The sequence below is a fragment of the Achromobacter sp. D10 genome, assembly GCF_035282245.1.
Taxonomy (GTDB): Bacteria; Pseudomonadota; Gammaproteobacteria; order Burkholderiales; family Burkholderiaceae_B; genus Achromobacter; species Achromobacter insolitus.
This window is the reverse complement of record NZ_JAYJLE010000016.1, coordinates 56,196-109,557: the sequence shown is the minus strand read 5'-3', so window position 1 is coordinate 109,557 and position 53,362 is coordinate 56,196. Positions and strand designations below refer to the sequence as shown.

The 53,362-nt window shown below is 64.6% G+C and carries 59 protein-coding genes and 1 tRNA gene (1 of these 60 running past the window's edge); 43 read left to right on the top strand and 17 right to left on the bottom strand.

The features are described from left to right. The first annotated feature begins 91 nt into the window (after positions 1 to 91). The 4 genes from gshB (at position 92) to ptsP (ending at position 3,676) form a co-directional block, all read left to right on the top strand. Positions 92 to 1,063, top strand: coding sequence for a glutathione synthase (gene gshB, locus VCS63_RS27950; protein WP_042792962.1), 972 nt, complete (start codon positions 92 to 94; stop codon positions 1,061 to 1,063). Between the two features lie 19 nt (positions 1,064 to 1,082). Continuing rightward, entirely contained in the window at positions 1,083 to 1,484 is a 402-nt protein-coding gene (locus VCS63_RS27945) for a PTS sugar transporter subunit IIA (RefSeq protein WP_042792964.1), read from the top strand. Positions 1,485 to 1,593: 109 nt separating this feature from the next. Further along, positions 1,594 to 1,863, top strand: coding sequence for an HPr family phosphocarrier protein (locus VCS63_RS27940; RefSeq protein ID WP_042792966.1), 270 nt, complete (start codon positions 1,594 to 1,596; stop codon positions 1,861 to 1,863). A 103-nt stretch (positions 1,864 to 1,966) separates the two neighbouring features. Next, on the top strand, positions 1,967 to 3,676 hold the full coding sequence (gene ptsP, locus VCS63_RS27935; RefSeq protein ID WP_042796925.1) for a phosphoenolpyruvate--protein phosphotransferase: 1,710 nt from the start codon (positions 1,967 to 1,969) through the stop codon (positions 3,674 to 3,676). Between the two features lie 129 nt (positions 3,677 to 3,805). Here the strand turns inward: ptsP and amt are convergent, their stop codons facing one another. Both amt and VCS63_RS27925 read right to left on the bottom strand, forming a co-directional pair. After that, complete coding sequence (gene amt, locus VCS63_RS27930) at positions 3,806 to 5,044, bottom strand: ammonium transporter (protein WP_042792967.1); 1,239 nt, start codon at positions 5,042 to 5,044, stop codon at positions 3,806 to 3,808. 28 nt (positions 5,045 to 5,072) lie between these two features. After that, positions 5,073 to 5,411 (bottom strand): P-II family nitrogen regulator, encoded by a 339-nt coding sequence (locus VCS63_RS27925; protein ID WP_006218735.1) that lies wholly within the window; start codon positions 5,409 to 5,411, stop codon positions 5,073 to 5,075. Between the two features lie 540 nt (positions 5,412 to 5,951). Here VCS63_RS27925 and VCS63_RS27920 point away from each other — a divergent pair. The 10 genes from VCS63_RS27920 (at position 5,952) to VCS63_RS27875 (ending at position 14,068) form a co-directional block, all read left to right on the top strand. Next, positions 5,952 to 6,371: a DUF5339 family protein gene (locus tag VCS63_RS27920; protein WP_063640477.1), complete on the top strand. Its 420-nt coding sequence runs from the start codon at positions 5,952 to 5,954 to the stop codon at positions 6,369 to 6,371. Positions 6,372 to 6,551: 180 nt separating this feature from the next. Beyond that, on the top strand, positions 6,552 to 6,803 hold the full coding sequence (locus tag VCS63_RS27915) for an accessory factor UbiK family protein (protein WP_042792968.1): 252 nt from the start codon (positions 6,552 to 6,554) through the stop codon (positions 6,801 to 6,803). Positions 6,804 to 6,987: 184 nt separating this feature from the next. Further along, a complete protein-coding gene (locus tag VCS63_RS27910; protein ID WP_164794990.1) occupies positions 6,988 to 8,517 on the top strand; it encodes a YifB family Mg chelatase-like AAA ATPase in 1,530 nt (509 codons plus the stop codon). Between the two features lie 316 nt (positions 8,518 to 8,833). After that, a complete protein-coding gene (gene rpmI / locus VCS63_RS27905; protein WP_006218740.1) occupies positions 8,834 to 9,031 on the top strand; it encodes a 50S ribosomal protein L35 in 198 nt (65 codons plus the stop codon). Positions 9,032 to 9,048: 17 nt separating this feature from the next. Then, complete coding sequence (rplT, locus tag VCS63_RS27900) at positions 9,049 to 9,408, top strand: 50S ribosomal protein L20 (protein ID WP_006218741.1); 360 nt, start codon at positions 9,049 to 9,051, stop codon at positions 9,406 to 9,408. A gap of 75 nt (positions 9,409 to 9,483) precedes the next feature. After that, a complete protein-coding gene (gene pheS / locus VCS63_RS27895; RefSeq protein WP_042792970.1) occupies positions 9,484 to 10,506 on the top strand; it encodes a phenylalanine--tRNA ligase subunit alpha in 1,023 nt (340 codons plus the stop codon). Positions 10,507 to 10,519: 13 nt separating this feature from the next. Further along, positions 10,520 to 12,937, top strand: coding sequence for a phenylalanine--tRNA ligase subunit beta (pheT, locus tag VCS63_RS27890; RefSeq protein WP_149064859.1), 2,418 nt, complete (start codon positions 10,520 to 10,522; stop codon positions 12,935 to 12,937). A gap of 3 nt (positions 12,938 to 12,940) precedes the next feature. Then, on the top strand, positions 12,941 to 13,282 hold the full coding sequence (locus VCS63_RS27885; RefSeq protein WP_042792972.1) for an integration host factor subunit alpha: 342 nt from the start codon (positions 12,941 to 12,943) through the stop codon (positions 13,280 to 13,282). Positions 13,283 to 13,339: 57 nt separating this feature from the next. Then, positions 13,340 to 13,771 (top strand): MerR family transcriptional regulator, encoded by a 432-nt coding sequence (locus VCS63_RS27880; RefSeq protein WP_042792973.1) that lies wholly within the window; start codon positions 13,340 to 13,342, stop codon positions 13,769 to 13,771. Between the two features lie 220 nt (positions 13,772 to 13,991). Then, positions 13,992 to 14,068, top strand: a tRNA-Pro gene (locus VCS63_RS27875). A gap of 305 nt (positions 14,069 to 14,373) precedes the next feature. Here VCS63_RS27875 and VCS63_RS27870 read toward each other — a convergent pair. Beyond that, positions 14,374 to 15,336, bottom strand: coding sequence for a MerR family transcriptional regulator (locus VCS63_RS27870; RefSeq protein ID WP_042792974.1), 963 nt, complete (start codon positions 15,334 to 15,336; stop codon positions 14,374 to 14,376). Positions 15,337 to 15,522: 186 nt separating this feature from the next. On the opposite strand from VCS63_RS27870, the gene VCS63_RS27865 reads away from it, so the two are divergent. The 3 genes from VCS63_RS27865 to VCS63_RS27855 all read left to right on the top strand — a co-directional run bounded on the left by VCS63_RS27865 (position 15,523) and on the right by VCS63_RS27855 (position 17,767). Then, positions 15,523 to 15,978: a fasciclin domain-containing protein gene (locus VCS63_RS27865; protein ID WP_042792975.1), complete on the top strand. Its 456-nt coding sequence runs from the start codon at positions 15,523 to 15,525 to the stop codon at positions 15,976 to 15,978. Between the two features lie 250 nt (positions 15,979 to 16,228). Further along, positions 16,229 to 16,414: a hypothetical protein gene (locus VCS63_RS27860; protein ID WP_223306447.1), complete on the top strand. Its 186-nt coding sequence runs from the start codon at positions 16,229 to 16,231 to the stop codon at positions 16,412 to 16,414. A gap of 81 nt (positions 16,415 to 16,495) precedes the next feature. After that, the gene (locus tag VCS63_RS27855) at positions 16,496 to 17,767 is read left to right on the top strand and encodes a rhomboid family intramembrane serine protease (protein WP_149064856.1); all 1,272 of its coding nucleotides are present in this window, start codon (positions 16,496 to 16,498) and stop codon (positions 17,765 to 17,767) included. On the opposite strand, the gene VCS63_RS27850 is transcribed toward VCS63_RS27855, so the two are convergent. Continuing rightward, a complete protein-coding gene (locus VCS63_RS27850) occupies positions 17,764 to 18,675 on the bottom strand; it encodes a fused MFS/spermidine synthase (protein ID WP_323881651.1) in 912 nt (303 codons plus the stop codon). The genes VCS63_RS27855 and VCS63_RS27850 overlap by 4 nt on opposite strands. Before the next feature lie 189 nt (positions 18,676 to 18,864). On the opposite strand from VCS63_RS27850, the gene VCS63_RS27845 reads away from it, so the two are divergent. The 4 genes from VCS63_RS27845 (at position 18,865) to VCS63_RS27830 (ending at position 24,243) form a co-directional block, all read left to right on the top strand. Further along, positions 18,865 to 19,803 (top strand): SMP-30/gluconolactonase/LRE family protein, encoded by a 939-nt coding sequence (locus tag VCS63_RS27845; protein WP_278484041.1) that lies wholly within the window; start codon positions 18,865 to 18,867, stop codon positions 19,801 to 19,803. A gap of 36 nt (positions 19,804 to 19,839) precedes the next feature. Next, positions 19,840 to 20,766: a 3-hydroxyacyl-CoA dehydrogenase family protein gene (locus VCS63_RS27840; protein ID WP_042792978.1), complete on the top strand. Its 927-nt coding sequence runs from the start codon at positions 19,840 to 19,842 to the stop codon at positions 20,764 to 20,766. A 709-nt stretch (positions 20,767 to 21,475) separates the two neighbouring features. Further along, a complete protein-coding gene (locus tag VCS63_RS27835; protein WP_323881649.1) occupies positions 21,476 to 22,486 on the top strand; it encodes a tripartite tricarboxylate transporter substrate binding protein in 1,011 nt (336 codons plus the stop codon). 20 nt (positions 22,487 to 22,506) lie between these two features. After that, on the top strand, positions 22,507 to 24,243 hold the full coding sequence (locus VCS63_RS27830; RefSeq protein ID WP_323881648.1) for an IlvD/Edd family dehydratase: 1,737 nt from the start codon (positions 22,507 to 22,509) through the stop codon (positions 24,241 to 24,243). A 2-nt stretch (positions 24,244 to 24,245) separates the two neighbouring features. Here VCS63_RS27830 and VCS63_RS27825 read toward each other — a convergent pair whose 3' ends face one another. Continuing rightward, on the bottom strand, positions 24,246 to 25,139 hold the full coding sequence (locus tag VCS63_RS27825) for a LysR family transcriptional regulator (RefSeq protein WP_063640463.1): 894 nt from the start codon (positions 25,137 to 25,139) through the stop codon (positions 24,246 to 24,248). A 184-nt stretch (positions 25,140 to 25,323) separates the two neighbouring features. Here VCS63_RS27825 and VCS63_RS27820 point away from each other — a divergent pair, with 184 nt between their 5' ends. Next, entirely contained in the window at positions 25,324 to 26,262 is a 939-nt protein-coding gene (locus tag VCS63_RS27820; protein ID WP_239500991.1) for a 2-hydroxyacid dehydrogenase, read from the top strand. 23 nt (positions 26,263 to 26,285) lie between these two features. Here VCS63_RS27820 and VCS63_RS27815 read toward each other — a convergent pair whose 3' ends face one another. Together VCS63_RS27815 and VCS63_RS27810 are read right to left on the bottom strand one after the other, a co-directional pair. After that, positions 26,286 to 26,924 carry a hypothetical protein gene (locus VCS63_RS27815; RefSeq protein ID WP_042792980.1) on the bottom strand — a complete coding sequence of 213 codons (639 nt, stop codon included), beginning with the start codon at positions 26,922 to 26,924 and terminating at the stop codon, positions 26,286 to 26,288. Positions 26,925 to 27,011: 87 nt separating this feature from the next. Continuing rightward, on the bottom strand, positions 27,012 to 27,383 hold the full coding sequence (locus tag VCS63_RS27810; RefSeq protein WP_112965288.1) for a hypothetical protein: 372 nt from the start codon (positions 27,381 to 27,383) through the stop codon (positions 27,012 to 27,014). Positions 27,384 to 27,535: 152 nt separating this feature from the next. Between VCS63_RS27810 and VCS63_RS27805 the strand changes: the two genes are divergently transcribed. Continuing rightward, positions 27,536 to 28,438: a PhzF family phenazine biosynthesis protein gene (locus VCS63_RS27805; RefSeq protein ID WP_112965289.1), complete on the top strand. Its 903-nt coding sequence runs from the start codon at positions 27,536 to 27,538 to the stop codon at positions 28,436 to 28,438. Between the two features lie 250 nt (positions 28,439 to 28,688). Continuing rightward, positions 28,689 to 29,123: a GNAT family acetyltransferase gene (locus VCS63_RS27800; RefSeq protein ID WP_042792982.1), complete on the top strand. Its 435-nt coding sequence runs from the start codon at positions 28,689 to 28,691 to the stop codon at positions 29,121 to 29,123. A gap of 31 nt (positions 29,124 to 29,154) precedes the next feature. On the opposite strand, the gene VCS63_RS27795 is transcribed toward VCS63_RS27800, so the two are convergent. Then, entirely contained in the window at positions 29,155 to 30,108 is a 954-nt protein-coding gene (locus tag VCS63_RS27795; protein ID WP_042792983.1) for a succinylglutamate desuccinylase/aspartoacylase domain-containing protein, read from the bottom strand. Positions 30,109 to 30,119: 11 nt separating this feature from the next. Then, positions 30,120 to 31,118, bottom strand: coding sequence for a Bug family tripartite tricarboxylate transporter substrate binding protein (locus VCS63_RS27790; protein WP_042792984.1), 999 nt, complete (start codon positions 31,116 to 31,118; stop codon positions 30,120 to 30,122). A 117-nt stretch (positions 31,119 to 31,235) separates the two neighbouring features. Between VCS63_RS27790 and VCS63_RS27785 the strand changes: the two genes are divergently transcribed. The 3 genes from VCS63_RS27785 to VCS63_RS27775 all read left to right on the top strand — a co-directional run bounded on the left by VCS63_RS27785 (position 31,236) and on the right by VCS63_RS27775 (position 33,279). Continuing rightward, complete coding sequence (locus VCS63_RS27785) at positions 31,236 to 32,102, top strand: MurR/RpiR family transcriptional regulator (RefSeq protein ID WP_042792985.1); 867 nt, start codon at positions 31,236 to 31,238, stop codon at positions 32,100 to 32,102. A gap of 201 nt (positions 32,103 to 32,303) precedes the next feature. After that, entirely contained in the window at positions 32,304 to 32,558 is a 255-nt protein-coding gene (locus VCS63_RS27780; protein WP_042792986.1) for a hypothetical protein, read from the top strand. Positions 32,559 to 32,685: 127 nt separating this feature from the next. Then, the gene (locus VCS63_RS27775) at positions 32,686 to 33,279 is read left to right on the top strand and encodes a YSC84-related protein (RefSeq protein WP_042792987.1); all 594 of its coding nucleotides are present in this window, start codon (positions 32,686 to 32,688) and stop codon (positions 33,277 to 33,279) included. Between the two features lie 82 nt (positions 33,280 to 33,361). On the opposite strand, the gene VCS63_RS27770 is transcribed toward VCS63_RS27775, so the two are convergent. Both VCS63_RS27770 and VCS63_RS27765 read right to left on the bottom strand, forming a co-directional pair. After that, positions 33,362 to 33,595 (bottom strand): hypothetical protein, encoded by a 234-nt coding sequence (locus tag VCS63_RS27770; RefSeq protein ID WP_042792988.1) that lies wholly within the window; start codon positions 33,593 to 33,595, stop codon positions 33,362 to 33,364. A gap of 111 nt (positions 33,596 to 33,706) precedes the next feature. Beyond that, positions 33,707 to 34,177: an Lrp/AsnC family transcriptional regulator gene (locus VCS63_RS27765; RefSeq protein WP_006226939.1), complete on the bottom strand. Its 471-nt coding sequence runs from the start codon at positions 34,175 to 34,177 to the stop codon at positions 33,707 to 33,709. Positions 34,178 to 34,336: 159 nt separating this feature from the next. Here VCS63_RS27765 and VCS63_RS27760 point away from each other — a divergent pair, with 159 nt between their 5' ends. From VCS63_RS27760 to VCS63_RS27735, 6 genes are all read left to right on the top strand, one after another. Then, the gene (locus tag VCS63_RS27760) at positions 34,337 to 35,248 is read left to right on the top strand and encodes a DMT family transporter (RefSeq protein ID WP_063640458.1); all 912 of its coding nucleotides are present in this window, start codon (positions 34,337 to 34,339) and stop codon (positions 35,246 to 35,248) included. Between the two features lie 98 nt (positions 35,249 to 35,346). Continuing rightward, a complete protein-coding gene (locus tag VCS63_RS27755) occupies positions 35,347 to 36,093 on the top strand; it encodes a sulfite exporter TauE/SafE family protein (RefSeq protein ID WP_042792990.1) in 747 nt (248 codons plus the stop codon). A 50-nt stretch (positions 36,094 to 36,143) separates the two neighbouring features. Continuing rightward, positions 36,144 to 36,368, top strand: coding sequence for a hypothetical protein (locus VCS63_RS27750; protein WP_042792992.1), 225 nt, complete (start codon positions 36,144 to 36,146; stop codon positions 36,366 to 36,368). Between the two features lie 346 nt (positions 36,369 to 36,714). Further along, positions 36,715 to 36,927, top strand: a complete 213-nt coding sequence (locus tag VCS63_RS27745) for a hypothetical protein (protein ID WP_008159938.1) — start codon at positions 36,715 to 36,717, stop codon at positions 36,925 to 36,927. 148 nt (positions 36,928 to 37,075) lie between these two features. After that, entirely contained in the window at positions 37,076 to 38,182 is a 1,107-nt protein-coding gene (locus VCS63_RS27740; protein ID WP_042796930.1) for an AGE family epimerase/isomerase, read from the top strand. A 103-nt stretch (positions 38,183 to 38,285) separates the two neighbouring features. Beyond that, a complete protein-coding gene (locus VCS63_RS27735; RefSeq protein WP_042792993.1) occupies positions 38,286 to 38,501 on the top strand; it encodes a hypothetical protein in 216 nt (71 codons plus the stop codon). Between the two features lie 106 nt (positions 38,502 to 38,607). On the opposite strand, the gene VCS63_RS27730 is transcribed toward VCS63_RS27735, so the two are convergent. Continuing rightward, positions 38,608 to 39,540, bottom strand: a complete 933-nt coding sequence (locus VCS63_RS27730; RefSeq protein WP_063640457.1) for a LysR substrate-binding domain-containing protein — start codon at positions 39,538 to 39,540, stop codon at positions 38,608 to 38,610. A 127-nt stretch (positions 39,541 to 39,667) separates the two neighbouring features. Between VCS63_RS27730 and VCS63_RS27725 the strand changes: the two genes are divergently transcribed. The 8 genes from VCS63_RS27725 to VCS63_RS27690 all read left to right on the top strand — a co-directional run bounded on the left by VCS63_RS27725 (position 39,668) and on the right by VCS63_RS27690 (position 46,612). Further along, positions 39,668 to 40,657, top strand: coding sequence for a Bug family tripartite tricarboxylate transporter substrate binding protein (locus VCS63_RS27725; RefSeq protein ID WP_042792994.1), 990 nt, complete (start codon positions 39,668 to 39,670; stop codon positions 40,655 to 40,657). A 2-nt stretch (positions 40,658 to 40,659) separates the two neighbouring features. Further along, entirely contained in the window at positions 40,660 to 41,529 is an 870-nt protein-coding gene (locus VCS63_RS27720; protein ID WP_042792995.1) for an N-formylglutamate amidohydrolase, read from the top strand. Between the two features lie 71 nt (positions 41,530 to 41,600). Further along, complete coding sequence (locus VCS63_RS27715) at positions 41,601 to 41,918, top strand: hypothetical protein (RefSeq protein WP_042792996.1); 318 nt, start codon at positions 41,601 to 41,603, stop codon at positions 41,916 to 41,918. 130 nt (positions 41,919 to 42,048) lie between these two features. Then, positions 42,049 to 43,080, top strand: coding sequence for an ABC transporter substrate-binding protein (locus VCS63_RS27710; RefSeq protein ID WP_063640456.1), 1,032 nt, complete (start codon positions 42,049 to 42,051; stop codon positions 43,078 to 43,080). After that, entirely contained in the window at positions 43,067 to 44,083 is a 1,017-nt protein-coding gene (locus tag VCS63_RS27705) for an ABC transporter permease (RefSeq protein ID WP_416379214.1), read from the top strand. Before VCS63_RS27710 ends, VCS63_RS27705 begins: the two co-directional genes overlap by 14 nt. Beyond that, positions 44,077 to 44,865 (top strand): ABC transporter ATP-binding protein, encoded by a 789-nt coding sequence (locus tag VCS63_RS27700; protein ID WP_323881639.1) that lies wholly within the window; start codon positions 44,077 to 44,079, stop codon positions 44,863 to 44,865. Before VCS63_RS27705 ends, VCS63_RS27700 begins: the two co-directional genes overlap by 7 nt. A gap of 56 nt (positions 44,866 to 44,921) precedes the next feature. Next, the gene (locus tag VCS63_RS27695; protein WP_323881637.1) at positions 44,922 to 46,031 is read left to right on the top strand and encodes a c-type cytochrome; all 1,110 of its coding nucleotides are present in this window, start codon (positions 44,922 to 44,924) and stop codon (positions 46,029 to 46,031) included. A gap of 47 nt (positions 46,032 to 46,078) precedes the next feature. Beyond that, positions 46,079 to 46,612, top strand: a complete 534-nt coding sequence (locus VCS63_RS27690) for an OsmC family protein (RefSeq protein ID WP_042793000.1) — start codon at positions 46,079 to 46,081, stop codon at positions 46,610 to 46,612. Positions 46,613 to 46,629: 17 nt separating this feature from the next. On the opposite strand, the gene VCS63_RS27685 is transcribed toward VCS63_RS27690, so the two are convergent. Continuing rightward, on the bottom strand, positions 46,630 to 47,472 hold the full coding sequence (locus VCS63_RS27685; RefSeq protein WP_112965294.1) for a LysR family transcriptional regulator: 843 nt from the start codon (positions 47,470 to 47,472) through the stop codon (positions 46,630 to 46,632). 117 nt (positions 47,473 to 47,589) lie between these two features. Here VCS63_RS27685 and VCS63_RS27680 point away from each other — a divergent pair, with 117 nt between their 5' ends. Continuing rightward, positions 47,590 to 48,573, top strand: coding sequence for a bile acid:sodium symporter family protein (locus tag VCS63_RS27680; RefSeq protein ID WP_063640450.1), 984 nt, complete (start codon positions 47,590 to 47,592; stop codon positions 48,571 to 48,573). A 92-nt stretch (positions 48,574 to 48,665) separates the two neighbouring features. Here VCS63_RS27680 and VCS63_RS27675 read toward each other — a convergent pair whose 3' ends face one another. Continuing rightward, the gene (locus tag VCS63_RS27675) at positions 48,666 to 49,064 is read right to left on the bottom strand and encodes a Rieske (2Fe-2S) protein (protein WP_042793002.1); all 399 of its coding nucleotides are present in this window, start codon (positions 49,062 to 49,064) and stop codon (positions 48,666 to 48,668) included. Positions 49,065 to 49,116: 52 nt separating this feature from the next. Continuing rightward, positions 49,117 to 50,922, bottom strand: a complete 1,806-nt coding sequence (locus VCS63_RS27670) for an ABC transporter ATP-binding protein/permease (protein ID WP_323881635.1) — start codon at positions 50,920 to 50,922, stop codon at positions 49,117 to 49,119. Positions 50,923 to 51,264: 342 nt separating this feature from the next. Between VCS63_RS27670 and VCS63_RS27665 the strand changes: the two genes are divergently transcribed. Further along, the gene (locus VCS63_RS27665; RefSeq protein WP_063640447.1) at positions 51,265 to 52,092 is read left to right on the top strand and encodes an aldo/keto reductase; all 828 of its coding nucleotides are present in this window, start codon (positions 51,265 to 51,267) and stop codon (positions 52,090 to 52,092) included. Positions 52,093 to 52,120: 28 nt separating this feature from the next. Here VCS63_RS27665 and VCS63_RS27660 read toward each other — a convergent pair whose 3' ends face one another. Continuing rightward, complete coding sequence (locus VCS63_RS27660) at positions 52,121 to 52,312, bottom strand: hypothetical protein (protein WP_149064848.1); 192 nt, start codon at positions 52,310 to 52,312, stop codon at positions 52,121 to 52,123. Then, a protein-coding gene (locus VCS63_RS27655; RefSeq protein WP_042793005.1) for a PepSY-associated TM helix domain-containing protein crosses the window boundary here: on the bottom strand, positions 52,309 to 53,362 show its 3' portion. 122 nt of this gene lie beyond the right edge of the window; only the last 1,054 of its 1,176 coding nucleotides appear in the window; its start codon lies beyond the right edge, outside the window — the gene reads right to left on this strand; its stop codon occupies positions 52,309 to 52,311. Before VCS63_RS27655 ends, VCS63_RS27660 begins: the two co-directional genes overlap by 4 nt.

Below are 53,362 nucleotides of genomic sequence, written 5' to 3'. Positions count from 1 at the left end.
CTGGCGGGTTCGCTAATTGGGCGGCTCTGCGCTACGATGTCATCAAGCCGCCTTCCCGCGAGGGAAGGCGGCGTCCGTTCAGGGTGTCGCGATGCACGTTTTGTTCGTTTTGGATCCCTTGCCGCTGCTCAAGGCGTACAAGGACAGCTCTGTCGCCATGATGCGCGCCCTCGTGGCGCGCGGCCATACGCTCAGCGTGGCCATGCAGGGCGATCTCTATATCGAGGAAGGCACGGTCAAGGCTGCGGCCACGCCCATCGAACTGGTCGCGGACGCCGATCTGCACGGCCACGACTGGTGGCGCGAGTCCGCTGCCCAGGATCTGCCGCTGGCGGAATTCGGTGCGGTGGTCATGCGCAAGGATCCGCCGTTCGACATGGAATACGTGTATTCCACGCATCTGCTCGAATACGCCGAAGCCCAAGGCGCCCGCGTCTTCAACAGCGGCGCCGCGATCCGGAATCATCCGGAAAAGCTGGCTATTACCGAAATCAGCGAGTTCACCGCGCCCACGCTGGTGACCCGCAGCATGGCTCGCCTGAAGGCGTTCCATGATGCCTACCACGATGTCATCGTGAAACCGCTGGACGGCATGGGCGGCACGGGCGTGTTCCGCCTGCAGCCCAAGGATCCCAACCTGAACGCCATCCTGGAAACGCTGACGGACAATGGCGCGCGCACCATCATGGCGCAGCGCTACATTCCCGATATCGTCAAGGGAGACAAGCGCATCCTGCTGATCGGTGGCGAGCCGGTGCCGTATTCCCTGGCCCGCATCCCGCTGGCTGGCGAGACGCGTGGCAACCTGGCGGCGGGCGGCCGCGGGGTGGCGCAGGAACTCTCCGCGCGCGACCGCGAGATCGCCGAGGCCGTGGCTCCCAAGCTCGCAGCCCGTGGCTTGCTGCTGGTCGGCCTGGATGTCATCGGTGATTACGTCACCGAAGTCAACGTGACCAGCCCCACCTGTTTCGTGGAAATCGCAGAGCAAACCGGGTTCGATGTCGCGGGCATGTTCGTCCAGGCATTGGAAAAAGCCGTGGCGACTCCCGCCGTTGCTGCCTGACCCACCCAGGATTCCTGTCATGACCACGGGTATTGTCATCGTCGTGCACGCGCCCCTGGGCGCGGCGATACGCGATTGCGCCAGCCACGTCATGGGCAATCTGGACGGCATGCTGGCCATCCACGACATCCTGCCTGAAGACCGGCCGGACGACTTGGCGCCGCGCGTCCTGAAGGACATCCTGGAGCAGGATCATGGCGCGGGCGTGCTGGTGCTGACCGACCTGATCGGCGCCACCCCCGCCAATATTTCCAAGCGAGCCGTCGCCGATGCCCAGGCGCAGGGCGTCCAGTGCTGTGTGCTGGCCGGTTTGAATACCCCGATGCTGCTGCGGGCCCTGACTTATCGCAATCTGCCTCTGGCCGAAACTCGCGAGAAGGCATTGGCCGGGGGGCTTCAGGGCGTCTTGCGTGTAGACTGACGGGCGGCAGTTTGCCCTATTATGTCGGCTATCGATTCTGGCCGATGGACGGTTCGACGTTTTGCTGCAATCAACACTGCGGCGTCATGCCGCAGCCACAATATTTCCTATGCCTAATACAGACATCGTCATCAGCAATAAACTGGGCCTGCATGCCCGGGCGGCTGCCAAGCTGACGCAGCTGGCCAGCAAGTTTTCCAGCGAGATTTTCATCTCGCGCGGCGCGCAGCGCGTGAACGCCAAGAGCATCATGGGCGTCATGATGCTGGCGGCCGGGCTGGGCGTGACGGTAAAGCTGGAAGCCTCGGGCAACGATGCCGAGCAGGCTCTTTCTGAAATTGAATCACTGTTCGACAGCAAATTCGGTGAGCAGGAATAGAATTTCTTCCGAATCCGCCGGCCTGAGCGCTGTTCAGGCCGGCTCGTCTACGACCCTTGATCACGTGCACAACGGGGCTGGCTCTGCCAGCCCCGTTGTGTGTCTGTACGGCAAAGGCGTCGCCAAGGGATACGCCATCGGCCGGGCGGTCGTCATGGGTGCGGCGGCACTGGAGGTCGCGCACTACCGCATCTCGCCCGAGGACGTGGCCGCGGAAAGCAGCCGGCTGACCGATGCGCTGGCCTCGGCGCAGCAGGAACTGCTGCAGCTGGCCGATACTTTGCCGGCCGATGCGCCGCGCGAGCTCGGCGCCATGCTCAACGTGCACAGCCTGCTGTTGGGCGATCCGCTGCTCGCCGAACAGACGCTGGCGCTGATTGCCGAACGCCATTACAACGCCGAATGGGCCTTGACGACCCAGGGACAGATCCTCGGCCAGCAGTTCGACGCCATGGAGGACGAGTACCTGCGCGAGCGCGGGGCCGACGTGCGCCAGGTCATCGAGCGTGTGCTGCACGTGCTGGCCGGGACTTCCGCGATCTTGCCCGACATGAGCCACATGGGCGGCGACGAAGCGCTGGTGGTCGTGGCTCATGACATTTCCCCCGCTGACATGCTGCGCCTGCGGGGCGGCCGCTTCGCCGCCTTCGTGACGGACCTGGGCGGCCCGACGTCGCATACCGCCATCGTGGCGCGCAGCATGGGCGTGCCCGCCGTGGTGGCCATGGGTAATGTGCGCGAATTGGTCCGCGACGGCGACATGCTGATCATCGACGGCGCGGCCGGCGCCGTGATCGTGAATCCGTCCAGCCGCATCCTCGACGAATACCGTCGCCGCCAGTCGGCTTATGCCGACGAGCGCGCCGAGCTGAGCCTGCTGCGCGACGAGCCCTCAGTCACCCTGGATGGCATAGACGTCGTCCTGCACGCCAATATCGAATTGCCCGAAGAGGCTGCCCTGGCGCTGGCTTCGGGCGCGCACGGCATCGGCTTGTTCCGCAGCGAATTCCTTTTCATGGGCCGCCCGGACCTGCCGGGCGAGGAAGAGCAGTACGAGGCCTATTCGTCGGTGGTCAAGGTGATGGCGGGGCGGCCCGTCACGATCCGCACGCTGGACATCGGTTCGGACAAGACGCTGGACGGCGAGGCTACCGTGGCCACCAATCCCGCGCTTGGACAGCGCGCCATCCGCTATTGCCTGGCGCGCCCCGAGATGTTCGCGACGCAGTTGCGCGCCATCCTGCGGGCTTCGGCGCACGGGCCGGTGCGCCTGCTGATTCCAATGATCGCCCACATGCATGAGGTCGTGGCGACCAAGGCGGCCATCGAATCCGCCCGCCGCGAGCTCGATGCCCGGGGGCAGGCCTATGCGCCCCACATGGAAGTGGGGGCCATGGTCGAGGTGCCCGCCATTGCCATCGCCATCGAACCCTTTGCGCAGGCGTTGGATTTTCTTTCCATCGGCACCAACGATCTGATCCAGTACACGTTGGCGATCGATCGCGGCGACCATGACGTGGCCGCCTTGTACGATCCGCTGCATCCGGCAGTGCTGCGCCTGGTTGCGCACACCATCAATGCAGGTGAACGAGCCGGCAAGCCCGTCGCCGTTTGTGGCGAGATGGCCGGAGATTCGCGCATGACCCGGCTGCTGCTGGGGTTGGGCCTGACCGAGTTTTCCATGCATCCGCAACAACTGCTGGACGTCAAGCGTGAAGTCCGGCGCGCGCACTCCAACGCTTTGCGCGTGAAAGTCGCCAGCGCGCTGAACCGCGCCTTGCCGGTGGACCTGGACGAGTTGGGTCCTGGCTGAAGCGCAACTGGGCTACGCCTGGGCCGTGAAATGAAAAAGCCCGAGACCGCAAAGGTCTCGGGCTTTTTTTCCTGTATCGCAACCACTCGCCGCCATCCAGGAGGCGCCAGCGGCGCCCCGTGGATGGGCTTAGCTGTGGTATGCCGATTCGCCGTGGCTGGTGACGTCCAGGCCTTCGCGCTCCTGATCTTCCGGCACGCGCATGCCGCACAGGGCATTGGCGATCTTGTAGGCGATCCAGGCCACCACGCCGGACCAGACGATGGTCAGCAGCACGCCTTCCAGCTGGACCCACAACTGGTGGCCGATCATGCCGGGCTCGGCCAGGCCGGGGCCGCCGAGGATCTGCGCATTGAACACGCCGGTCAGCAGGGCGCCGACAATGCCGCCCACGCCGTGCACGCCAAACACGTCCAGCGCGTCATCGGCACGCAGCAGGCGCTTCAGGCCATTCACGCCCCAGACGCAGACGATGCCAGCGACGACCCCAATGATCAGCGCGCCCACGGGCCCAACCAAGCCGGCGGCCGGCGTAATGCCAACCAGGCCGGCGACAGCGCCCGAGGCAGCGCCCAGCATCGAGGGCTTGCCCTTGACGGCCCATTCGGTAAACAACCAGGACAGCACGGCGCCCGCGGTCGCGATCATCGTGTTGAAGAAGGCCAGCGTGGCATTTTCATTGGCGGCCAGCGCTGAGCCCGCGTTGAACCCGAACCAGCCCACCCACAGCAGCGCCGCACCCACGAAGGTCATCGGCAGATTGTGCGGTTGCATGGCTTCGCGGCCGTAACCCACGCGCTTGCCGACGACGTATGCGCCCACCAGGCCGGCTACGCCAGCGTTGATGTGCACAACGGTGCCGCCCGCGAAGTCCAGTGCACCCTTGGCATTGAGCAGGCCCGGCGCCGTTTCGGACGCGAACCACACCATATGCGCGATCGGCACGTAGGCGAACGTGAACCAGATCACGGTGAAGACCAGCACGGCCGAGAAGCGGGCACGTTCAGCGAAGCTGCCCACGATCAGCGCGCACGTGATGCCGGCGAACGTTGCCTGGAACGAGGCGAACAGCAGTTCGGTCAGCGAGTTCGACATGGCGTACTTGCCGTCGGACGGCGTGAACATGCCGGAGAAGAAGGCGCGCGACAGGCCGCCGAAGAAGGCATTGCCCTCGGTGAATGCGAGGGAATAACCGTAGATGAACCAGAGCACCAGGCCCAGCACAAACGTGCACAGCACTTGCAGCAGCACGGACAGCACGTTCTTGCTGCGTACCAGGCCGCCGTAGAACATCGCCAGACCGGGTACGGCCATCATCAATACAAGCAGGGTAGAGACGAGCAACCAGGAGATATCTGCTTTATCCATTTTCAGGCTCCATTGAGTCTTTATTTATTTACAGCGCAGCTTCGCCGGCTTCACCTGTTCTGATACGGATCACTTGTTCGAGCGGGGCGGCGAAGATCTTGCCGTCGCCGATCTTGCCGGTGCGGGCTGCCTGTTCGATCGCTTCAATGACCTGATCGACGAGGTGGTCGGGCACGGCGGCCTCGACCCTCAGCTTGGGCAGGAAATCAACGGCGTACTCGGCGCCGCGGTAGAGCTCGGTATGGCCTTTCTGGCGGCCAAATCCCTTGACTTCGGTGACAGTCAGACCCTGGACGCCGATCCCGGATAGAGCCACCCGCACTTCGTCGAGCTTGAAGGGCTTGATGATGGCGATGATGAGTTTCATGGCATTTCCTCTCATGGTTGCACGTTGGCTTCGTCTATCAAGCAAATTCCGTGCCATGTCGTGCAAAGCCCAGCGGGGCGGGAGGGGGCTCTGGAGTTGTGCCTGTTTGCACCAATTTGGTGCTTCATGCACGGGTGGGCGGCATCAAGTTGGTGCGGCGCGCAAGCCCGTGGGGCATGCAACAAGATATGTTTTGCGTTCGATATTTGTAGCAAATTGATGCGGAATTTATTGCGGTTTATGTTGGCATGTGCGCTGAGATTGGGCCATTGCCGCCGCCTAGTGGCTGCCCGCAGAGCCTTGCTGGCCGGGCTTTCGGGGCAAACGGCCGGGCGCCACGGAGCGCGCCGGCAGCCCTCGGAGTCGGCTTGATCGGAAGGCGCGCGTGATACCGGGGTTTACACGCATCGGCTTGTTGCCGAGAGGCGGGTGCAGAAGAATCAATACCAGTTCAAGCCTGTCCCTGAACAGCTTGGGCCACAGGCGGAGGTCCGGTACCACGGGTCTGCCGCAGGAAAGCAAGAACGGGAAGGGGCAGTCATGAATATCCACCGCAAGGCTTTCTGCATTCTGGCCCTGGCCGCGTCGCTTGCCGCGCTGGCCGGCTGCAACAAGAGTGAAGACAAGGCCGCAGCGCCAGCCGCCACCGCGCCTGCGCCCGCTGCCCCGGCTCCGACTCCGGCTACTCCCGTCCCACCCGCGACTTCTCCTTCCACGGCCGCCCCGTCCGGGGCCGCCTCGGCGTCCGTTCCGGCCGAATGCGAGGCCTATGCCGCCAAGGTCAATGCCTGCATGGACAAATTGGGCAGTGGCAATCCGGCTGCCGCCGCGATAAAGGAGCAGCTCGACGCAGCCAAGACGCAGTGGGGGTCAGTGAGCGACAAGACGCAGTTGGCCGCGCAATGCAAGCAGTCCTCGGACATGTTCACGCAGTCGGCAAGCCAAATGGGTTGCCCGTAACGATGTTGGTAGGGGGTTGCCGCCATGGCAGCCCGGTTTTCTCCTGTGCTTTGAAGGGCGGTCACCGCATGCGGCCCGCCCTCTTTTTTTGTGGCGAGGCGACCCTTTTTTCGCCGCTGGCCCGGATAGCGCGGCTCCGACGCACTACACTTGAGGCATCAAGAACACAGTGAGGCAGTCATGAACAATCGCACCCAGTGGATGGAAGACATCCAGAAGAACATCTCGGACCTGATCGCCCGCAGTCCGGCCGCGGATGTGGAGCGCAATGTGCGCGCGATGATGACGCAGGCATTCTCCAAGCTGGATCTGGTCACGCGCGAAGAATTCGATGTCCAGGCCGATCTGCTGGCGCGCACCCGCGCCCGGGTGGATCAGCTGGCCGCACAGGTGCAGCAGTTGGAGGCGCGCCTGTCCGCGCTGGACAAGTAAGGCTGCTGCCGGCCCGCCGCGGCCGGGCAGCAATCTCTCCGGAAACGGCCGCGTTCAGCGGCCGTCTTCATTTGCCGCAGGGAATCAGGCGATGGGGCGCGAGTGAACCTTTTGTCCCGGTCGTCGCCTCGCCGACGCTGTCTTTGCGGATACTGGCGAACCCAGCCTTTTCCCGGAGACCGTCTTGACGCTAGCTGTTCTTGCCAGCAGGGCCCTATGCGGCCTTGATGCCCATGCGGTGCGGGTGGAATCGCACCTGGGCCCGGGTCTGCCTAGCTTCAATGTGGTTGGCCTGCCGGATGCCGAAGTGCGCGAAAGCCGCGAACGGGTGCGCGCGGCCATTCTCAATAGCGGCTTCGAGTTCCCGCCAGGCAGGATCACCGTCAATCTTTCCCCCGCGGACATACCCAAGGAATCGGGGCGTTTCGATCTGCCCATTGCCCTCGGTCTGCTGCTTGCCTCCGGCCAGCTAGCGGCGCCGGTCGCCGGCCAGGATCCGGAATCGCCCGTTCAGGATCCGACCCTTGCGGACCTGGTCCTGGCCGGAGAACTGTCCTTGACCGGCGCGCTGGTACCTGTTGCCGCGCCCTTGGTCATCGCGTTGAGCGTGGCCCGCGAGGCTCCCGGCGCCACGCTTATCCTGCCCGCGGGTAGCGCCGAGCAGGCGGCCTGGGTGCCGGGCCTGCGAGTGCTGTCCGCGCGCAGTCTGGCCGATGTCGCCGCGCATGCAAGCGGCGCGTGCCTGTTGCCGGACGCCGTGCCCGAGCCCTGGCCGGCGGCGGCGTCGGGGCCGTGTCTATCGGACGTGCGGGGCCAGCCGGGCGCGAGGCGGGCGCTGGAAGTGGCCGCGGCTGGCGGTCACAGCCTGTTGATGATCGGCCCCCCGGGCGCCGGCAAGAGCATGCTGGCGGCCCGATTGCCAGGGTTGTTGCCGCCGCTTGCGCGCAGCCAGGCGCTCGAGGTGGCGGCGGTGGCGGCGCTGGCGGGCCTCTCCGACGCCCCGCCGGGCCAACCGCCGTTCCGGGCGCCGCACCATTCCGCCACGGCGGCGGCGCTGGTGGGAGGCGGCAGCCGTCCGCGCCCGGGCGAGATCAGTCTTGCTCATCACGGTGTGCTGTTCCTGGACGAACTGCCGGAATTCAGCCGGCGCACGCTCGAAGCGCTGCGTGAGCCCCTGGAGACGGGCAGGGTGGTCATCGCTCGCGCCCTGAGATCAACGCAGTTTCCCGCCCGTTTCCAGCTGGTGGCGGCCATGAACCCATGCCCTTGCGGGTGGCGCGGCCACCCCGGGCGGGCCTGCGCCTGCACGCCGGATCAGGTGGCGCGCTACGCGGGCAAGATCTCCGGTCCCTTGCTGGACCGCATCGACCTGCATGTGGCGTTGCCGCCATCCGACCCCGAATGGATGGGCAAACCACCCGGCGAGCCGTCGGAGCCGGTCCGGGAGCGCGTGGCGCGTTGCCGCCAGCGGCAGCAGGCACGCCAGGGCAAGGCCAACGCCGCTTTGGCGGGGGCAGAGCTGGACGAGCATTGCCGCCTGGACGGCGAGGCGCAGGCGTTGCTGCTGCAAGCCATGCGGCGCCTGGCTGGCTCGGCCCGCGCCATGCATCGCGCGTTGCGGGTGGCGCGCACGATAGCCGACCTGGAAGGGGAGGACTCCCTGGGTGCCCGGCATATTGCCCAGGCCGTGCAGTACCGCAGGTCGGGCGTATGATGGCTGGCGCCTGAACGGCCAGTGGCACGCCAGGCATTGCCCGCCGCTTGACTCGACAAAATGCGGGAAATCACCATATAATCAAAGGCTTTCCTGGATCTGGGTCATTTGGGCCCGCCCTGGAAAGAATCCGTGTGGCAGCAATGCCGGCGGAAAGTGCTGTAGAAGCACCCCCAGAAGTACCCCAGAAGTACCCCCCAGAAGTGGCAACAGGTACCTCAAGTTTTGCCGCCATGAACGGCTTCATCAGCCTTTCATGCGTCAAGCACCTGGCGTCATGTAAATCAACAATGAGTGTTTAGTTTAGGGAATCAACATGCCCAAGATGAAAACCAAGAAAAGCGCTTCCAAGCGCTTTAAGGTTCGCGGCAGCGGCTCCATCAAGCGCGGTCAGGCGTTCAAGCGCCACATTCTGACCAAGAAGACCACCAAGGCCAAGCGTCAACTGCGCGGCTCCACGGCGGTCCATGAATCCAACGTGGCCTCCGTCAAGGCCATGATGCCTTTCGCTTGATCTAAGGGAGATCTACTATGCCTCGCGTCAAACGCGGCGTAACCGCCCGCGCACGTCACAAGAAAGTCATTGCCGCCGCCAAGGGTTACCGTGGCCGCCGCGGTAATGTGTTCCGTATTGCCAAGCAAGCGGTCATGCGCGCTGGCCAATACGCCTACCGCGACCGCCGCAACAAGAAGCGCACGTTCCGTGCCCTGTGGATCACGCGTATCAACGCCGCCGTCCGCGAACACGGCGTCAGCTACAGCGTGTTCATCGCTGGCCTGAAGAAGGCTTCGATCGAACTCGACCGTAAGGTTCTGGCCGACCTGGCCGTGCGCGACAAGGCCGGCTTTGCCGCCATCGTGCAGCAAGCCAAGGCTGCCTTGGCTGCCTGATCGCGCTTTAACTCATCGCGCATCGCTGCAAACGGGGCTGTAATGGCCCCGTTTGCGTTTTGAAGGCTGGATTTCATGACTCAAACGGTTGACGACCTGGTCTCCCAGGCGCAAGAACGCTTCGCCGCGGCCTCCGACGCCGCCGCGCTGGAAAATGCAAAGGCTCGGTTCCTGGGCAAGGAAGGCGCGCTGACGGTGCTGCTGAAAGCCCTGGGCAAGCTCGAACCCGAGCAGAAGCGCGAGATGGGCGCCCGGATCAATCAGGCCAAGCAAAAGGTCGAAGAGCTTCTGAACCTGCGCCGCGCCGCGCTGGCTCAGGCCGAACTGGACGCCCGCCTGGCATCCGAAACCATTGACGTCACCCTCCCGGGCCGCGGTCGCGCGCCGGGCGGCATCCATCCGGTGACCCGGACCTGGGAACGTGTTGAAGAGATCTTCCGTTCCATAGGCTTCGACGTGGCCGACGGCCCCGAAGTGGAAAACGACTGGACCAATTTCACCGCTTTGAACAACCCGCTGGATCATCCGGCGCGTTCCATGCAGGACACCTTCTACGTCGACATGAACGACGCGGACGGCCTGCCTTTGCTGCTGCGCACGCACACCAGCCCCATGCAGGTGCGCTATGCGCGCATGCACAAGCCGCCCATCAAGGTCATCGCGCCCGGGCGCACCTACCGTGTCGACAGCGACGCCACGCACTCGCCCATGTTCCACCAGGTGGAGGGGCTCTGGATCGCCGAGGACATCTCGTTTGCTGACCTGAAGGGTGTGTACACCGATTTCCTGCGCTGCTTTTTCGAGACCGACGACCTGGCCGTGCGTTTCCGCCCGTCGTTTTTCCCGTTCACGGAACCTTCCGCCGAAATCGACATGATGTTCACCTCGGGTCCGAACCGCGGTCGCTGGCTGGAGATTTCCGGCTCGGGCCAGGTGCACCCGCAGGTGGTGCGCAACTTCGGCCTTGATCCCGAGCGCTACATCGGCTTTGCCTTCGGTTCCGGACTTGAGCGCCTGACCATGTTGCGCTACGGCGTCAACGATCTGCGCCAGTTCTACGAAGGCGATTTGCGCTTCCTGCGCCAGTTCAACGAATAACAGACGGCTGATCATGCAATTTCCCGAATCCTGGCTGCGTACGCTGGTCAATCCCGCGATCGCCACCGATGAACTTGCACACCGGCTTACCATGGCCGGCCTGGAAGTCGAAGACACCGTGCCCGCCGCGCCCGCTTTCAGCGGCGTGGTCGTGGGTCACATCGTCGACATCGCGCCGCATCCCGACGCCGACAAGCTGCGCGTCTGCAAAGTGGACGACGGTTCTGGCGAACTGCTGCAGATCGTGTGCGGCGCGCCCAATGCCGCGGCTGGCCTGAAAGTGCCGCTCGCGCGCGTCGGCGCCGAGCTGCCTGGCGGCATGAAGATCGGCGTAGCGAAGATGCGCGGCGTGCAGTCGTCGGGCATGCTGTGCTCGGCTCGCGAACTGGGCCTGTCGCAAGACCATGCCGGCCTCCTGGAACTGCCGGCTGACATGAAGCCCGGGCAATCGATCCGTGAAGCGCTGGACCTGGACGACACGCTCTTCACCCTGAAGATGACGCCCAACCGCGCCGACTGCCTGTCCATTCTGGGCGTGGCGCGCGAAGTGGCTGCCCTGACGGGCGCGCCGCTTTCGGTGCCCACCGCCGTCGCCGTGCCCGTTACGCTGGACGAACGCCTGCCGGTGAAGGTCGAAGCGCCTGATCTGTGCGGCCGTTTCGGCGGCCGCGTGATTCGTGGCGTCAATGCCCGTGCCGCCACGCCCGAATGGATGAAGACGCGGCTGGAGCGCGCAGGCCAACGTTCGGTATCTGCGTTGGTGGACATCTCCAACTACGTCATGCTGGAACTCGGCCGCCCGTCGCACGTGTTCGATCTGGACAAGATCCGCGGCGACCTCAGCGTGCGCTGGGCCCGCGAAGGCGAAACGCTCGAACTGCTGAACGGCCAGACCGTTGCGCTGGACTCGAAGGTCGGCGTGGTCGTGGCCGGCGATCAGGTGGAAAGCCTGGCCGGCATCATGGGCGGCGAAGCGACCGCCGTCACGCTGGACACCCGCAACATCTATCTGGAAGCCGCGTTCTGGTGGCCGCAGTCGCTCGCCGGCCGCGCGCGCCGCTACAAATTCAGCTCGGAAGCCAGCCACCGGGGCGAGCGGGGCGTGGATTACGCGACCATCCCCGAGCACATCGAATTCATCACGCGCCTGATCATCGACATCTGCGGCGGACAAGCCGGTCCGCTGGACGACCAGATCATCAACCTGCCCAAGCGCGAACCCGTGCGCATGCGCCTCGCGCGCTGCCATCGCGTGCTGGGCGTGCCTGTCACGCAAGCCGAAGTCGCCAAAATTTTCGGCAGCCTGGGCCTGGATTTCCAGACCGAAGGCGATGACTTCATCGTCACGCCGCCTTCCTATCGCTTCGACCTGGTGCTGGAAGAGGACCTGATCGAAGAAGTGGCCCGCATCTATGGCTTCGAGAACATTCCGGCGGAACCGCCCATGGCGCGCGCCAAGATGTACTCGCAGCCCGAGGTCCGCCGTGGCGCGCACGCGCTGCGCCGCTTGGCCGCTGCGCAGGATTACCAGGAAGTCGTTAACTACAGCTTCGTCGAAGCCGACTGGGAACGCGACTATGCCGGCAACGAGACGCCGGTGCGCCTGGTCAACCCGATCGCCAGCCATCTTTCGGTCATGCGCTCGAGCCTGATCGGCGGCCTGGTCGCCAACGTGCGCCACAACGCCAATCGCAAGCAGACTCGCGTGCGTGTGTTCGAGCTGGGGCGGGTGTTCCTGCGCGACGCATCCGCGCAGGACGGTCCGCTGGAAGTGGCCGGTGTGCGCCAGCCCATGAAACTGTCGGGCGCGGCCTGGGGGCCGGCGGTGGAAGAGCAGTGGGGCGTCGCAACGCGCCAGGTGGACTTCTATGATGTGAAGATGGACGTCGAGGCGCTGTTTGGTGCGCGCGGCGACCGTCTGCGCTTCGAAGCGGCCTCGCATCCTGCCCTGCATCCTGGCCGCAGCGCCCGCATCGAACTGGACGGCAAGCTGGTCGGCTGGGTCGGCGAGCTGCATCCGCGTTGGGCCCAGCAAGCCGATCTGGCGCACGCGCCTGTCGTGTTCGAACTGGACGTGGCCGCGCTATCTGAAGGCGAAATGCCCCAGGTACGCGAGCTGTCGCGCCAGCCTGTGGTGGTGCGCGACCTGGCGCTGTGGGTCGATGCCCACGTGTCGGTGCAATCCATGCTCGACACCGTTGCTGCGGCCGTGAAGGCGGACCCGCAGTTGTCGGTGGTGCAGGACGCGCGCGTGTTCGACGTGTGGCGCGAGAAGGCCCAAGGCAGCGAGCCCGTCGCCGAGAAAAGCCTTGCTTTCCGTTTCTGGCTACAGGACACTGAGGTCACACTGGACGAGCCCCGGGTGGCGGATTGCCTGGCTCGCATCAAGGAAGCCTTGGTGGCTGCGCATGGCGCCCGCCAACGCGCTTGAACCATGGGGAACAGTATGCTTGCTGCCGAGCCGCGCACTCTGACCAAGGCTGAACTGGCCGAACTGCTCTTCGAGCGGGTCGGCCTGAACAAGCGCGAAGCCAAGGACATCGTTGATACCTTCTTCGAGGAAATCCGCGATGCCTTGGCGCGCGGAGATTCTGTCAAGCTGTCCGGCTTCGGCAATTTCCAGGTGCGCGACAAACCGCCGCGCCCTGGCCGCAATCCCAAGACCGGCGAGACCATCCCCATCGCCGCGCGCCGCGTCGTTACTTTCCACGCGAGCCAAAAGCTCAAGAGCGTGGTGGAGCAGGCGGCCCCCGCGGCATCCGATGCCGAGGAGTGATACGCTTTGTCGGCAATTGTTATCGGCGCCTGACGCATCGCGGCATAAAATCTCCTTATGACACGTACCGAATCCACCGTTACCTTACCGCCCATTCCCGCCAAGCGTTACTTCACCATCGGTGAAGTCAGCGACCTGTGTGGCGTCAAGCCCCATGTCTTGCGGTATTGGGAACAGGAATTCACGCAGCTCAAGCCGGTGAAGCGGCGCGGCAATCGGCGCTACTACCAGCATCATGAAGTGCTGCTGATCCGCCGCATCCGTTCGCTGCTGTATGAGCAAGGCTTCACGATCAGCGGCGCGCGCAATCGCCTGGGCGATGCACGCGACGTGCCGCACGATCAGGATGCCGCAGTGCGCCTCTCGGGCGCCGAGATGCAAGCATTGCGCAACGAGCTGGGCAACGTCTCGACGATGCTGGCCGAAGCCTTGGGCACTGCGGCAAACGCTGCAGGCGCAAGCGCCGGCAACGTCAGCCCCGCAGCCTGATCGCCGGCGCATCGGTTTCTCCATATTGTTTGAACGCAGTACCTGCAACGCGCGGCGCAAGCCGCGCGTTGCATTGAGCAGTACCTCGCGCAGCATGCATCGATGCGCATGCGGTTGATGCAATCGATGAACGCAGCGCGAAAATTTTTTTGAGTATTCAGCACTTTTTTTGCACGAATGCGTGCAAACAATTTTTTGTTCTGCTATACTCTTTTTCTTTCGGGGCGTAGCGCAGCCTGGTAGCGCACTTGCATGGGGTGCAAGGGGTCGCGAGTTCGAATCCCGCCGTCCCGACCAGCAATACCCTAGGGGGTTAGTGATGAAAATCACTAACCCCCTTTCTCTTTTGTTTTTCCTTTTGCGTAGCTTTGCGTGTCTTCTTCATCACGCGTATTGCCCGTTAAGCATCCCTCCTCGCGAGCGTATGCGTTGCAGTCGCTGCAACTTTGTCGGCGTACTCGATTAACTTGCCGAGTTTGGCCGCAGGGTAGTGCAGCGACGTCGGTGCATCAAGCCACAATGCGCATGTCTGCCGAGAGTCCACGGCGACTTTCCGCAGCTTCACTTCGTTTGCCATCCGCGCAGCCGCTAGAAAAGACCGATCATGAAGCTATCCCGGGTGGCATGGGCAGGCCTTCCACCACGGCGAGTTTTTCCATGGCATTTTCCAAGATGGCGCGTGCCTGGCCGGCTGCCCGCTGCAAATCACTGTGCAGTCGGGCATCGTCCGCGTTACGTGACGCGCATTGGGCGCTGTAGCGTTCGAAGCTTCCCACCATTATTAAAAGGTCTGCCAGATGCTTTGGGCATTCGCACGCCAAACCGCTGCCGGAGGCCATGATGGTCAGGAGCGCGTCTTCGTCGAAGCGAATTCCGGGCATCTGAGGCTGTTGGTGCGGAGGAAGACGATCTCCAGCCAGGGCCGAGCGGCATAAGAGGGCCAATTCGCTTATATCGGCTGGGACGCGCGCGACCAAGCAGTCCTTGGCGCGGAGTGCCCGAATGGTCGCGCTGGCGCAGAACCGATAGAGCACCACAACGGCGACTGCGCCCCAGATCTTCTTGGTTTCGGCTATCAGTGGAATCGCGCTGTCGTGCAATTCCGACTGTTCGATGACTAGAACCTCTACGTTGGCGTTTGGCGGTTGCTGAACCGCCTGCTCTAGATGAGTGCAGCTGTACTCCAGTACCAGATCTGTTCCAACGCGCGCACTGCCGGAAAGACGGTTCGCAAGATTACCTCCGACTATCCCGATTCGAACTGGTCCGAGGGCATCGGGCGGCGTGCGTGTGGCGTTGCACAGGTCCTGGAGCTGGTTGTCAGGCATCAGGGCCAGTACGCCAATTGCATGGCCCTGGTCCACCAACTGCTTCAACAAGCTTAATTTGCGGACCTGCTCAGCGGAATACAAACGCTGTCCTCGCTCCGATCTCTCGGTATTGGAGAGGTTGTAGCGGCGTTCCCAAACGCGCAGTGTTTCCGGGGAAAGTCCCGCGAGGCGTGCGGCCGCGCCGCTTCGATAGGCGACTTGCTTTTGTTCCGGGGAAGAAGTCTTGGATGCCATGTCTGTCCCTATGCTGTTTGACCCGATTTTGAACCGGTTTGTTTTGATTTTAGCGGGTCATTTTGTGGACGACAAAAAAGCTTGCGCGTAAATTTATTTGCAAGCGGTTCAACTGGGCCGCTCGATACCGTGACCAGGGGGAGCCGCCTTGACTATGCGGCCCCTTGCCAATGAAAGGAGTCAATTATGAAACGCGTCCTGACCACCATCTCGTTCGCTTTGGCTGTTGGCACTGCACACGCTGCCGACATCGTTGATACCGCGAAGTCAGCCGGTTCCTTCAATACCTTGGTTACGGCGGTGCAAGCGGCGGGCCTTGTAGATACGCTAAAAGGACCGGGGCCGTTCACAGTGTTCGCGCCGACCGATGACGCATTCGCCAAGATCCCCAAAGATAAACTCGACGCACTACTGAAAGACAAGGCGGCATTGACCAAAGTCCTGACCTATCACGTCGTGCCAGGCAAAGTGCTGGCAAAGGACGTCAAGGCCGGTACTGTGAAGACTGTTGAAGGAGGCTCGTTGACCGTGGCCGTAACTGGTGGGCAGGTCAGTGTGGACAATGCCAAGGTAATAAAGACGGACGTGGCGGCGGACAATGGTGTGATTCACGTTATAGATACGGTGGTGATGCCCAAGTAGCGGGTATCTCGTTTTCGAGCGAGGCCGCTCGAGCGGCCAGCACCTCCAACCGGTCGCTACGCAAGGGCCCGCCACACAACGTCGCGGGCCCTTCCGGTTAAATTCATAAAAGTCTTCGAGGGGTGCGGTCCGCATGGCAACGTGATACCCCTACGATGAGTCGCCGGAAGAAAAATCACTTAAAAGAAAACGGCCGCCCGAATGCAGCGCCGCGTTCTCAGTGCCAAAGGACGAAGGAGAGGGATCGTTGATGTATGTCGTGCTGTGGAGCTTGCTGGCCCTGGCCGCGTTTGCTGGCAGTGTGTTCTTGCTCTGGACTCGGCCGTTTCAATTCAAGGACCAGGGTGCCGGGCCCGACTATCGGCCGTCTGCCGGCCTCGCAGGAGCTTTGATGATGGTCGCCATCCTAGCGTTGGTCATTGCGTTGGCGCAATGACGTGAAAGCTCTGGCGGTGGCTTTCGGGTCGTCCTGATGGCTTGGTTAAGATAAGGCCCATTTCATTGACATGCCTGCCTGATGCCTCCATTCCCACGCACATCGCTGATCAAAAAGATATCCGCCAGCAAAATCACACTGCTGTTGATCGTATCCAATATCGCCGTGTACCTCGCGGCCGGATTTCTGGATACGCGGGCGTTCGAAAGCCTGAGCCACGACTCTTTCCTGATCGACTGGGGCGGAAACGTGCCGGCATTGACGTTGTCTGGCGAGTACTGGCGCCTATTCACAAGTATGTTCCTGCATGTGGGCTTTCTGCATCTGGCGGTCAACATGCTGGCGCTCTGGTCGCTGGGTATGATTCTGGAGGCCCGCATGCGCCCCTTGGTGTTTCTGGGCGTATATATGCTGGCGGGGCTGTGCGGCAGCCTGGTCACGGCGCTTTGGCATCGTGATGAGTTGTTCCTGAGTTGCGGCGCGTCCGGCGCTATCCTGGGAATTTTTGGAGCTGCCATCCTCTATGGCCTGCACGACCGCCGCGAGGGGCGACCACACATTCCGCCAGCCAATCTCCTATTCAGCCTGGTACTGACCTTTGGCGCTGGTTTTGCCCTCGACATCGACAATGCCGCGCACCTTGGGGGCCTGCTGGCCGGAGCGCTGCTGGCGGGTATCGCGTTATGGACCGAGCGTATGCGGCCCATGGCGGCGGTGGCTGTGTTGATCTCCACGGCTTTGATCGTTGGCGCGGCGCTGGCGGGAGTGACCTTCCATTATCATGACCGAAGCATGCAGGAGCAGATTGCAGCCGCGCGGTTTGAGCGCACCTTGGCGAGCATGGGCTTGTTGCAGCCCGCCAGAGCGCTCTCTGGCGCGCTGAGCCTCGACGAGTGTGCCGCCCGCGCGTTGTCCGAGGCCGCGCAGAGCGCGCGCGCTATCCCGGACCTGAGGCGCTGTGCCAAGCTGGACAACGGATATCAGCGCTTGTTGGCAGAGTTCATGCCGCAGCGGTATCAACGTTGCCTCGTTCAGACCGCGCAATTGCAGCAGCTGTACCCCGATGCGGCGACGCGCAAGGCATTGGCCGGGATAGAGCAGTATTGCGACATGCAGACCCGTATCTATGCCGCCATCTTTCAGGATCAAGCCGTCGGGCTCAACGTGGAGAAGGCCCAGCACGCGCGTCTCTTGACGAGGTTCCTGGTGGATGGCGGAAAGAATTTCCGGACGGATTCCGCTCCGTTGCAGGCGCAGGCGCATGCCCTGCAGGCCTTGCTCAGGCGGCCGGGTGAGTTGGCCTTCGAGATTGTGCGGCGTTCAGGTTGCCCATACTGGAGTTGCGCGCGCTAGCGTTGCGCTCGATCTCGCAGGAGGGGGGGCTCGCTATTGAGAGGCTTCATGCGCGTGAACGTGTCCAGGGAGGGCTCCAGATCGATACCCAAGGGGCCGAGGCGCGGAGCCAGCGCCCGGGCGTTGCGCGCGAGCTGCTCGTTATCGGGCAACTCGCCATTGACCGCCACGATGACGCGATTGCCCGTCTGCAGATTGAAGAACGTTCCGAACACCGCCGCATAGGTCGCCGACTCGCGCTCATACAGTTGGCTATTGGTGAACGTATTCGCCACCGCCACGCCGCCCGGCGCGAGGATGCCGCGCACGTGCTGCAGGAACTCCAGCGTCATCAGGTGTTCGGGGATGTAGTCGACGTCGAACGCGTCCAGCATCACCATGTCGTATTGCTGCCCGTCGCGATGGGCGCGTTCAATGTACGCTCGGCCGTCTTCCAGGAATAGGCGTTGCCTGGAGCCCTGCTGGTAGCCGAAGTAGCGCGCCGCGACGGCGCCCACCGCGGGATCGATTTCCACGGTATCGACAACCGTGCCGGGCAGGAGCCTGGCCAGGGTGTTCTGCAGCGTGGCGCCGCCCAGTCCGACGATCAGGATGTTTCTCGGCTTGGGGTGGAGGTAGAGCGCGGTCATCATCATGCGCGTGTAGGAAAACACCAGTTGCCCGGGGTGCTCCAGGCTCATGCAGGTCTGGCGACCGATGTCGTGCATGGAGTTGAAATTCATGCAGCGCTCGCCGTTTTCCTCGAATACCAGCAGTTTGCCGAACTGCGAGTCTTCGCTATGGATCAGCTGCGGGCCGCCATTGCCCCGCAGCAGCAGCAATGCTGCCCCAGCGATGACGAGTGCGAGTACGGTACGGCTGGCAATGCGGAACATAGGGCGGAGGGCGATAAGCAAGGGACGCGTCATCGTATCCTGCTCGGGGAGCGGCCGCGCGGCGTCCGGGGGAGGATGGCCTCGGGACATTAGAAATCAGCGATCGTTTTTATTGAAAGATTCGTTCTATATATTTCATTTCCTTAAATACTTGGCTCTCCTTAGAATTTTGCTCGAAACGGGACGCATGGATTCCCGTTCGAAAAATCAGAGGAGACCCGCATGTTCTACGATCCCGTCCCGAGGATTCAGGCCAGCGTATATGCCCGGCTGCCCGACGAGTTGAAGTGGCAAGGCCAGGACCTGAACGAGTGGGTCGCCGGCCAGCCGCAGGGCAATCCGCCGCGCTCGTTGCTCGAAGGGCCTTCCTTCGGGCCGGACGGCCTGCTGTATTGCGTGGACGTCATCAACGGCCGCATCCTGCGCGTCGATGCGCGCGGCGAGTTCGAGCCGCTGGCGCAGTACGACGGCTGGCCCAATGGCCTGAAGTTCCATCGCGACGGGCGCATTTTCATTGCCGACTACAAGCACGGCATCATGCAGTTCGACCTTGAACGCCGCGAGCTGCGGCCGGTGCTCGAGCGCTACAACATCGAGCGCTTCAAGGGAGTGAACGACCTGTTCTTCTCGCAGGCGGGCGACCTGTACTTCACCGACCAGGGCATGACCGGCTGGCAGGACCCGACCGGACGCCTGTTCCGCTTGCGCCCGGACGGACAGCTGGATTGCCTGCTTGATTGCATACCCAGTCCCAACGGCCTGGTCATGGACCTGGACGAGCACGCGCTGTATGTCGCCGCGACGCGGGCCAATGCGATCTGGAAGGTGCCGCTGCTGCGCAATGGTCAGGTCGGCAAGGTCGGCACCTTTATCCAGATGTCGGGAGGCGGCGGTCCGGACGGACTGGCTCTGGACGCGCGCGGAGGCCTGTGCATCGCCCACGTGGGCCTGGGCACGGTTTGGTGCATGGACCCGCTGGGCCAGCCGGCCCTGCGCATCCAGTCGCCTGAGGGGCTGCACACAACCAATGTGGCCTTTGGCGGGCCTGGCGGACGCACGCTCTACATCACCGAGTCCAGTTCGGCCTGCATCCTGCGCGTTGACCTGGACGTGGCGGGCAAGCCCATGTACCTGCCGGCGCCCGATGCGCAGGCTCTCTGAGTACCACATACCCCAACTACCAAAAGGACGGAACAGATGGATCAGGCAATTGTGCTGGGCGCGGGCACCATGGGGGCCGACGTTGCCGCCGGCTTTCATGCCGCCGGTTGGCGAGTGTGGCTGGTGGAGCCCGACGCGGCTGCGCGCGCGGCGGCGACGCGGCGCGTGAATGCGTCCAGCGTAATGATCGGCGGGCAGGCGGATGCCGGGCGCATCGTCACCAGCGCCACCATGGAGGAAATCGACTGGAGCGATACGCGCATTGTGGTCGAGTGCGTGCCGGAACTGCTGGAAACCAAGCGCGAGGTCTTCGCTCGCCTGGAACGGCTGGCGCCGGCTTCCATTCCTCTGACCAGCAATTCGTCGAGCTTTCCCATCAGCGCCATCGGCGAAGGTTTGCAGACCCGTTCGCGCATGGTGGGCCTGCATTACTTCATGCCCGCCCATCTGGTGCCCGCCGTGGAGGTGATACGCGGCGAGGCGACCGATGAAGCCATGGCCCAGGAAGTCAGCCGCATCATGCGCGATACCGGCAAGAAGCCGGTGCAGGTCAAGCGAGATGTGCCGGGTTTCCTGGCCAACCGCATCCAGCATGCGCTGATGCGTGAAGCCATTGCGTTGGTGGAGGAGGGCTTCGCTTCGGCCGAGGACGTGGATACGGCCGTGCGCTATGGATTCGGGTTCCGCTATATCGCGGCCGGTCCGCTGCTGCAGAAGGACCTGGCTGGCATCGACATCCATTGCGCGGCTGCCGCGACCATGTACCCGCACTTGCGCACGGACGACAGGCCCAGCCCGCTCATGCGCGAGCTGGTCGAGCAGGGCAACATCGGCGTCAAATCGCCTTCCCTGAGGGGCTTCTACCAGTGGACGCCGGACAGGGTCGCCAAGGAGCAGCGGCGCTACCAGGTCGCCTTGGGCAAGGCCATGCAGATCCTGAAGGATGAGGAAGCGTTGGCCTGACGCAAGCGGCGGGGCTTCGAGCCTGCGGATGCCAGGGTTCTTTAGCCGCCGAGGCTGCCCTGCGCCATTCCGATGCTCGCCCCGGCGGGGCTGCGCTTCGTATGGCTCCGGGGTCCTCGGCTGGCAGTCGCCTGATGCATAGGTTTTCAGCCCCCGTTTATGGGCAGGTGTCGCGAGCCGGTGGCCGGACGGAGGGATCCGAAGCGCAGCCCCAATGGGGCGAGCATCGGAATCCCGCAGTCCGGACGCCGGCGGCTCAAGAACCCTGTCTCACAAAACTGAATCGTTAGGGCTTCGAGCTTGCGGATGCCGGAGTTCTTTAGCCGCCGAGGCTGCCCTGCGCCATTCCGATGCTCGCCCCGGCGGGGCTGCGCTTCGTATGGCTCCGGGGTCCTCGGCTGGCAGTCGCCTAATGCATTGGTTTTCAGTCCCCGTTCATGGGCAGGTGTCGCGAGCCGGTGGCCGGGCGGAGGGATCCGAAGCGCAGCCCGAATGGGGCGAGCATCGGAATCCCGCAGTCCGGCCTCCGGCGGCTCAAGAACCCTGCGTCACAACACCCAAGTGCAGTCCGGATTCTCCTCATCCAGACGGCCTAGGACTCTTAGGGATTTTTTTGACAGAACATAAATTTTTTTCTCTTTTCGCGGACGAGAGTTTGCGAACATGCGTCTAGAGCTTTCAGGCCATAAGAACGCATCGGGAGACAAAAATGTTCTGTAAGAATGCCGCGCGCAAGCGCATACACATCGCGGCGGCTGCGTTTAGCGCGGCCGCGGCGTTCACCGTTTCCGGCCATGCATCCGCGCAGGCTGCCGACACCTATCCCAGCAAGCCCATCCGCCTGATCATCCCGTACCCGCCCGGCGGCGCGACCGACGTCATCGGACGTATCGTAGGCCAGCGCCTGAGCGAGCAGATCGGCGGCCAGGTCGTGATCGAGAACCGGGGCGGGGCGGGCGGCAATATCGGCGCTGCCGAAGTGGCGCGCGCGCAGCCTGACGGGTACACCCTCCTGATGGGAGCGCTGACCTCGCACTCGGTCATGGCGACCCTGGAAAAGGACACCATTGCCTATGACCTGCGCAAAGACTTTGCGCCTGCCGGGGTAGTTGGCTTCGTCCCGCTGGTGGCGGTGGTCAATCCCAAGCTGCCGATCAAATCCTTGGCCGAGCTGGTGAGCTACGCAAAAGCCAATCCCGGAAAACTCAACTTCGCCTCATCGGGCGCCGGCGCTCCCCAGCGCATGGCCATGGAGCTGTTCAAGCAGATCGCGGGCGTCAACATCGTGCACGTGGCTTACCGCGGCAGCGGCCCGGCCATGACCGACCTGGTCGGTGGCCAGGTGGAGACGATGACGGAGACGGTCCCGGCCGCGATCTCCTTTATCAAGTCCGGTCAGCTGCGTCCGCTGGCCGTGTTGACGCCGCAACGCGTGTCGATGCTGCCGGACATCCCGACCGCAGAGGAGCAGGGCTTCAGCGGCTTCAACGTCAGTTCGCTCTTTGGCGTCATGGCGCCGGCGGGCACGCCGGCTCCCATTGTTGCCAAGATCAACAAAGCGCTGATGACTGCGCTGGCCAAGGACGATGCCAAGGCCCAGCTGCTGCAGCAAGGCGTCTACGCCGACGCGCTTGATGTCGATGCCTCCAAGGCGCGCCTGAACGCGGAAATCGAGCAGTGGGCCAAGGTCATCCGCGACGGTGGCATCACCGCAAACTAACTGGAAGCAGCTTGAACAAGATGAGCAAGAAAACCAACGGGGCGGCGCAGGACGAGGCTAGCGGCCTGCGCAAGGGCCTTACCAGCTACGGCGACAGCGGATTCTCGCTGTTCCTGAGAAAGGCCTTCATCAAGGGCGCGGGGTATACGGACGGGGCGCTGGATCGGCCCGTCATTGGCATCGCCAACACGGGCAGCGCCTACAACCCCTGCCATGGCAATGCGCCGCAGCTGCTGGAAGCGGTCAAGCGCGGCATCATGTTCGCCGGCGGGCTGCCGATGGACTTCCCGACCATCTCCATCCACGAGAGCTTCTCCTTTCCCACGAGCATGTACCTGCGCAACCTCATGTCCATGGACACCGAGGAACTGATACGCGCGCAGCCCATGGATGCGGTGGTGTTGATAGGCGGATGCGACAAGACCGTGCCCGCCCAGCTGATGGGCGCCGCCTCCGCGGACATTCCTGCGATCCAGCTGGTGACGGGATCGATGCTGACGGGTTCGCATCGCTCTGAACGAGTCGGCGCATGCACGGATTGCCGCAGGTACTGGGGCAAGTACCGAGCCGAGGAGATCGACGACCAGGAGATCGCCGACGTCAACAACCAGTTGGTGGCCAGCGTGGGCACCTGTTCGGTCATGGGTACCGCAAGCACCATGGCGTGCATCGCCGAAGCGCTGGGCATGACGGTGCCTGGCGGCGCCACGCCTCCCGCGGTCACGGCGGACCGAATGCGCATCGCCGAACTCACCGGCGCGCAGGCCGTCGAAATCGCGCGGCAACGCCTGCGCATCTCGAAGATCCTTACCGCGGATGCGTTCGAGAATGCGATGCGGGTGCTGTTGGCCATAGGCGGATCGACGAACGGCATCATCCACCTCACCGCCATCGCCGGGCGGTTGGGCCTGGACCTGGACCTCAAAGCGCTGGACCGCATGGGCCGCGAGACGCCAGTTCTGGTGGACTTGAAGCCGTCCGGCCAGCACTACATGGAGGACTTTCACAAGGCAGGCGGCATGGCCACGCTGCTGCGCGAGCTCAAGCCCTTGCTGAAGCTCGATGCGCTGACGGTGACCGGCAGGACGCTGGGCGAGGAGATCGAGCGCGCGGGACCGGGGTTCACGCAGAGCGTGGTCAAGACAAGGCAGGACCCGATCTATCCGCAGGGCGGTATCGCCGTGCTGTCGGGCAACTTGGCGCCCGAAGGCGCCATCATCAAGCAGTCGTCTGCCAATGCCGCGCTGATGGAACACGAAGGGCGCGCCGTGGTGTTCGAGAACGCCGAGGACCTGGCGACCCGTATCGACGCCGCGGACCTGGACGTCACGCCGCAGGACATACTGGTCCTGAAGAACATCGGACCGAAAGGAGCGCCCGGCATGCCGGAAGCGGGCTATATCCCTATCCCGAAGAAACTGGCGTCTCAGGGCGTGAAGGACATCATCCGGATATCGGACGGCCGCATGAGCGGCACCGCCTTCGGCACCATTGTGCTGCACGTCACGCCGGAAGCCGCCATAGGCGGGCCGCTGGCCTATGTGCGCAACGGTGACCGCATACGGCTTAGCGTCAGCCAGCGGGAGATTTCCCTGTTGATTCCGGAAGAAGAGCTGGAACACCGCCGCCGCGAGCAGCCCGTCACGCCTCCCACGGCCGAGCGCGGCTACAAAAAGCTCTTCCTGGATACGGTGACCCAGGCCGACAAGGGCGTCGATTTTGATTTCCTGCGCGGCGTGCCAGCCAAACCGAAGTAGGGCTACTCCTTTGCCTCGCGTTCTTCCAAGCCCCCGAAAATGGCGCGGGCGTCCTGGGAAATCGACGCGGCCATCTTGGCGTGATGGCCGCGGGTGTTCCAGATCAGGCCGTTCCTGCGCACGGGGGCGCGGTTGGGCAGGGGGATGCGCGCCACATCCAGCGACTTCCACATGGAGGACCAGTCCGGAATCAGCGCGACGCCCAGGCCTTCGTGCACCAGGGCGACGATGGCAAGCAGGCCGTCGATCTCCAGGCGCTGTTTCGGCCAGATCTGGTGATCGCGCAGATAGCGGTCCGCCAGCTGGCCGCCATAGATGTTCCGGTCATAGCGTATGAAGGGTTGGGTCGACAACAGGGTGTGCGCGTCCTGCCCGGCAAGATGGGATGGGGCCACGACGACCAGCGGCTCTTCCATGAACGGCTGCCAGAGACAGCTTTTAGGCACGGAGAACTGGGGCTCCACCACGATCGCCGCATCGAGTTCTCCGTTGACCACCTTGCCGCACAGGTCGATGGAGCCGCCCGGCGTGACGAACACCGATGCATCCGGATGCCGGCGGTACAGGGACTTGAGGATGGGGGGCAGCACATTCGTGAGCGCCGAGACGAAGCAACCGATGCGGAACTCGCCGGGCTGGTCCCCATCGATGGCCATGGCGCGCAAGTCACGGATGTTCCGGATGGCCGCCTTGGTGCCTTCGAGAATCCGCATGCCGCTTTCGGTTGGCCTGACCGAGCGGCCCGATCGCTTGACCAGTGCTACGCCCAGGTCCATCTCCAGCGCCTTGATGCGGGCGGCAATGGCGGCCGAGGTCAGGTCGAGCTTGCGCGCCGCTTCGGCGAACGAACCGGCTTCGACGACCGCGACGAAGCTTTGCATGCACTTTATGTCCATGATGCGCTGGGCTCTCGCCCTGGAAGGAGAAACTTCAGATTGAAGATCGCACGAACCGCTACGAGCCCGGCCGCGAAAGCTGCAGGCTTGTCGCGCCAATTTCCCCTATGTTAAAGCGTCGAGGTTGAAACCCATGATGGCCCCTGAACTGGCTGCAGCGCGCCAGGAACCAGAAAAATCCCCTGTGGACGGAAGCAGTGAGTTTCCCCCTCTGCTTAAGGTAGGGGTATTCCCCGAGGCAGTGGAAGCCCGCTTCCGCTCGGTGTTCACCGTGATCGACGAGGAGGCGCTCGAGCAGGACCCGGCGCTGGCGGCGCTGATAGGCGGCATCGTGACGCGTTCGAACTACCGGATTACCGCCGAGCTGATGGACCGTTTGCCGCGGTTGCGCATTATCACGACCAACGGGGTCGGCTACGACGGGATTGCGCTGGAGCATGCGCGGCAGAGGGGGATTGCCGTGACCAATACGCCGGACGTGCTGAACAAGGCCGTGGCCGAACTCGCGGTGGGAATGTTGCTTGCGCTGTTGCGCAGGGTTCCCGCGGCCGACCGTTACGTGCGCAGTGGCGCTTGGGAGCGATCGCCATTTCCGTTGGGGGCAAGCCTCGCCGGCAAGAAGGTAGGCATCGTTGGCTTGGGGCGCATCGGTAAGGAGATCGTCCAGCGGCTCGTGCCGTTTGAAGTGGACGTCAGCTACTTTGGACGCGCGCGCCAGGAAGTGCCATGGCGGCACTTCGATTCCCTGCCTGCCATGGCGGGCCACGTCGACGTGCTGATCCTGTCGTGCCCGGGCGGAGCGGCCACGCGGCATATCGTGGATGCGGAGGTATTGCGCGCGTTGGGGCCGAATGGCGTCGTCGTCAACGTCGCCCGCGGTTCGGTCATCAACGAGGCAGACCTGTGCCAAGCGTTGGCCAGTGGCACCATCCAGGGCGCCGCGCTCGATGTGTTCGAGAGCGAACCGCTGGGCGGGAGCCCGTTGCGGTCCCTGCCCAACGTGGTGCTGGCGCCCCACATCGGCAGCGCCACGCACGAAACGCGCCGCCAGATGGCCGAACTGGCGATCCGGAATCTTGTGTCGTTTTTCACGACGGGACGGGCGATCACTCCGGTGGTGTAGCTGCGCCTGTTGCGGTTGCGCGCCTAGAGCCACACGGTCGCGACCAGCGCGGCGCAGCCTGCCGTCGCCGTGGCGGCCATGATGCAGGCCATGTGCAAGGCGATCTTGCGTTCCCGGCGACCGACGTTGGGATTGCCGTGATTGGCGGACTGCAGTTGTTCCCAGGTCGACGCGGCGCCGGCTTCCCGGCTTTGCAGGGCGGAGGCGGCGTTTGCCGTGGAGCGGGAAATGTTGGTGAGCCGCAGTGCCGGATAGGCCAGCAGCAGGCCGGCCAGGAACAGGGCGCATGCGCTGATCGCGCCCGCCGTGAACGCGGAGCTGTCCCGCGCGGCAAACAGGATGATGGCCGCGGCAAGGCCGACGAAATTCAAGCCGGCCAATGCCTTCAGTGCCTGCACTCCCCAGGGACCCGTGGCTTCCTCGGTGAAGTCGCCGACCGAGCGCCAGTAAGCGGCGTCATTGGAGGCGGCCTGGAAAAAGAAGGCGAGATCTCTTTGCAATGCATCGCCTTGCCTGCTGCCGGGGCTCGTGTCCCGGTGCCACTGGATGGCGAACTTCTTGCTTCGATCGGCGTCCGCGTGATGCGCGCGTGCCCAGTCTTGCGCCAGGCGTACCGCCTCGTCGACGGTAAGTACCCCCGCGGGCCTTGCACTGTCTTTCATTTTCATCGTCCCCATATATGGGATATTGTACTGGGCCAGCGTGGGGGCTGCGTTGATGCAGGACAGGAGGGCCGCGCGCCGCGGAGATCAAGGCAGGGCGTCGCCCGGGCGTGGGGCAGGCCGGGAAAAACGCACTTCGAGCAGACTGTTGCTGCGCAGTTTGATGGTGACGTCCGTTCGCCGCCTGCCCAGGGTGGCGGCAGCAGACAGGCCGAGGGCCATAGCGCCGATCCAGGCGGGAAGAAACCCGGCCAGGTCCCAACTCGTGATGCCGTTGTTGTAGGGCTGCTTGAGCACCTGCGCGGTCAGGCCGCGTTCTTGGCAGAGCGCCTGCATCGCCGCCACGGTTTGATCGATGTCTCCGATGTTCTCAAGAAAGAACGGTTCCTGCGCCAGTATCAGCCGGGCAAGTTCGCCGGCAGGCAGGCGGTTCTCGAAGTAGGTGCGTACCGTGGACATGTGGCGGGTTCCGGGCGTGTGGGACAGAGTCTATGCCAAATCCTCCCGCTGTTACGGTCCCGATTGGTCGTGTCTGTGTCTGGCGGGCGGGGCGCCAGCCGCACACACTTCCCAGGTCGCCGCGCAGTCCGCGCGGCCTGAGAGGACGTCCCATGCGCTACCGTTATGTCACCGCCGATGTGTTCACCAGCCAAGCATACGGCGGCAATCCGCTGGCAGTCGTGTTCGACGCTCAGGGGCTGAGCGCGGCGCAGATGCAGCGCATCGCGCGCGAATTCAACTATTCCGAAACCAGCTTTGTGCTGCCGCCGCGGGACCCCGCCCACACGGCCTGGGTGCGCATCTTCACGCCCGACCGCGAGGTGCCGTTCGCGGGGCATCCGAATGTGGGCACGGCCGTGGTGCTGGCGCGGGAAATGACGGCTTCGGGCTTGACCGTGCCGGATGCCTTCGTGTTCGAAGAGGAAGCGGGACTGGTGCGCATTGCGCTGCGCAAGGGCGCCGGGGGCGTGGACGCCGCGGAACTGCTCGCGCCGCAACCCTTGTCGCTCGCCAGCGAGGCGCCGGCCGCCGCGGTGGCGCGGGCCTTGAGCCTGGAACCCGCGGACATCGATAGCTCCGCGCATGCGCCGCAGGTGGCGTCGGTCGGCCTGGTCTTCCTGGTGGTGCAGTTGGCCAGCCGCGACGCCTTGCGCCGGGCCGTGCCCGACCCGGCGGGCTATGCGGCCCTGCTGCCGCTGGACGGCGCGAAGTCCATCTATGCCTATACCACCGATACTCGCCCGGGCGGGGCGGATGTGCAGGCCCGCATGTTCACCGGACGCATGACGGAAGACCCCGCGACCGGCAGCGCGACGGCGGCCATGACGGCATTGCGCGCTGCCCTGCGCGGAGAGGGCGCGCTGCGCCTGCGGGTGGAGCAGGGCGTGGACATGGGGCGCGCCAGTGTGCTGCTGGCCCACGCCGAACCGCGCGCCGACGGCGTGTGGGCAGGCGTGGCGGGCGAGGCCGTGGTGGTCATGGAAGGCACGCTGGGGGCGCCTGATGTGTCTTGAGCCTGGCGGCTCCGCGGAGCCTCGTGTATGCTTGACCGCATGAGCGTACCGCATTGCGCGCCGATTTTCGGTGCAAACCATCGACGAATCACTCGACGTCCAAGTTGAGTGGCTAGTCACGTCCGGGCGCCGAATCATCGGCGCCATCCTTTGAAAGCCACGATACCTCTCGTGGCTTTTCTGTTTCCGGCTGGTCCCGCTATCGAGGCGTATCGCAAGGCTTTCGTTGCCATCATTGAAGGAACGAAGCATGAGTGCGCAAGACCTCGCCATCCGGCCCTACCATTCGACCGACGAAGCCGCGATCATCCAACTGTGGCATGACTGCGGCCTGACCCGTCCGTGGAACGATCCGCGCAAGGACATTGCGCGCAAGCTCGCGGTGCAATCGGATCTTTTCCTGGTGGGGGAGGCGGAAGGCGCGATCGTCGGAACGCTGATGGGCGGCTATGACGGCCATCGTGCCTGGATCAATTACCTGGCGGTATCGCCTGCCCATCAGCGCCGTGGTTACGCGACCGCGCTGATGCTTGCGGTGGAGCGCAAGCTGCTGGAAATGGGCTGCCCGAAGATCAATCTGCTGATACGGTCGGGCAATGTCGCCGTCAAGGATTTCTATGCGACGCTGGGCTTTCAGCAGGACGAGGTCATCAGCCTGGGCAAGCGCCTGATTCCGGATCTTTGAAGAGACCCCGAACGGGCGCTTGCCGCGCGTCTCAGATCGCCACGGTCAGGTAGACCGCTTCGCGGCCCACGATGGGCATGCGCGTGGGCATGAAGATGGTGCAGTCGTCGCAGGGCGAACGGATTTCCTCTGCGCCGTTCATGGCGATCAGTTCGCCCTTTGCGAACGTTTCGAAGCCGATGACCGGACGGGTGAAGGCGAAGTTCTCGGACTTCACCATGTGCACTTCAAGCAGGCGATAGCGCTGCGGCACGGGCGGGGGCGGCGTTTCGGCGGAAGCATCGATCAGGCCCAGGTGCGCCAGGAAGCGCAGCGTGACGTCCGTCGCCAGGGCGGCGGCGGACTGCGCGAAATGCTGGCCGCATTCGACCACCAGCGAGCCGCCGCTATCGGAGTCCGGGTCGCCGTGGCGGCCGTAGCCCATTACGCCCGTGCCAGGAAACAGGTCGGGCGGCATTACCAGGTGCACCTGCGGCGCGCCGACGGCGCTGGCCAGCGCCGTGTTGCGGTCCATTTCCGTGTAGACCCAGAAGGGTTGCACGGGGGCGCGCGTGGAGTGGATATCCAGCACGAAGTCGGCGGCATCGAGCACCGGACGCAGTTCGCGGGCGCGGCGCAGTTCGGGGCTGTCTTCCGGACCGTCCAGCATGGCGGCCGACCAGATGCGGTTCAGGTTGTGGACGAGCTGGCGGTTTTCGTAGGGGTTCTCGATGTCGAAGGCTTCATAGGCCTCGACATGGGCGAAGCTGACGGTCAGCGTGCCGATCTTGGGCCGCACGCCCGTGTCCAGCAGATGGGTGGCGGCCACCATGCCACAGATCTCGTTGCCGTGCGTGATGGCGTTGATCAGCACGTGCGGGCCGGGGCGGCCCGATTCGAAACGATGCACATACGGAATGCCGACATTGCCCTTGCGGTAGGCCGCAAGATCGCGGGGCAAGACTTCGAGTGGGGCGGTGTCGGGTTCGAAAGCGGGATTTTTCATGGGAGTCGGGCCTATTCAGGACGGATGCCGGCGCGGTCGATAAGGTCTTTGTACAACGCCAGGCGTTCGGACATCATGGAGGTGAACTGTTGAGGCGTCTGATCTTCGGGCGGCAGCGCGCCGGCCTTTTCCAGGGATTGCGGCATGCCGTCCTCCTTGGCGGCGGTGCGCACGGCGGCCAGTAGTTTCTGAACGATGTCGTCAGGCGTGCCGGCGGGCGCGGCCAGGCCGATCCACGACATGGAGTTGAGCACGGGATAGCCCAGTTCTTCGAAGGTCGGCACATCGGGCAGCGAATCCAGCCGCTTGGGAGCGGCGACCGCCAAGGCCCGCATCTTGCCGACCTGGATGTGGGGCAGGAAGGGCGCGAGATTGTCCAGGGCGAACTGCGCCTGGTCGGAGAGCAGGGCATTGATAAGGGGGGCGCCGCCTCGGTATGGCACGTGCACCGCCTGCACTTGCAGGGTGTTCTTGAACAGCTCGGCGTTGAGTTGTCCCATGCTGCCGATCCCCGCGGTGGCGTAATGCAGCTGATCGGGACGCGCTTTCAGCAGGGCGACGAACTCCGCGAGGTTGCGGGCGGGCACGGCGGCGTTGGTCACCAGCACGTTCGGTGTGCGCGACAGCTGCGAAATCGAGACGAAATCCTTGATCGGGTCGTAGCCGATATCTCCGCGCATCAATGGGTTGGCCAGATGCGAGCTTTGCGAGGATGCAACCAGCGTGTAGCCGTCAGGCGTGGCACGCGCGACCCGCTTGCTGCCGATGGCGCCACCCGCTCCATCGCGGTTTTCGATAATGACGCTGGTGCCCAGCGCCTTGCCCAGGGCGTCCGCATACAGCCGGCCGATCAGGTCGACCGAGCCGCCCGCCGGAAAAGGAACGACCAGCGTGATGGGGCGCGACGGATAGGCATTGGCGCGCGCGGCCAACGGCAGCAAGGCGGCGCCCAGGCCGGCCAGGACCAGGCTGCGGCGGGCCAAGGACGGCCCCTGCGGGTGATGCTTCATGGAATTCTCTTGTGGTGACTGCGGGTTTGGTCTAATTTGCAATAGAAATTGCAGGCTGCAATATAAGATGCAATGAGTTTTGTGAAATTTGGGGTTATCACCTAGGACCTTCCAAGAATGAACCTGCACCAACGAATTGCCGGCTATGGCCGCAAGCTCAGCAAGACCGAACAGGTGCTGGTTGAGGAAATGCAGGCGCGCTATCCGCAAAGCTTGCTGGAATCGGCAACCGCATTGGCCAGGCTGGTCGGCACCAGCGCATCCACCGTGGTGCGATTGCTGGCCAAGCTGGGCTACGAAAGCTATGCGCAGGCGCAGATGGAGGCGCGCGCGGAAGTGACGGCGCGCCTGGCCTCGCCTGGCGAGCGCGCGGACGTGGTCGGCAGCGACAAGCCGTCGCCGCGCGCTTGCCTGCACAACGCCTTGCTGCATGATCAGCACAACCTGAAAGAGACGTACGCGTCCATCGACGTGGCCGCCTTCGAAGCGGCAGTGCGGCTGCTGACGCAACGCAGGGGGCGGGTGCATGTGCTGGGGCTGCGCCAGGCAGCGCCGTTGGCGAGCCATGTGGCGCTTTACCTGAACCTGTGCCTGCCATCGGTGAAACCCATGGTGGCCGCCGGCCCGCTGTTCCTGGAAGACCAGTTGCTCTGGATCGATGAGGCCGACGTGCTGCTGGCCTTCACGTTCCGACGCTATTCAGTTGCTGCGGCCAATGCGGTCAAATACTTCCGGCAGCGCGGCGGCAAGGTAATCCTGATCACCGATTCGGCATCGGCCCCCGCCGCGGCCTCTGCGCACCACGTGCTCATTGCGCGCAGTTCCAGCGCGTCGCCTTTCGATTCCTACACGGCGGCTTTCTCGGTATGCAATGCCCTGCTCGCAGCGGTAGCGCAGCGCAGCAAACAGGCCTTGGGCGCGGCGCTCGAGCGCGGCGAGGGCTTATGGGACGCGCAATGGATACGTCCGCCCGGCGCTCAATAGGGGAGTGGCGGCGCGCGGCCACGCTTCGCGCGCCAGTGGCAATCGACCCGGAAATGGGGCGATTCGAGGTCGTTTCCGCACGCTGCAAGATGCTTGCGCACTAGCTGCTCTAGTACGTCATAACTCCTTGAAAACATTGCTTTTCAAGCCGAATTATTTTTGGCATATTGCGGCCGGGCGAACTTCTTTCAGGAGCGAGGCATGGGCGCGTGGCCACAGCGTCATATCGATGGATTCGAGGTGGAATGCCAGGTCATCCGGCTGGATACCGGCGTGTTGGCTATCGAGGTTGCGGTGTGCCGCAGGACGGAGGGCGTTTTCGAGCGGCGCTGGTCGCTGCCGCGCTTCGTGACTTTCGACGACCCAGGCACAGCAAGACGCCATGCGGAACTGGTGTTGTCGGGCATCGTGTCGGTGGATGAGTCCACGGGCGAACCCCGTTACGGCATCCTGTAGGGGCGCTATCGAAGGGCGGGAACCCGCGGCGCAGGCAGGTTTTGTTTCTTTTCGCACAATCGTGTGCCTTGCGCGGGCGCATTTGCCCGGTACAGTGGTACAGGGTGACAACAAAAAGGAGAGTTCCATGTTTGATACTTTTCCTGTCTTGCGTCGCGCTGGCTTGGCCGCCGCGGCGATCGGCGTAGCCGGTCTGATGTTTACGGGCTGCACCACCACCAGTCCCAAATCCTCGGCCACCGCAACCGAGCAGCGCCAGTCATTGAACAGCGCGGCCGATGCCACGTTGGGCAAGCTTTACCAGGCATCGCCCCAGTCCAAGGAATTGGTCGCGCGCGCCAAGGGCGTGCTGGTGTTCCCAGACGTGCTGAGCGGCAGTTTCATCATCGGGGCGGAGCACGGCAAGGGCGTGTTGCGCGTGGGCGGTGCCAACGCCGGCTACTACAGCACCACGGCGGGCTCGGTCGGCTTCCAGGCCGGTGCCCAATCGAAGGCGATGGTGTTGCTGTTCATGACCGATGAGGCGTTGGCCAAGTTCCGCAATAGCAGTGGCTGGACCGTGGGTGCCGACGCTACGGTGGCGGTCGTCAATATTGGTGCGAACGGCCGGATCGACACGAATACGGCTCAACAGCCCATCGTCGGTTTCGTGATGAACAACGGCGGCCTGATGGCGGGCGTGTCCTTGGCTGGTACCAAGATCTCCAAGCTGGACCTGTAAGCCTTCTGGCAAAACAAAACGCCGCGGATGAGTCCTCCGCGGCGTTTTGCATTGGCTGGCCGCCGCAAGGGGCGGCCGGGCGTCAGCCCATGACGGAGTCGCCGTTGCTGCGCACCGCGCGCTCGCGCTGCATTTCGGCGGCTTCGATTGCCGGGTCCAGGCCGCGCCAGCGTTTGATGCGGCCACGATCCTGCTCGGGCTCCCAGCCGAGCATGCCGTAGCGTGTGATTTCGGTTTCACCGGTCTCGAATTCCACTTCGAAATAGCCCTGACGATCGGGTAGCGTGCCGCCGGGGAACCAGTCGGTTTCAGGCATGGTGTTCTCCTTGCTAGGCGATGGGAGGGACGCCGGCGCGGGCGCACGGCCCGCGTGGCGCTTTCATTGTGGAGGGGCGCGGAGGATCCCGCAAGTTTGCCGCGACGCGCTTTACGCAAGCGGGACGGCGGTGGTGTAGAGCACCTGCTTCAAGGCAAAGCTGGAGCGGATGCTGGCCACGCCCGGGATGCGGGTGATGTGTTCGACGATCAGTCGTTCCAGCGCATCGACGTCGGGCACCAGGGCGCGTATCAGGTAGTCGGCGTCGCCCGACATCAGGTAGCACTCCATGATTTCCGGCAGGACAGCGATCTCGCGTTCGAATACGTCCAGCGCCGCCTTGCGCTGCTTGTCCAGCGAAATCTGGATGAACACATTGACCTTCAGGCCAAGCTTGCGGGCGTTCAGCAGCGTGACGCGGCGGTCGATCAGGCCTTCGGTCTCAAGGCGGCGCACGCGGGCCAGGCAGGGCGAGGCGGACAGATTTACGCGCGCCGCAAGCTCGACATTGGTCAGCCGCGCATCGCGCTGGAGTTCGTTGAGGATACGGATGTCAGTGGCATCCAGGTTGATTTCCGGCATAAGTCACCTAGCTATCGTCATTCGGCCATTCAAGTGTGCCGAGTATGACGGGAAATTCGCATGAATGCAGTGAAAGATGCTGGGGTTTACCCTATAGACTATTCCATCATTTGGCGGTTTCGCCAAAACACGGAATATTCAAGCGGTAGATTGGCAGGAATGAGTCAGCAGAGCACGTTGGGCAGGTTTTTGCCGCTGGTCGGCGCGGTAGCCATCTGGGGCGGGAACTGGCCCATCATGAAGTTGGGGCTGGCGCACATGAGCCCGCTCTGGCTGGCCGCCAGCCGCTTCGGATCGGCCGCGTTGATCAGCGTGCTGGTGCTGGGCATGCTGGGCCGCCTGCGCCTGCCCACGCGGCAGGAGCTTCCGTTGGTGGCGGGCGTGGCGTTGCTGCAGATGGGTGCTTTTACCGCGCTGGCCCTGTGGGCGCTGCAGTACGTGGCGCCCGGACGCGCATCGGTGATCGCCTACGCCACGTCCATCTGGGTCATCCCGCTGTCGTCGCTGGTCTTGAAGGAACGCCTCTCGATGGCGCAATGGCTGGCGACGGCGTTGAGCTACGCCGGCATCGGCGTCATCGTCGCGCCGGCGTTCAGCCCCTGGCAGGCGCACACGGTGATAGGACTGGCCATGCTGCTGGGCGCCTCCTTCGCATGGGCGTGCAACATCATCCAGTTGCGCGGCAACCGGCATATCCGGCTGGGGGCGGACATGATTCCCTGGCAGACCGCCATCGCCGCGTTACCGTTGGCCGCATTGGCGTGGGCGCGTGACGGTGCGCCGGCCTTTCTCGCGGAGCCACAGGCCTGGCCGGTGATCCTGTACACCGGCCCGCTGGCCACCGCACTGACTTTCATCGTGGTGCTGGGCATGACGCAGAAAATGCCGCCGGTCGCGACTTCGATCGCCATGCTCTGCGTGCCGGTGATCGGTTTGATCGTTTCGTCGCTGGTTTTCCAGGAACGCATTTCGGCTGATCTCGCGCTGGGCCTGGCGCTTATCGCCGCCAGCGTGGCGGCGTCCGCGGCAGCGACACGCATGAAGCGTCCGCTCGCGCTGCGCCCTTCGTAGGCCGCGACTCGCGTACATCTCCGAGAGAAGCGCCGGCGCGTTCTAGAATGTCGTGCGCCGGGACCGGTTCCGGCTTCTCTTGCGGATGCGCGGCGGAAATGGATTCCTTATATGTGCTGGTCGCGGCGGGCGCCATGGCCGCAGGTTTCGTGCAGGGCCTGTCGGGTTTCGGCTTCGGCATGGTCGCCATGTCCTTCTGGGCCTGGACGATAGATCCGAAGCTTGCCGCCGCGATGGTGGTGTTCGGCTCGCTGACCGGCCAGTTGCTGGCCGCGTTTACGGTGCGCCGCGGCTTCACGGTGGCGCATCTGCTGCCGTTCGTTGCAGGCGGATTGCTGGGCATTCCGGTGGGCGTCAAGCTGCTGCCGTATCTGGACCCGCTGATGTTCAAGGCGCTGGTCGGCGGCCTGTTGGCGATCTGGTGCCCCATCATGTTGTTCGCGACACGCCTGCCTCCCATTACCGCCGGCGGACGGTTCGCGGATGGCGTGGTGGGCGCGATGGGCGGCGTCATGGGTGGCATAGGCGGATTCACGGGCGTTATCCCGACCTTGTGGTGCACCTTGCGCCGCTTCGACCGTGACGTGCAGCGCGCGGTGATCCAGAACTTCAACTTGTCGATGCTGGTCGTGACGATGGCGAGCTATGTCTACACCGGCGTGGTCACGCGCGACATGTTGCCGCTGTTTGGAGTGATCGTGCCCGCGATGCTGGTGCCGACCTTGTGGGGCACGCGCGTCTATGTGGGCATCAGCGATGCCGCGTTCCGCCGCATTGTGCTGGGTTTGCTTACGGTGTCGGGCGTGGCGTTGCTGGCCTCGTCGCTGCCCAGGCTGCTCACCTAGGGCGAGCCTGGCGGCGTGCTATCGTAGGGCATTCAAGAGAGAGTTACCGCATGGCATTGCACCGTTTCGAGAAAGGCGAGTTGGGCCATTGGCTGCGCATCGTGGCAGACAACTGCGAGCCCGGCGCTGCCCAGACTGAAGTGCCCGCGCACGTTGCACAGGCGCTGGAGACGCTGCGTTGCATTCAAGCCGGCGCCGACGGCCGCTGGCTCATCACCGACAAGGGCAAGCTCGCGCTGCGCATGGAAGAGCCCGGCGCGATCCACTTGAGGTAGTCCCGCGCAGGCGCGGCACCGCGAATTTCGATGAGGCGGGTCACAGTCGCGGCGCAGGACCTCATTCCGCGTTTTGCCGCGTCTTGAGCGTTTGCTGCTGCAATTCCTGCACAATTTGCGAATGTTTTCGCAGTATTTCGCAGCTTCGCGACTATTCGGGCCGTGCTACGGGAATTTCCTGAGACGGAATGCGCGATTTGGCTGCTTTTCGTCGTATCGCGGGCACCGAGTCGCCAGTAAGATGAACTTGCGTGACGTTTACGGGTCTATTCATTTGCGCGGGGATTCTGCCCCCGCAACGTCACGCGTGGTTCACGCGTTTAAGTAACCGACTGGGAGGTAGCACATGCAGCATCGTGACCAGGAAGTTCTGATCGACGTTTCCACAGCGGCCATGGATACCGGCGGATATGGCGTATTGCTGACGGTTACGGCCGAGGGCGGCACCGAAGTGGATGCCGCGTTTTCCCACTTGGGCAACTGCGCTTCGTTGGACGAAGCACGCGATCGCGCGGAAGTATTCGCGCAGAACTGGGTAGAGGAAAACATCTTCCGATAGGGCGCTTCGCCCTGGACGGAGCTGATTGGCGGGACCGGTCTGTGTGAGCATGACGCTTTGGAGAATACTCAACGGTTTGCGGCGAAAATTTCGGTTATCGTTGCTGCTCCAAAATCTGGGGCCCTTATTGGGTATGCGCCGTTCCAAGATGACTGCCGCACAGACCAACTCTTCACTTGCGGAGCACATCCGCGCACTACGCGACCATTTTGATTCCGTTGTCCTGCCTCTTTGGATGGGGCCGGGCTTCAATGGCGCGCTGGGTCTGCCTTTTGAATCGCTGGATGCGGCCACCGGCGCTGCGCTGCCGGCGCAGCGTTACCGCGCCATGGCTTGCGCGCGCCAGCTCTACATTTTTTCTGAGGCGCCGGGCGCGGCCGCCGGCGCGCATGCCGATCTGTTGTTCGAATCGCTGCGCCGTGTATTCCGTGACGACGTAAACGGCGGTTGGCGCTACAGCGTGGACGCCCAGGCGCGTCCGCTGGACGAAACCCAGGACCTGTATACCCACGCATTCATCGTGTTGGCATGCGCCGCGTATTTCCGCCGCAGCCGCAACGCGGATGCGCGCAAGCTCATGCTGGCGACTTCGTCGGTCATCGAGGCCCGTTTCAAGACCGCCGATTCGCTGTATCACGCGGCGTTGAGCGCCGACCTGAACCAGCCTCTGCGCGCGCCGGCGCAGAATCCGATGATGCACCTGACCGAGGCGTATCTGGCCGCCGCACATGTGGCGGAGCCTACGCTGTATGCGCAGCGTCTGCGTGGCCTGGCGCAAGGCATCAGCCATTTCTTCGTGCACGCGGCCTCGCAGTGCATTTCGGAAGAGCGGCAGGGCACTGCAGGCAACCGGCTGGAACCCGGCCACCAGTTCGAGTGGTTGTCGCTGGTGCACGGTTCGGCCGAGGTGTTCGAAGGCCTTGATCTGGCGGAATCGCTGCCGCGCGCGGTGCGTTGGTCGCGCCGCCTGGGGGTGGACGCGGGCGGGGTGGTGGCAGCGCTGGATGAATCCGGGGCCGTCATCGACGACACGCGCAGGATCTGGGCCCAGACCGAGTATCTGCGTGTACTCGGGGTGCTGGGAGACCTGCCCGCGCTGGAGGCGGGCTTGGCCATGTTCCGGACGCGTTTCCTGCACGCCGGGGGCTGGCATGAATGCCTGGATGCGGAGGGGACGGTGGTGCGCGCGGACATGCCTTCGACCTCGCCCTACCACTTGGCTACCTGCCTGGCCGCCATGCCGACCGTTGTTTAATTGTGGCGTTAACAATTATTTTTGGATTTATCGACATAGATTGATAGAAAAGTATTGGTGAAATCCCTTACAATTTAGTAACTATGTTTGTAGGGAAGCACCAATGAGCGTTATGTGCCTGGCTTGCCAACGCATTAACCCAGGGCTTGCGGGCGTTGCGCCGCATGCCCATCTGGGACATCAAGGATTTACCAACCCGACGCAGAAAGGCCGGGAAGAAAGCCGCGAAGACCACTTCCGTTGCCTGAATTGCGGTGCGAAATGGCTGCGCGAGACCGACAAGTGGGGCGTGGACCTGGGGTTCAAGCTCGCGCCTTGAGCATTCCGTCCCGTCATGTGAGCGGGCTCCTGTACAGGAGCCCGTTTTTGTTTTGTAGCAACTGCCGCCCGCTGCGCGAAACGACTTGTATCGACCGGCGGCCTACTCAGTCCGGGCTTGCGGCCAGCACGTCGGGATCCTGGCCGGCGGTCTCCAGCAGCCATTGGCGGAAACAGGCGAGCGCATAGTGATCGCGGCGCTGCGCCGGCGCGCAGAGGTGGTAGCCCCGGGCGATGCGTACGGGCAGCTCGGGAAATGGGGCGGCCACGCGCCCCGACTGCAGATCGTCGCGGACCAGGCAGCGCTGCAGGACGGCGATGCCCATGTCGGTCATGACCGCGCGTACCAGGATGGAAACCTGGTCGAAGCCGTTGGCCAGTTGCACCTTGGCGCGCGGCACGCCGGCGGCGGCCAGCCATTGCGTCCAGTTGTCCACGCCGTTGGAGTGGTAGAGCAGCGGCTCCCCCAGCAAGCCTGCGGGGGTGTCCCAGAGCCCTTGCGCGCGCCGTGCCGCCAGCCTTGCAGGGTGGCAGATGACAACCATTTCGCGGCCGATCACATAGTCCACCTGCCAGCCAGGCCATTGCTCGGGCAATCCGGACAGGATGCTCGCATCGGGCGTTTCGCCCGAGAAGTCTTCATTGCGGCGGTAGGCCGCGAAGCCTAGCTGGATGTCCGGATGGCGCGCGTGGAAGTCGGGCAGGCGGGGCACCAGCCAGGCGCTGGCCAGCGTCGGGACCGTGGACAGCGTGAGGCGCTGGCGGCGGTTGCCGGCTCGCAAGCCGGCGCTGAGCGTCTCGATCTCCTGCAGGGGACTTTGCGTGCCGTCGTACAGGCGGCGGCCGGTTTCGGTGAGCGTGAGGCCGTGGGCGTTGCGGTGCATCAGCGGTTGGCCGAAATGCGCTTCCAGGCGTGAAATGGCCCGGCTGACGGCGCCCTGGGTCACGCACAAGGTTTCGGCGGCCCGGGTGAAGCTGCCCAGGCGCGCCGCCGTCACGAAGGCGTGCAGTTCGGACATGGATGGCGAGTGCAGGCGCATTGCGTGTCTAGGGCCCTAGCATGACCAATGGTAATGAAGCCGTGCAATATAGTCGTTTGAAAGGGGACCGTAAAGTTCGGACACTGGCGGCCTTGTCGATTGACCTTCAACTTTCGGAGTCATCCCCATGTCTCGCCGCCTTCTGGGCCGGTCCGCGCGCGTCGCGCTTGCCGGCATGTTCGCCACGCTGACCTTCGCCGGCATCGCCCAAGCCGCCGACTATCCTGCCCGCCCCATCAAGCTGGTGGTGCCGTTCGCCGCCGGCGGTTCGACCGACATCGTGGCGCGCCTCGTGGCCGAGTACGCCGGCCGCGACCTGAAGCAGACTATCGTGGTCGAGAACAAGGCCGGCGCCGGCGGGTCGCTGGGCATGGAGCAGGTGGCGCGCGCTACGCCTGACGGCTACACGATCGGCATGGCCACGATGAGCACGCACGGCTCGAACCCGGCCGTCTTCCGCAAGATGAACTACGACCCGGTGAAGGATTTCGTGCCGGTGGCCAATGTGGTTGCGGTGCCCAGCATTTTCGCGATCAACCCGAATATCCCGGCCAAGAACATGGCCGAGTTCGTGGCCCTGGCCAAGCAGCAACCCGAACGTTACAGCTTTGCCTCGCCGGGCGTGGGTTCGCTGGGCCACGTGAATATCGAGAACTTCATGATGTTGTCGGGCATCAAGCTGCTGCACGTGCCCTACCGCGGCGCGGGCCCGGCGCTCAATGATGTCATGGGCGGCCAGGTGGACGCGATCACCGACAACCTGTCTTCGACCTTGCCTCAGGTGCAGGGCGGCAAGCTGCGCGCGCTGGCCGTGCTGGGCGCCGAGCGCTCGCCGCTGTTGCCCGACGTGCCGACCTACATCGAACTGGGCTATGCCGACATGGGCACGGGCGGCTGGTTTGGCCTGGTGGCGCCCGCCGGCACGCCGCCGGCCGTGATCGAGCGCCTGAACAAGGCGGTGCGCGCTGCGCAGGACGACCCGGAGTTCCGCAAGAAGGCCGAGGACGTGGGTGGTACGCTGGTGCGCACGACGCCCCAGGAATTCCAGGTGCAGATCGAGCAGGCCCTGGCCCGTTACGCCAAGGTCGCCAAGACTGCGAACATTCAGGCTGATTGACGATGACCCACGCCGACTTCGACGCTGTTTCCGTACACGAGCCCACGGGCCCGGCCTTGCCGCTGGTATGCGATTCGCCGCATAGCGGCGAGCGCTATCCTGATGATTTTGGGGCTGTGGCTACCCTGGCGCAGCTGCGCCAAGGCGAGGACACGCATGTGGACGCGTTGTGGTCGGCGGCGCCTGCCTTGGGCGCAACGCTGATCGCCGCGAACTTTCCGCGCGTCTACATCGATCCCAACCGCACGCTGCAAGACCTCGATCCGGAGCTGCTGGCGCAGCCCTGGCCCGAACCGCTGGATCCAGGTGAGAAGACCCGCCTGGGCAAAGGCTTGATCTGGCGCAGGATGGACAAGTCCACGCCGATCTATGATCGCAAGCTGACGTTGGCTGAAGTGCGGCATCGCATCCAGGCGTATTACGAGCCTTATCACGCTGCCTTGTCGCAGGCGATCCAGCAGGTGCGGCAGCGTTTTGGCGCGGTCTGGCACCTGAATCTGCACTCCATGCCCAACGACGCCTACGAGCGTCTGGGCCGCACGAGCGAGCATCCGTTGGCGGACTTCGTGTTGGGCGACCGCGACGGCTCGACCTGCGAGCCGGAGTTCATCGCCCTCATCGAAGCGGCGCTGCGCGACAAGGGCTATACCGTCGCGCGCAACGACCCTTACAAAGGCGTGCAACTGATTGCGCAGATCGGGCAGCCGGCCTTGAACCGCCACAGTCTGCAGGTGGAAATCCGCCGTCCGCTGTACATGGATGAGGTGACGCGCGAGCGCAATTCGGGCTTCGCGCCGCTGCAGGCCGACCTGTCCGATGTGCTGGGGCAGGTGGCGGCCTACGTGCGCACGCGCCAGGCGGCGCTGGCTTAAGTTTCCCTGCGGCGGGCCGTAGTCGGTAACAACGATCCGCGCCTTTCTGGGCGCGGCCACACGGAACCGCCATGGCTGAGAAGATCATCAACGGATTTTCGGTGCTCGCGTATGCGACCCAACCCGAGGGGCGCGTGCCGCCGCGCGCTTTCATCGAAACGCGGCGGCTGCCAAAAAAACAGACGCAGGCAGAGCTGGACGCGCAGGCCGCCGACCAGGCGGATGTGCCAGAGCAGATCGACGACGATAAGCCGGACCACCTGGCTTTCGAAATCTTCATCAGCCGGCGTTTCCGCAGCACGGTGGAGGCGATGTCGGCCGCGCGCAACGCGCTGGACCGCATCAAGCAGGTCGACGAAGAAGGCGTTCCGGACTACCTGCCCGAATAGCACGACCCTTCGGCGGCGGTGCGCCGCCCATATTGTTATCCCGACTTTGTATTTGTCGAACCCCTGAGCGCAGGCCGATGATGCCGCATGGCAATCATCGCCATTCACAGTCTGCTCAAAAGGAAGGTTGATGAATACGAACGTCCATTCCCGCGCCATCTCCACGCGGGGAATTTCGCGTCGCGCGTTGTTGCGCGCGGCAGGCGCTGCGGGTCTTGCCGCGCCGCTGGGCATGCTGGGCTCGCGCGTGCTGGCAGCCGACGCCTCGCCGCGCACTTTCAAGATCGCATGGAGCCAGACCGCGGTCTGCCAGTCGCCCGTGTCCGTGGCGTTGGAGCGCGGCTTCTTCGACAAATACAACCTGAAGGTCGAACGCATCAACTTCAGCGGTTCCACCGATCAGCTGCTGGAGGCAATCGCCACTGGCCACGCCGATGGCGGCATCGGCATGGCGCTGCGCTGGCTGAAGCCGCTGGAACAGGGCTTTGATGTGAAGCTGGCCGTGGGCACGCATGGCGGCTGCATGCGCCTGCTGACTGCGGCGGATTCGCCAATCAAAAGCGTCAACGACTTGAAAGGACGCCGCGTGGCCGTGTCTGACCAGGCCAGCCCGGTAAAGAACTTCTTCGCGATCCGCGTGGCGCAGCTGGGCATCGATCCGGAATCGGTGGACTGGCGCCAGTATCCCCAGGACCTGTTCGGCGAGGTCCTGCGCAAAGGCGAGGTCGACGCCATCGCCGGCGATGATCCTCTGATCTACACGCTGCGCGAAGACAACCACTTGCGCGAGATCGCCACCAACATCGAGGGTGACTACGAGAACCGCACCTGCTGCGTGCTGGGCCTGCGCGGCGATCTGGTGCGCAAGGATCCCGAGGCTGCCGCCGCCATTGCGCGCGCGGTGATCGATGCGCAGCGCTGGACAGCGTCCAATCCGGATGAGACCGCCCGCATTTTCGCGCCCTACGTGCCCGGTAAGGTGCCCGCGGAACGCGTGGCGGCCATCCTGCGCAGCCATAGCCATGGACATGCATCGACGGGCGCCGCGCTGCGTGAGGAAATCGTGGGCTACGCGAAAGACCTGAAGACGATCAAGGTGCTCAGCGCGGGCCTGGACGTCAACAAATACGCGCATGTGGTGGTGCCCAATGTCCTCGGCTGACGTTTTGCCCGGCGCCGCCGCGGGCGCGCCCTCGGCCATGCGCCACGGGCGCCTGTGGAAAACGGGGATCGCGGCCGCCGTCTTGTGGGCCGGAGTGGGCGGAGTGACGCTGGCGTGGCCGAATGTAGAGGTCGGCTTTTCGTCCTGGGGCTACACGCGTGAATTCGGCGCGGCAGCGCTGGCGCTAGCGATTGTGCTGTTGCTGGCCGCGGCGCCTGGCGCAGGCCAGTTGCGGGCGGTGCGCGCTTTGCATCGCGCTGGCCCCTGGCTCGCGGCCCTGGCCGTGGCGGTAGGGGCCTGGGAAATCACGACAGCCAAGCTGGCGCTCTTGCCCAGCCCGTTCTTCGCGCCGCCGCAATCGCTGATCGAGGTGTATGCCACCGACTACAAGCGGTTGGCCTACAGCCTGGTGAATTCGCTGTGGCTGTTGGCCAACGGCTTTGTGCTGGGCGCGGCCGCGGGCTTTCTGACCGGGGTTGCGATCGGCTGGTCGCGCGGACTGGGCTATTGGGTGCATCCGGTGCTGCGCTTTCTGGGCCCGGTGCCATCCACTGCCTTGCTGCCGATGGCGTTCTTCTTTTTCCCGTCGAGCTGGTCGGCCGCCGTGTTCCTGATCGCCCTGGCCACCTGGTTTCCGGTCACGGTGTTGACCTGGTCGGGCGTGGCCGGGGTAAACCGCGCGTACTACGACGTGGCACGCACCATGGGCGCCAATGAATGGTTCCTGGTGCTGCGCGTGGCGATCCCCGCGGCATTGCCGCAGGTCTTCGTGGGCCTGTTCATGGGGCTGGGCGCCTCATTCTCGGTGCTGGTGGCGGCCGAGATGATGGGCGTGAAATCCGGGCTGGGCTGGTACCTGTCCTGGGCCCAGGGCTGGGCGTCCTACGCCAATATGTATGGCGCGCTCATCGTGATGGCCCTGGTGTTCTCGGGCTTGATCACGCTGCTGTTCCTGGGCCGCGATCGCCTTTTGGCCTGGCAGAAGGGAGTCGTGAAATGGTAGGGGCGGTCTCGGAAAACGCGGGTGCGTCCGGCGCCGCGCTGGCCGTGCGCGGCGTGAACCATCACTTCGACCTGGACGGCGCGGAATTGCCGGTGCTTGACGGCATAGACCTGGAGGTGGAGTCGGGCGAGTTCGTGGCGTTGCTTGGGCCCAGCGGTTGCGGCAAGTCGACGTTGCTGCGCCTGGTCGCGGGCCTGGAGCCTCCCGCCGAGGGCGGCCTGCTGGCGGACGGCGAACCGATAACGGGGCCGTCGCCGTCACGCATCGTGGTGTTCCAGGATCCGACGCTGTATCCCTGGCGCACGGTCTGGGACAACGTAGCCCTGGGCCTGCAGGCGCGGGGGCTGCTTAAAGCGCAGCGTGGCAGGGTGGATGACGCCTTGCAGCGGGTGGGCCTGCAGGCGTTCGGCCAGGCGTACCCGCATCAGCTTTCGGGGGGCATGGCGCAGCGGGCCGCGCTGGCGCGCGCGCTGGTCAACGATCCCCGCATCCTGATCCTGGACGAGCCCTTGGGCAAACTGGATTCGCTGACGCGCATCGCCATGCAATCCGAACTGGTGGAACTGTGGCAACGCACGGGCTACACGGCCTTGCTGGTCACGCATGATGTGGAAGAGGCGCTGTTCATGGCCTCGCGCATTGTGGTGCTGAGCGAGCGGCCGGCGCGGATCAAGGCCGAGATCGTCAACGATCTGCCGTACCCCAGGCATCGCGGCGATCCGCGCCTGGCGGCGTTGCGCCATCGCGCGTTGGCCTTGCTGGGACTGGACGCAACGTGGTGAACCCTGCGCGTCGGCGGCTGCCCGGGCCGGCCGCCGCGCGGCCGCCATGGCGGCTTGTGGCCGTATTCACAATCGGGATCATGGTGCTGGCGCTGCTCCTGGCCGCGGCGGCCTGGCGCCAGCCCGGCGGTACGCCGGTGCTGGCCTATTGGCCTTTCCCGTGGCGCTACGATCCGGATCTGCCCGTCAGCCCGCATACCTGGCGCCGGCTATGGCTGGCGTTGGCGCAGACGGCGGCGGCGTTGGCGTTGCTTTGCGGCGCGCTGTTGGCCCAGCGTCGACGCCTGGCGTGGCTGTGCGCTGCCGCAATGATGGTGCTGTTTACGGACTGGCCGCGCCCGCAGATGCTGTTGACCGAGGCGCACAGTTCTTCCTATCAGCGGTCGGCATTGCCATTTTCCGATGAGAATCTGCTGCAAGGCGGGCGCCTGTACCAGGCACATTGCGCCGCGTGCCATGGCGCGGCGGCGGATGGACGTGGAGAGCGGGCGGCCAGCCTGCCCGTCTGGCCCAGTGTGCTGGGCGCCGCCTTGTTCCAGAACCGTCTGGAAGGCGAGCTGCATTGGCGTATCGCGCATGGCGGACGGGAGCCGGCCGATCGGCCCGCGATGCCGGCGTTCGGCGCCACCTTGAGCGCGGATGAGATCTGGCAGGTGCTGGATCATCTGCGTTTGCGGGCATATGGCGTCGATGGCGGCATTGGCATGCCGGCCGTGCCTGCGCCCGTCGTCGATCTGGTGTGCCGCGATGGCCGGGCGACGCGGTTGAGCGGCCTGCGCGGATTGCCCCTGCGGGTGATGGCGTATGCCGCGGGCGCGCCCGAGGAACCGCAGGATCCGCGGCTCCTGACCGTGGCGCTGACCCGTGGCGTGACCGAGGACGTGAATGCGGATTGCGTGGCCGCGGGAGCAGATGCCTGGAACGCCTATGCGCTGGCGGCGGGCGTTGCGCCCGGAGAGCTGGCAGGCGCGCAGTTCATGGTCGACCGGCAGGGCTGGCTGCGCGCGCGCCGGCTGCCGGGCGCGGCGCCCGCCTGGACCAGCGCGGACGAGGTCTGCGGGCCGGGAGGACGGATGGAGGGCACGACGGCCCGCGGGCTGGGCGAGTTGTTGCTGGCAATGGACCGTGCGCCCATTGCCATTCCTGATACGCGGCGCGAACGCTAGGCGCGGCGGTTAATTAAGCACATTCCAACCCATGCGAGGCCTGCAACATGAGTACGTTGAACGAGTATCTGGACCAGAAGCGCGCCGCCGTGCTGGCGCGTAACGGACGCGATCCGAAGTCCGTGGAGCCGGTGAAGCTGCGCGCGCACGTCAGTGCGGAAGGACGCAGCGGCGTGCGCCGCATCCGGATCCGCGACCATCAGGTGGTCAGCGATAGTCCGGCCGATTTCGCGGGCTATGACCTGGGGCCGAGTTCGCCCGAATTGCTGTTGGGATCGCTGGGGAGTTGCCTGACCCACATCTTCCTGATCAAGGCGGCGGAATTGGAACTGCCGTTGGAGTCACTGCAGGTCGAGATCGAAGGCGATCTGGACCCGCGCGGCGGCAAGCCGGGCTATGAGCGCGTGCCGTTCTTTCCGCACAACATCCGCTATACCGCGCATATCGTGTCGCCCGCCGACGAGAGCGCGGTGCGAGCCGTGCACGAGGCCGTGGAGCAATGGTGCCCGATCCTGAACCTGTTGAAGCAGCCGCAACCGCTGGAAGGCAGGCTGCTGCACACCCAGACCGCTGCGCAGTAGCCCCCGGGCGCGGGGGCTCAGGTCAGCGTGCTGCGCATCAGGATTTCGGTCAGCGCCCGCGTAGGCTTGTTGGGGGCGGGAGCCGAAATCACGATGAATTCGACCTGGGGCAGCGCGGGCAGTTGGGCGGCGCCCGTTGGCGCGGCGAGACCCGCCGTGGACAGGTGCGAGGGTTGCACCGTAATGCCCAGGCCGGCGCGGGCAGCCGCCTGGCAGCCCGCATAGCTGGTGCTGGTGCATACGATCTGCCAGCTGCGGCCGGCGCGCGCCAGCGCATCCAGCGCCAGCGCGCGCGTCACGCTGGGTTCGCGCAGCAGTATCAGCGGCAGCGGCTCGCCGGGCGCCACGCGCAAGCCTTCCTTGGCCCGCCAGAGCAGGGCTTCCTTGTGCAGGGTCTGCCCCCGGCGGTCGCCCTTGCGGCGCTTGCCTATCATCACATCCAGGCCGTTGTCGTCCAGCAGCTTGTAGAGCTCGCTGGTGACGCCGATGGTCAGATCCAGTTCCACTTCGGGGTGCGCCAGGCGGAAGGCGGCCAGCACGTCGGGCAGCGGCCCCATCGCCAGGTCGTCCGAGGTCCCCAGGCGCACGCGCCCGCGCAGGCGAGGAGCGTCGAACAGGCGTTCGGCGCGCTCATGGGCATCCAGGATGATCTGCGCATGGACCAGCAGGCTGCGGCCGTCGCTGGTGAGCGCGAGCGAGTGCGTATCGCGCTGGAACAGGCGCCGGTTCAGCGCCTGCTCCAGCTGGCGGATGTGCTCGCTGACCGTAGGCTGGGTCAGGCCCAGCCGGCGGGCGGTCTCGGTGAAGCTGGGCGCGGCGGCGGCCGCGGCGAAAGTCTTGAGCCACAAAGGATTGAGCATGGGAGGCGGGTCATAGGAAAAACCGATGACAGTTAAAGTACCTAGTGGTCTTCACGATGGCAAGTGGCGCGCCTATAGTTTTCGGCAACCTGCACGGAAACTCCAAGGCTTGCCGACATGCGCCGTTTTCTCCCTGACCAGTTCACGCTCATCCTGATCGCCACGGTGGTCTTTGCCAGCTTTTTCCCGGCAGTGGGCAAGGGCGCGGCGTTCATGACCGTGGCCAGCAATGTGGCGATTTCCCTGTTGTTCTTCCTGCACGGGGCGCGCCTGTCCACGGATGCCATCGTGGCGGGCGTAAAGGACGTGCGCCTGCACGCGTTGATCCTGGCGTGTACCTTTCTGCTCTTTCCCGCGCTAGGCCTGGGATTGCGGGCGCTGTTTCCCGGACTGTTGACGCCGTCGCTATGGCTGGGCGTGCTGTTCGTCTGCACCTTGTCTTCCACGGTGCAATCGTCGATCGCCTTCACGTCCATGGCGCGCGGCAATGTTCCGGGCGCGATCTGCGCGGCCACTGCGTCGAACCTGCTGGGCACCGTGTTGACGCCGTTGTTGGTGGCGGTGCTGCTGCATCGCCAGGGCGGCGGGCATGGGCTGGCCGATGCCGGCCGCATTCTCCTGCAATTGCTGCTGCCGTTCGCGGTGGGCAGTTTGCTGCGGCCCTGGATCGGCGCCTGGGCCCAGCGCAACAACCGCACGTTGTCCAAAGTGGACCGCAGCTCCATTCTGCTGGCCGTCTATACCGCGTTCAGCGAGGCGGTGGCGCAGGGCATCTGGCACGCATTTCCGGCCATCGACCTGGCTTCCATGGTTTTGGTGAACGCCTTGCTGCTGGGCACGGTGCTGCTGGTTACGACCTGGGGCAGCCGCAAGCTGGGGCTGTCCAAGGAAAACGAGATCACGCTGGTCTTCTGCGGTTCGAAGAAGTCGCTGGCTTCTGGGATTCCGCTGGCCACGGTGCTGTTCGGCACGTCGCAGATGGGGGTGGTGGTGTTGCCGCTGATGATCTTCCACCAGATGCAGTTGATGGTTTGCGCGGTGCTGGCCCGCCGCTACGCGGAGCGGCAGGCGCCGTCCGAAACCGCCGTGGCCCGGGCCTGAACCCGACGCCAGCGTAAGGATTCCGGCATGCGACGAACCTGCGGGACGGCGCAAGGTGCCCGGGGGCGGACGGCGTTCGGAGGCGCTGGTTCCTACGAAAGACCGGCGGCCGCGTCGTCCTGCGGGCGGATTTTTCCGGCGGGCTGCCAGTAAACGGTGCCGTCGCGTTCCTCGACCGCCAGGACGGTCAGGCGGCCGTTTTTACAGGGGCCGCCCACGCACAGGCCGGTGTCCGGCTGATAGGTCGCCCCGTGGCGCGCGCACATGATCAGGTCGCCGGCGCGGGTAAAGAAGCTGCCTTCCCAGTCCAGTTCGACGCCGACGTGGGCGCAACGGTTCAGGTAGCCATGCACGCGGTCCTGGTAGCGCACGAAAAAGGCCGTGGTGCGGCCTGCGCCGTCGGACACGGGAATTTTCACGCCCAGGCCGCCATTGGCCAGATCGGACGATGCGCAGACGCGGACGGCTGGGAGGGGGGCTGAATCCTGCATGGTAGGCCTGGAAATCAAAGTGAGGGATGTTCGGACAGGGCGGCTGGGCTTGTCAATCCGGCGCGCCGGCCTGCGCGCCATCCTGTTGGCGGGCCCACATCCCGGCGTATACGCCGCCGCGCGCCAGCAATTGCGGATGGCGGCCGCGTTCGACGATGCGGCCATCGGCCAGCACGATGATCTCATCCGCATCCGCCACGGTGGACAGGCGGTGCGCGATGATCAGGGTGCTGCGGCCCTGGCTGACTTCGCGCAGGTTTGCCTGGATTTCGCGTTCCGTATGCGTGTCCAGCGCGCTGGTGGCTTCGTCGAACAGGAAGATCGCCGGGTTCTTCAAGATGGTGCGGGCGATCGCCACGCGCTGCTTTTCGCCGCCGGACAGTTTCAGTCCGCGTTCGCCGACCATGGTCTGGTAGCCGTCCGGCATGGTCATGATCAGGTCGTGAATGTGCGCCAGGCGCGCGGCAGCCTGGATCTCCGCTTCGGTGGCGCCGGGGCGGCCATAGCCGATGTTGTAGAGAATGGTGTCGTTGAACAGCACGGTGTCTTGGGGCACGACGCCAATCGCCGCCCGCAGGCTGGCCTGCGTCACGTCGCGCACGTCCTGGCCATCGATGAGGATTGCGCCGCCATCGGCATCATAGAAGCGGAACAGCAGGCGCGCGATGGTCGATTTGCCCGCGCCGGAGGTGCCCACGACGGCTACGGTCCTGCCGGCCGGGATGGTGAAGCTGACTCCTTTCAGGATGGGGCGGCGCGCGTCATAGCCGAAACGCACGTTGCGGAATTCCACCTCGCCGCCCGCCACACGCAGAGGCAGGGCGTCCGGGCGGTCCGCCACTTCGCGGTCCTGCCCCAGCAGTTCGAACATGCGCTCCATGTCGATGATGGCCTGCTTGATCTCGCGATAGACGAAGCCGAAGAAGCTCAGCGGCTGGTACAGCTGCAGCAGATAGGTGTTGACCAGGACGAAGTCCCCCAGCGTGTAGCGGCCCTCGGCGATGCCTGTGGCCGCCATCCACATGACCAGCGTGAGACCCACGGAGATGATGGCCGCCTGGCCGATATTCAGGATGGACAGGCTGACCTGGCTGCGCACGGCGGCGCGCTCGTAGCGGGTAAGCGAGGCATTGTAGCGGCGCGCCTCGTGCTCTTCGTTGCCGAAGTATTTGACCGTTTCGTAGTTCAGCAGGCTCTCGATCGCCTTGGTGTTGGCCTCGGAGTCGGTTTCGTTCATCTGGCGCCGGAACTTGGCGCGCCATTCGGTGACGAGCAGCGTGTACACGATGTACAGCGTGACGGTCGCGCCGGTGGCCAGCGCCAGCCAGATGTCGAACATCTTCCACAGCACGATGCAGACCAGCCCGATCTCGAAAAAGGTCGGCAGGATGCTGAAGAGCAGGAACGACAGCAGGGTCTGGATGCCCTTGGTGCCGCGCTCGATGGCGCGGTTCAGGCCGCCGGTCTGGCGCGCCAGGTGAAAGCGCAGAGCCAGCGCATGCAGGTGGCGAAAGACCTGCAGGCCGACCGCGCGAATGGCGTGCTGCCCGACACGGGCGAAGATGGCGTCGCGCAATTCCGAGAACAGCAGCGAGAGCACCCGGGCGGTGCCGTAGGCCAGGATCAGGCCGAGCGGCACCGTGACGGTTCCCGGCGTGCCTTTGCCCAGCTCGTCGATGGCTTGCTTGTACAGCAGGGGCACGTAGACCAGTGCCCCCTTGGCCGCGAACAGGCACAGGAGAGCCGCGACCACGCGCGTCTTCAGGCCCGTCTCGCCTGGTGGCCAGAGGTACGGAAGCAGGGTGCGTAACGTGGAGAAACCACCGCGGCCTTGCGGCCGCGTGTCAGAAGCATTCATAGTCAGTGCCGGGAGGGGGATGCATCGGCCGGCAGGCCGTCGGAAGCGCATTATCGGCCACGGGCGGCATTTCCGCCGGGAGGCCGCGCCAGGGGCGGAAATGCCCGCTGTGGCGCGGGACATTCAAGGAATTGGCGGCTCTGGGGGTATTATCGGCCTCACGGCCCCTGGGATGTGTAGACCTCTCCCGGGGGTTTTCAATCCGGCATAGCGACTCGGGCGCAGCCTGACGGGCCCGTTTTTTACTGTCTCAACCAAGGATAGAGCCTGGCTGCCCCTTGGTTGCGCGACCCGGCGCATGTTCGCCGCGCGGGCGTCGCGTTGCAAGCTACGGAGGGTCTTATGGCGAAGGTACCCGCAGTGAAGTTGAACGACGGCAGCAAGATTCCCCAGCTGGGCCTGGGCGTCTGGCAAGTGCCGAACGATCAGGCGGCCGCAAGCGTGAAAGAGGCGTTGGCGGCGGGCTACCGCTCGGTGGACACCGCGGCCATCTATGGCAATGAGGCTGGCGTGGGCGCGGGGTTGCGCGCGGCCGGCGTGGCGCGCAAGGATCTGTTCATCACGACCAAGCTCTGGAATGACAGGCATGGCTACGACGAGGCCCACAAGGCCATGGACGAGAGCCTGGAAAAACTGGGCCTGGCCTATGTGGACCTGTACTTGATCCATTGGCCGGTGGCCGGCAGCACGAAGTTCGTGGACGCCTGGAAGGCGATGATCGAAATGAAGGAAGACGGCCGCGCGCGCTCGATCGGCGTGTCCAATTTCACCCAGGCCAACCTGGAACGGCTGATCGATGCCTCCGGCGTCACGCCCTCGGTCAATCAGGTCGAGCTGCATCCCGGCTTCACCCAGCGCGCGCTGCGGGCCTTCCATGCCAGGCACGGCATCGCGACGGAGTCCTGGAGCCCCCTGGCCCAGGGCGGGGTCGCCAAGGACAAGGTCATCCTGGAGCTGGCGAAGAAATACGGCAAATCGGCTGCCCAGGTGACGCTGCGCTGGCATTTGCAGAGCGATCTGATCGTGATTCCGAAGTCGGTGACGCCGGCCCGCATCCGCGAGAACATCGACGTGTTCGATTTCGAGCTGTCGGCGGCGGACATGGCCGCCATCGATGGCATCAAGGAAGGCGCGCGCCTGGGGCCGGACCCCGAGACGTTCGGCAAGTAAGGCCAGGCCTAGGCACGGGGCGCAGCGGTCAAGCCTGGCGCTTCAGCGGGAACACCCAGTAGCGCACGATGACCACCAGCAGGATGGCCAGGGCGGTCCAGGATGCCCAGTGCCAGCCCCCCGTGCCCAGCAGGGCGGCCAGCAGGCCGAACGCGCTGAGCACGCCCAGCAGGATAGGCGCGCCCCACACAAACATGAAACCACGGGCCGTCTTGCTCATGCGGGAGTCCTTTTCGGGAGGGCGGCGGCCTGGTGCTTGCGCACGAGTTCGGCAATGCGCGCCTCGGTGGCGCGGCGGCGCGCCAGCCAGAGATATAGCCCGCTGACCAGCACGATGATGGTGATGACATCCAGCAGCGCCCAGATGATCTTCAGCGGCATGCCGGCGTAGTCGCCAAAGTGCAAGGGGCGCGACAGTTCCAGCGCGGTCAGGTACCACGGCATTTTGGCCACGGTGGTCAGCTCGCCCGTCTTGCCGTCCACCAGGACCGGCGTGTTCAGGCGCGACGTCAGCGGCGAGTCGCCGCGCATCCAGGTGATGTAGTGATGGGGGCTGCCGAAGGCGTTGCCGGGGAAGGCGATGAACGACACTTCATTGCCGGGCATGGCCTTGCGGGCGGTATCGGCGGCGCCCTGGGCCGAGGCCAGCTCGGTGGGCACGTTCTGGCCCTTGTAGGGTTCCAGGATGCGCACCAGTTCAGTGGACTGCCACAGGCGGAACAGCGGGGTGGAGAGTTCGTTGATCACGCCCGTGACGCCCACCACGAAGGCCCAGACCAGCGTCACGATGCCCAGCAGATTGTGCAGGTCCAGCCACTTCAGGCGGGTGGAACGGCTGGCGCGCACCGTGCCGAACTCCAGCTTCTTCATGAAGGGGCCGTAGAGCACGACACCGGAGACGATCGCCACGCAAAACAGCAGCCCCATGAAGCCCAGGAACAGCTCGCCGGGCAGCCCTGCGAACAGGTCCACGTGCAACGCCAGCATGATGCCCATGAAGGAAAACTTGTCTTGCGTGTATAGCGGGCCGTCCAGCAGCACGTCGCCCGTGCGCGCGTCCATGCGCACGGCGTGACCGGACACCTGGCCGTCTCCGGGCGTCTTGGCCATCCCCACATAGACCTGCGGTTCGTCGGGATCGAAGAACAGATAGTCGATGACTTCGCCCGGATACATCGCGCGGGCGCTGTCGACCAGCTTGTCCAGGTTGGCGCGCGGGGTCGACGCGGGCACGTCCGACAGCGGCTTGGCATCGTCGAGCCAGTGCTCG

What these genes read in the sequence shown, in the direction of transcription:
- VCS63_RS27825 (WP_063640463.1), bottom strand. Translation starts at nt 25,139, where the DNA reads ATGGACATAAAGTGCATGCAAAGCTTCGTCGCGGTCGTCGAAGCCGGT.
- VCS63_RS27845 (WP_278484041.1), top strand. Translation starts at nt 18,865, where the DNA reads ATGTTCTACGATCCCGTCCCGAGGATTCAGGCCAGCGTATATGCCCGG.
- VCS63_RS27870 (WP_042792974.1), bottom strand. Translation starts at nt 15,336, where the DNA reads ATGGCATCCAAGACTTCTTCCCCGGAACAAAAGCAAGTCGCCTATCGA.
- VCS63_RS27730 (WP_063640457.1), bottom strand. Translation starts at nt 39,540, where the DNA reads ATGCGCCTGCACTCGCCATCCATGTCCGAACTGCACGCCTTCGTGACG.
- VCS63_RS27780 (WP_042792986.1), top strand. Translation starts at nt 32,304, where the DNA reads ATGGGCGCGTGGCCACAGCGTCATATCGATGGATTCGAGGTGGAATGC.
- VCS63_RS27690 (WP_042793000.1), top strand. Translation starts at nt 46,079, where the DNA reads ATGAGTACGTTGAACGAGTATCTGGACCAGAAGCGCGCCGCCGTGCTG.
- VCS63_RS27740 (WP_042796930.1), top strand. Translation starts at nt 37,076, where the DNA reads ATGACTGCCGCACAGACCAACTCTTCACTTGCGGAGCACATCCGCGCA.
- VCS63_RS27925 (WP_006218735.1), bottom strand. Translation starts at nt 5,411, where the DNA reads ATGAAACTCATCATCGCCATCATCAAGCCCTTCAAGCTCGACGAAGTG.
- VCS63_RS27665 (WP_063640447.1), top strand. Translation starts at nt 51,265, where the DNA reads ATGGCGAAGGTACCCGCAGTGAAGTTGAACGACGGCAGCAAGATTCCC.
- VCS63_RS27810 (WP_112965288.1), bottom strand. Translation starts at nt 27,383, where the DNA reads ATGTCCACGGTACGCACCTACTTCGAGAACCGCCTGCCTGCCGGCGAA.
- VCS63_RS27680 (WP_063640450.1), top strand. Translation starts at nt 47,590, where the DNA reads ATGCGCCGTTTTCTCCCTGACCAGTTCACGCTCATCCTGATCGCCACG.
- VCS63_RS27945 (WP_042792964.1), top strand. Translation starts at nt 1,083, where the DNA reads ATGACCACGGGTATTGTCATCGTCGTGCACGCGCCCCTGGGCGCGGCG.
- VCS63_RS27785 (WP_042792985.1), top strand. Translation starts at nt 31,236, where the DNA reads ATGAACCTGCACCAACGAATTGCCGGCTATGGCCGCAAGCTCAGCAAG.
- VCS63_RS27755 (WP_042792990.1), top strand. Translation starts at nt 35,347, where the DNA reads ATGGATTCCTTATATGTGCTGGTCGCGGCGGGCGCCATGGCCGCAGGT.
- VCS63_RS27800 (WP_042792982.1), top strand. Translation starts at nt 28,689, where the DNA reads ATGAGTGCGCAAGACCTCGCCATCCGGCCCTACCATTCGACCGACGAA.
- VCS63_RS27885 (WP_042792972.1), top strand. Translation starts at nt 12,941, where the DNA reads ATGGGGAACAGTATGCTTGCTGCCGAGCCGCGCACTCTGACCAAGGCT.
- VCS63_RS27725 (WP_042792994.1), top strand. Translation starts at nt 39,668, where the DNA reads ATGTCTCGCCGCCTTCTGGGCCGGTCCGCGCGCGTCGCGCTTGCCGGC.
- pheT (WP_149064859.1), top strand. Translation starts at nt 10,520, where the DNA reads ATGCAATTTCCCGAATCCTGGCTGCGTACGCTGGTCAATCCCGCGATC.
- VCS63_RS27880 (WP_042792973.1), top strand. Translation starts at nt 13,340, where the DNA reads ATGACACGTACCGAATCCACCGTTACCTTACCGCCCATTCCCGCCAAG.
- VCS63_RS27745 (WP_008159938.1), top strand. Translation starts at nt 36,715, where the DNA reads ATGCAGCATCGTGACCAGGAAGTTCTGATCGACGTTTCCACAGCGGCC.
- VCS63_RS27660 (WP_149064848.1), bottom strand. Translation starts at nt 52,312, where the DNA reads ATGAGCAAGACGGCCCGTGGTTTCATGTTTGTGTGGGGCGCGCCTATC.
- amt (WP_042792967.1), bottom strand. Translation starts at nt 5,044, where the DNA reads ATGGATAAAGCAGATATCTCCTGGTTGCTCGTCTCTACCCTGCTTGTA.
- VCS63_RS27795 (WP_042792983.1), bottom strand. Translation starts at nt 30,108, where the DNA reads ATGAAAAATCCCGCTTTCGAACCCGACACCGCCCCACTCGAAGTCTTG.
- rpmI (WP_006218740.1), top strand. Translation starts at nt 8,834, where the DNA reads ATGCCCAAGATGAAAACCAAGAAAAGCGCTTCCAAGCGCTTTAAGGTT.
- VCS63_RS27765 (WP_006226939.1), bottom strand. Translation starts at nt 34,177, where the DNA reads ATGCCGGAAATCAACCTGGATGCCACTGACATCCGTATCCTCAACGAA.
- VCS63_RS27760 (WP_063640458.1), top strand. Translation starts at nt 34,337, where the DNA reads ATGAGTCAGCAGAGCACGTTGGGCAGGTTTTTGCCGCTGGTCGGCGCG.
- VCS63_RS27775 (WP_042792987.1), top strand. Translation starts at nt 32,686, where the DNA reads ATGTTTGATACTTTTCCTGTCTTGCGTCGCGCTGGCTTGGCCGCCGCG.
- VCS63_RS27670 (WP_323881635.1), bottom strand. Translation starts at nt 50,922, where the DNA reads ATGAATGCTTCTGACACGCGGCCGCAAGGCCGCGGTGGTTTCTCCACG.
- VCS63_RS27815 (WP_042792980.1), bottom strand. Translation starts at nt 26,924, where the DNA reads ATGAAAGACAGTGCAAGGCCCGCGGGGGTACTTACCGTCGACGAGGCG.
- VCS63_RS27855 (WP_149064856.1), top strand. Translation starts at nt 16,496, where the DNA reads ATGCCTCCATTCCCACGCACATCGCTGATCAAAAAGATATCCGCCAGC.
- VCS63_RS27685 (WP_112965294.1), bottom strand. Translation starts at nt 47,472, where the DNA reads ATGCTCAATCCTTTGTGGCTCAAGACTTTCGCCGCGGCCGCCGCCGCG.
- VCS63_RS27915 (WP_042792968.1), top strand. Translation starts at nt 6,552, where the DNA reads ATGAACAATCGCACCCAGTGGATGGAAGACATCCAGAAGAACATCTCG.
- VCS63_RS27750 (WP_042792992.1), top strand. Translation starts at nt 36,144, where the DNA reads ATGGCATTGCACCGTTTCGAGAAAGGCGAGTTGGGCCATTGGCTGCGC.
- VCS63_RS27940 (WP_042792966.1), top strand. Translation starts at nt 1,594, where the DNA reads ATGCCTAATACAGACATCGTCATCAGCAATAAACTGGGCCTGCATGCC.
- gshB (WP_042792962.1), top strand. Translation starts at nt 92, where the DNA reads ATGCACGTTTTGTTCGTTTTGGATCCCTTGCCGCTGCTCAAGGCGTAC.
- VCS63_RS27830 (WP_323881648.1), top strand. Translation starts at nt 22,507, where the DNA reads ATGAGCAAGAAAACCAACGGGGCGGCGCAGGACGAGGCTAGCGGCCTG.
- VCS63_RS27920 (WP_063640477.1), top strand. Translation starts at nt 5,952, where the DNA reads ATGAATATCCACCGCAAGGCTTTCTGCATTCTGGCCCTGGCCGCGTCG.
- VCS63_RS27850 (WP_323881651.1), bottom strand. Translation starts at nt 18,675, where the DNA reads ATGACGCGTCCCTTGCTTATCGCCCTCCGCCCTATGTTCCGCATTGCC.
- VCS63_RS27720 (WP_042792995.1), top strand. Translation starts at nt 40,660, where the DNA reads ATGACCCACGCCGACTTCGACGCTGTTTCCGTACACGAGCCCACGGGC.
- VCS63_RS27705 (WP_416379214.1), top strand. Translation starts at nt 43,067, where the DNA reads ATGTCCTCGGCTGACGTTTTGCCCGGCGCCGCCGCGGGCGCGCCCTCG.
- VCS63_RS27770 (WP_042792988.1), bottom strand. Translation starts at nt 33,595, where the DNA reads ATGCCTGAAACCGACTGGTTCCCCGGCGGCACGCTACCCGATCGTCAG.
- VCS63_RS27675 (WP_042793002.1), bottom strand. Translation starts at nt 49,064, where the DNA reads ATGCAGGATTCAGCCCCCCTCCCAGCCGTCCGCGTCTGCGCATCGTCC.
- rplT (WP_006218741.1), top strand. Translation starts at nt 9,049, where the DNA reads ATGCCTCGCGTCAAACGCGGCGTAACCGCCCGCGCACGTCACAAGAAA.
- VCS63_RS27710 (WP_063640456.1), top strand. Translation starts at nt 42,049, where the DNA reads ATGAATACGAACGTCCATTCCCGCGCCATCTCCACGCGGGGAATTTCG.
- pheS (WP_042792970.1), top strand. Translation starts at nt 9,484, where the DNA reads ATGACTCAAACGGTTGACGACCTGGTCTCCCAGGCGCAAGAACGCTTC.
- VCS63_RS27715 (WP_042792996.1), top strand. Translation starts at nt 41,601, where the DNA reads ATGGCTGAGAAGATCATCAACGGATTTTCGGTGCTCGCGTATGCGACC.
- VCS63_RS27805 (WP_112965289.1), top strand. Translation starts at nt 27,536, where the DNA reads ATGCGCTACCGTTATGTCACCGCCGATGTGTTCACCAGCCAAGCATAC.
- VCS63_RS27835 (WP_323881649.1), top strand. Translation starts at nt 21,476, where the DNA reads ATGTTCTGTAAGAATGCCGCGCGCAAGCGCATACACATCGCGGCGGCT.
- VCS63_RS27735 (WP_042792993.1), top strand. Translation starts at nt 38,286, where the DNA reads ATGAGCGTTATGTGCCTGGCTTGCCAACGCATTAACCCAGGGCTTGCG.
- VCS63_RS27700 (WP_323881639.1), top strand. Translation starts at nt 44,077, where the DNA reads ATGGTAGGGGCGGTCTCGGAAAACGCGGGTGCGTCCGGCGCCGCGCTG.
- VCS63_RS27860 (WP_223306447.1), top strand. Translation starts at nt 16,229, where the DNA reads ATGTATGTCGTGCTGTGGAGCTTGCTGGCCCTGGCCGCGTTTGCTGGC.
- VCS63_RS27840 (WP_042792978.1), top strand. Translation starts at nt 19,840, where the DNA reads ATGGATCAGGCAATTGTGCTGGGCGCGGGCACCATGGGGGCCGACGTT.
- VCS63_RS27865 (WP_042792975.1), top strand. Translation starts at nt 15,523, where the DNA reads ATGAAACGCGTCCTGACCACCATCTCGTTCGCTTTGGCTGTTGGCACT.
- VCS63_RS27790 (WP_042792984.1), bottom strand. Translation starts at nt 31,118, where the DNA reads ATGAAGCATCACCCGCAGGGGCCGTCCTTGGCCCGCCGCAGCCTGGTC.